Origin of the sequence: Ensifer sp. ENS02, assembly GCF_014851885.1 — a bacterium.
Classification (GTDB): Bacteria; Pseudomonadota; Alphaproteobacteria; order Rhizobiales; family Rhizobiaceae; genus Ensifer; species Ensifer adhaerens.
Window position 1 is genome coordinate 1 of the sequence record NZ_JACVAO010000022.1, and the last position, 56,228, is coordinate 56,228.

The 56,228-nt window shown below is 63.2% G+C and carries 55 protein-coding genes and 2 pseudogenes (1 of these 57 running past the window's edge); 41 read left to right on the plus strand and 16 right to left on the minus strand.

Annotated elements, in window-relative coordinates; translation table 11 throughout:
* From tdh to IB262_RS31035, 10 genes and pseudogenes are all read left to right on the plus strand, one after another.
* Positions 1-173: pseudogene (gene tdh, locus IB262_RS30990) on the plus strand (L-threonine 3-dehydrogenase); the annotation flags it as partial.
* 128 nt (positions 174-301) lie between these two features.
* Positions 302-1,297, plus strand: a complete 996-nt coding sequence (locus tag IB262_RS30995; protein WP_192494201.1) for a LysR family transcriptional regulator — start codon at positions 302-304, stop codon at positions 1,295-1,297.
* Between the two features lie 63 nt (positions 1,298-1,360).
* Positions 1,361-2,461, plus strand: a complete 1,101-nt coding sequence (locus IB262_RS31000; RefSeq protein ID WP_060584579.1) for an extracellular solute-binding protein — start codon at positions 1,361-1,363, stop codon at positions 2,459-2,461.
* A gap of 78 nt (positions 2,462-2,539) precedes the next feature.
* Positions 2,540-3,520: an ABC transporter permease gene (locus IB262_RS31005; protein WP_060529775.1), complete on the plus strand. Its 981-nt coding sequence runs from the start codon at positions 2,540-2,542 to the stop codon at positions 3,518-3,520.
* 9 nt (positions 3,521-3,529) lie between these two features.
* Complete coding sequence (locus IB262_RS31010; RefSeq protein ID WP_060584577.1) at positions 3,530-4,321, plus strand: ABC transporter permease; 792 nt, start codon at positions 3,530-3,532, stop codon at positions 4,319-4,321.
* Positions 4,322-4,326: 5 nt separating this feature from the next.
* Positions 4,327-5,397, plus strand: coding sequence for an ABC transporter ATP-binding protein (locus IB262_RS31015; protein ID WP_034801840.1), 1,071 nt, complete (start codon positions 4,327-4,329; stop codon positions 5,395-5,397).
* A gap of 13 nt (positions 5,398-5,410) precedes the next feature.
* Positions 5,411-6,880, plus strand: coding sequence for an NAD(P)/FAD-dependent oxidoreductase (locus tag IB262_RS31020; protein ID WP_192494202.1), 1,470 nt, complete (start codon positions 5,411-5,413; stop codon positions 6,878-6,880).
* Between the two features lie 31 nt (positions 6,881-6,911).
* Complete coding sequence (locus IB262_RS31025) at positions 6,912-7,412, plus strand: hypothetical protein (RefSeq protein ID WP_060520885.1); 501 nt, start codon at positions 6,912-6,914, stop codon at positions 7,410-7,412.
* A 1-nt stretch (position 7,413) separates the two neighbouring features.
* Positions 7,414-7,992, plus strand: a complete 579-nt coding sequence (locus tag IB262_RS31030) for a peroxidase-related enzyme (RefSeq protein WP_043614924.1) — start codon at positions 7,414-7,416, stop codon at positions 7,990-7,992.
* On the plus strand, positions 7,993-9,339 hold the full coding sequence (locus IB262_RS31035) for an MATE family efflux transporter (protein WP_060584574.1): 1,347 nt from the start codon (positions 7,993-7,995) through the stop codon (positions 9,337-9,339).
* An 18-nt stretch (positions 9,340-9,357) separates the two neighbouring features.
* On the opposite strand, the gene IB262_RS31040 is transcribed toward IB262_RS31035, so the two are convergent.
* Together IB262_RS31040 and IB262_RS31045 are read right to left on the minus strand one after the other, a co-directional pair.
* Positions 9,358-10,596, minus strand: coding sequence for an FAD-dependent oxidoreductase (locus tag IB262_RS31040; protein WP_192494203.1), 1,239 nt, complete (start codon positions 10,594-10,596; stop codon positions 9,358-9,360).
* 24 nt (positions 10,597-10,620) lie between these two features.
* Complete coding sequence (locus IB262_RS31045) at positions 10,621-11,445, minus strand: M55 family metallopeptidase (protein WP_060584571.1); 825 nt, start codon at positions 11,443-11,445, stop codon at positions 10,621-10,623.
* Between the two features lie 111 nt (positions 11,446-11,556).
* On the opposite strand from IB262_RS31045, the gene IB262_RS31050 reads away from it, so the two are divergent.
* The 9 genes from IB262_RS31050 to IB262_RS31090 all read left to right on the plus strand — a co-directional run bounded on the left by IB262_RS31050 (position 11,557) and on the right by IB262_RS31090 (position 22,447).
* A complete protein-coding gene (locus IB262_RS31050; RefSeq protein ID WP_060584569.1) occupies positions 11,557-13,014 on the plus strand; it encodes a M81 family metallopeptidase in 1,458 nt (485 codons plus the stop codon).
* 176 nt (positions 13,015-13,190) lie between these two features.
* The gene (locus IB262_RS31055; RefSeq protein WP_060584582.1) at positions 13,191-13,823 is read left to right on the plus strand and encodes an XRE family transcriptional regulator; all 633 of its coding nucleotides are present in this window, start codon (positions 13,191-13,193) and stop codon (positions 13,821-13,823) included.
* A 123-nt stretch (positions 13,824-13,946) separates the two neighbouring features.
* Positions 13,947-15,488 carry an ABC transporter substrate-binding protein gene (locus IB262_RS31060; protein ID WP_192494204.1) on the plus strand — a complete coding sequence of 514 codons (1,542 nt, stop codon included), beginning with the start codon at positions 13,947-13,949 and terminating at the stop codon, positions 15,486-15,488.
* Positions 15,489-15,620: 132 nt separating this feature from the next.
* Positions 15,621-16,634 (plus strand): ABC transporter permease, encoded by a 1,014-nt coding sequence (locus IB262_RS31065; protein WP_034801824.1) that lies wholly within the window; start codon positions 15,621-15,623, stop codon positions 16,632-16,634.
* A 2-nt stretch (positions 16,635-16,636) separates the two neighbouring features.
* Positions 16,637-17,545 (plus strand): D,D-dipeptide ABC transporter permease, encoded by a 909-nt coding sequence (gene ddpC, locus IB262_RS31070; protein WP_060520890.1) that lies wholly within the window; start codon positions 16,637-16,639, stop codon positions 17,543-17,545.
* Entirely contained in the window at positions 17,542-18,567 is a 1,026-nt protein-coding gene (locus IB262_RS31075) for an ABC transporter ATP-binding protein (RefSeq protein WP_112976812.1), read from the plus strand. Before ddpC ends, IB262_RS31075 begins: the two co-directional genes overlap by 4 nt.
* Positions 18,564-19,556 carry an oligopeptide/dipeptide ABC transporter ATP-binding protein gene (locus IB262_RS31080; protein ID WP_192494205.1) on the plus strand — a complete coding sequence of 331 codons (993 nt, stop codon included), beginning with the start codon at positions 18,564-18,566 and terminating at the stop codon, positions 19,554-19,556. The genes IB262_RS31075 and IB262_RS31080 overlap by 4 nt, the downstream gene beginning before the upstream one ends.
* Before the next feature lie 389 nt (positions 19,557-19,945).
* Positions 19,946-20,770, plus strand: a complete 825-nt coding sequence (locus IB262_RS31085) for a creatininase family protein (protein ID WP_034801818.1) — start codon at positions 19,946-19,948, stop codon at positions 20,768-20,770.
* 114 nt (positions 20,771-20,884) lie between these two features.
* The gene (locus IB262_RS31090; protein WP_192494228.1) at positions 20,885-22,447 is read left to right on the plus strand and encodes an ABC transporter substrate-binding protein; all 1,563 of its coding nucleotides are present in this window, start codon (positions 20,885-20,887) and stop codon (positions 22,445-22,447) included.
* A gap of 364 nt (positions 22,448-22,811) precedes the next feature.
* On the opposite strand, the gene IB262_RS31095 is transcribed toward IB262_RS31090, so the two are convergent.
* The 3 genes and pseudogenes from IB262_RS31095 to IB262_RS31105 all read right to left on the minus strand — a co-directional run bounded on the left by IB262_RS31095 (position 22,812) and on the right by IB262_RS31105 (position 24,675).
* Positions 22,812-23,423, minus strand: a complete 612-nt coding sequence (locus tag IB262_RS31095; RefSeq protein ID WP_192494206.1) for an outer membrane protein — start codon at positions 23,421-23,423, stop codon at positions 22,812-22,814.
* Positions 23,424-23,520: 97 nt separating this feature from the next.
* A pseudogene (locus tag IB262_RS31100) lies at positions 23,521-23,754 on the minus strand (ATP-binding protein); the annotation flags it as partial.
* Between the two features lie 12 nt (positions 23,755-23,766).
* The gene (locus IB262_RS31105; RefSeq protein ID WP_192494208.1) at positions 23,767-24,675 is read right to left on the minus strand and encodes a histidine kinase dimerization/phospho-acceptor domain-containing protein; all 909 of its coding nucleotides are present in this window, start codon (positions 24,673-24,675) and stop codon (positions 23,767-23,769) included.
* A gap of 398 nt (positions 24,676-25,073) precedes the next feature.
* Between IB262_RS31105 and IB262_RS31110 the strand changes: the two genes are divergently transcribed.
* From IB262_RS31110 to IB262_RS31135, 6 genes are all read left to right on the plus strand, one after another.
* A complete protein-coding gene (locus IB262_RS31110) occupies positions 25,074-25,910 on the plus strand; it encodes a MurR/RpiR family transcriptional regulator (protein ID WP_112976808.1) in 837 nt (278 codons plus the stop codon).
* Between the two features lie 132 nt (positions 25,911-26,042).
* Entirely contained in the window at positions 26,043-27,164 is a 1,122-nt protein-coding gene (locus tag IB262_RS31115; RefSeq protein WP_060529786.1) for an ABC transporter substrate-binding protein, read from the plus strand.
* A gap of 61 nt (positions 27,165-27,225) precedes the next feature.
* Positions 27,226-28,971, plus strand: coding sequence for an iron ABC transporter permease (locus IB262_RS31120; RefSeq protein ID WP_051659593.1), 1,746 nt, complete (start codon positions 27,226-27,228; stop codon positions 28,969-28,971).
* A complete protein-coding gene (locus IB262_RS31125) occupies positions 28,968-30,068 on the plus strand; it encodes an ABC transporter ATP-binding protein (RefSeq protein ID WP_034801810.1) in 1,101 nt (366 codons plus the stop codon). The genes IB262_RS31120 and IB262_RS31125 overlap by 4 nt, the downstream gene beginning before the upstream one ends.
* Positions 30,065-30,670 carry a histidine phosphatase family protein gene (locus tag IB262_RS31130; RefSeq protein WP_034801808.1) on the plus strand — a complete coding sequence of 202 codons (606 nt, stop codon included), beginning with the start codon at positions 30,065-30,067 and terminating at the stop codon, positions 30,668-30,670. The genes IB262_RS31125 and IB262_RS31130 overlap by 4 nt, the downstream gene beginning before the upstream one ends.
* A 22-nt stretch (positions 30,671-30,692) precedes the next feature.
* On the plus strand, positions 30,693-32,378 hold the full coding sequence (locus IB262_RS31135; RefSeq protein ID WP_060529789.1) for a Na/Pi cotransporter family protein: 1,686 nt from the start codon (positions 30,693-30,695) through the stop codon (positions 32,376-32,378).
* Between the two features lie 32 nt (positions 32,379-32,410).
* On the opposite strand, the gene pcaQ is transcribed toward IB262_RS31135, so the two are convergent.
* Positions 32,411-33,337, minus strand: a complete 927-nt coding sequence (pcaQ, locus tag IB262_RS31140; protein ID WP_034801846.1) for a pca operon transcription factor PcaQ — start codon at positions 33,335-33,337, stop codon at positions 32,411-32,413.
* 93 nt (positions 33,338-33,430) lie between these two features.
* On the opposite strand from pcaQ, the gene pcaD reads away from it, so the two are divergent.
* The 5 genes from pcaD (at position 33,431) to IB262_RS31165 (ending at position 37,177) form a co-directional block, all read left to right on the plus strand.
* Positions 33,431-34,243 (plus strand): 3-oxoadipate enol-lactonase, encoded by an 813-nt coding sequence (gene pcaD, locus IB262_RS31145; RefSeq protein ID WP_060529790.1) that lies wholly within the window; start codon positions 33,431-33,433, stop codon positions 34,241-34,243.
* Positions 34,236-34,640: a 4-carboxymuconolactone decarboxylase gene (gene pcaC, locus IB262_RS31150; protein ID WP_034801802.1), complete on the plus strand. Its 405-nt coding sequence runs from the start codon at positions 34,236-34,238 to the stop codon at positions 34,638-34,640. The genes pcaD and pcaC overlap by 8 nt, the downstream gene beginning before the upstream one ends.
* Positions 34,641-34,652: 12 nt before the next feature.
* Positions 34,653-35,402, plus strand: a complete 750-nt coding sequence (gene pcaH / locus IB262_RS31155) for a protocatechuate 3,4-dioxygenase subunit beta (protein ID WP_034801800.1) — start codon at positions 34,653-34,655, stop codon at positions 35,400-35,402.
* Positions 35,402-36,016, plus strand: coding sequence for a protocatechuate 3,4-dioxygenase subunit alpha (gene pcaG, locus IB262_RS31160; RefSeq protein ID WP_192494209.1), 615 nt, complete (start codon positions 35,402-35,404; stop codon positions 36,014-36,016). Before pcaH ends, pcaG begins: the two co-directional genes overlap by 1 nt.
* Positions 36,017-36,121: 105 nt before the next feature.
* Complete coding sequence (locus IB262_RS31165; RefSeq protein WP_060520905.1) at positions 36,122-37,177, plus strand: 3-carboxy-cis,cis-muconate cycloisomerase; 1,056 nt, start codon at positions 36,122-36,124, stop codon at positions 37,175-37,177.
* Between the two features lie 21 nt (positions 37,178-37,198).
* Here the strand turns inward: IB262_RS31165 and IB262_RS31170 are convergent, their stop codons facing one another.
* Positions 37,199-37,936, minus strand: a complete 738-nt coding sequence (locus IB262_RS31170; protein ID WP_113081106.1) for a FadR/GntR family transcriptional regulator — start codon at positions 37,934-37,936, stop codon at positions 37,199-37,201.
* A 108-nt stretch (positions 37,937-38,044) separates the two neighbouring features.
* Positions 38,045-38,833 carry an NAD(P)-dependent oxidoreductase gene (locus IB262_RS31175; protein WP_060520899.1) on the minus strand — a complete coding sequence of 263 codons (789 nt, stop codon included), beginning with the start codon at positions 38,831-38,833 and terminating at the stop codon, positions 38,045-38,047.
* Positions 38,834-39,131: 298 nt separating this feature from the next.
* Here IB262_RS31175 and kdgD point away from each other — a divergent pair, with 298 nt between their 5' ends.
* The 6 genes from kdgD (at position 39,132) to IB262_RS31205 (ending at position 45,056) form a co-directional block, all read left to right on the plus strand.
* The gene (gene kdgD / locus IB262_RS31180; RefSeq protein WP_113554898.1) at positions 39,132-40,043 is read left to right on the plus strand and encodes a 5-dehydro-4-deoxyglucarate dehydratase; all 912 of its coding nucleotides are present in this window, start codon (positions 39,132-39,134) and stop codon (positions 40,041-40,043) included.
* A gap of 20 nt (positions 40,044-40,063) precedes the next feature.
* A complete protein-coding gene (locus IB262_RS31185; protein WP_192494210.1) occupies positions 40,064-41,206 on the plus strand; it encodes a mandelate racemase/muconate lactonizing enzyme family protein in 1,143 nt (380 codons plus the stop codon).
* Positions 41,203-42,075, plus strand: coding sequence for an amidohydrolase family protein (locus IB262_RS31190; RefSeq protein ID WP_246802769.1), 873 nt, complete (start codon positions 41,203-41,205; stop codon positions 42,073-42,075). Before IB262_RS31185 ends, IB262_RS31190 begins: the two co-directional genes overlap by 4 nt.
* A gap of 121 nt (positions 42,076-42,196) precedes the next feature.
* A complete protein-coding gene (locus tag IB262_RS31195) occupies positions 42,197-43,174 on the plus strand; it encodes a TRAP transporter substrate-binding protein (protein ID WP_060520509.1) in 978 nt (325 codons plus the stop codon).
* A 79-nt stretch (positions 43,175-43,253) separates the two neighbouring features.
* Positions 43,254-43,775 (plus strand): TRAP transporter small permease, encoded by a 522-nt coding sequence (locus IB262_RS31200; protein ID WP_060520510.1) that lies wholly within the window; start codon positions 43,254-43,256, stop codon positions 43,773-43,775.
* The gene (locus IB262_RS31205; protein ID WP_192494211.1) at positions 43,776-45,056 is read left to right on the plus strand and encodes a TRAP transporter large permease; all 1,281 of its coding nucleotides are present in this window, start codon (positions 43,776-43,778) and stop codon (positions 45,054-45,056) included. It begins immediately after the preceding gene.
* Positions 45,057-45,120: 64 nt separating this feature from the next.
* Here IB262_RS31205 and IB262_RS31210 read toward each other — a convergent pair whose 3' ends face one another.
* The 3 genes from IB262_RS31210 to IB262_RS31220 all read right to left on the minus strand — a co-directional run bounded on the left by IB262_RS31210 (position 45,121) and on the right by IB262_RS31220 (position 46,831).
* Positions 45,121-45,453, minus strand: coding sequence for a tetratricopeptide repeat protein (locus tag IB262_RS31210; RefSeq protein WP_034800062.1), 333 nt, complete (start codon positions 45,451-45,453; stop codon positions 45,121-45,123).
* A 25-nt stretch (positions 45,454-45,478) separates the two neighbouring features.
* The gene (locus IB262_RS31215) at positions 45,479-46,072 is read right to left on the minus strand and encodes a flavin reductase family protein (protein WP_063979538.1); all 594 of its coding nucleotides are present in this window, start codon (positions 46,070-46,072) and stop codon (positions 45,479-45,481) included.
* A gap of 150 nt (positions 46,073-46,222) precedes the next feature.
* The gene (locus IB262_RS31220) at positions 46,223-46,831 is read right to left on the minus strand and encodes a superoxide dismutase (protein WP_060520511.1); all 609 of its coding nucleotides are present in this window, start codon (positions 46,829-46,831) and stop codon (positions 46,223-46,225) included.
* 164 nt (positions 46,832-46,995) lie between these two features.
* Between IB262_RS31220 and IB262_RS31225 the strand changes: the two genes are divergently transcribed.
* On the plus strand, positions 46,996-47,607 hold the full coding sequence (locus IB262_RS31225; protein WP_034800063.1) for a metalloregulator ArsR/SmtB family transcription factor: 612 nt from the start codon (positions 46,996-46,998) through the stop codon (positions 47,605-47,607).
* 61 nt (positions 47,608-47,668) lie between these two features.
* Here the strand turns inward: IB262_RS31225 and IB262_RS31230 are convergent, their stop codons facing one another.
* From IB262_RS31230 to IB262_RS31250, 5 genes are all read right to left on the minus strand, one after another.
* Positions 47,669-48,436 (minus strand): 3-hydroxyacyl-CoA dehydrogenase, encoded by a 768-nt coding sequence (locus tag IB262_RS31230; protein ID WP_034800064.1) that lies wholly within the window; start codon positions 48,434-48,436, stop codon positions 47,669-47,671.
* 104 nt (positions 48,437-48,540) lie between these two features.
* A complete protein-coding gene (locus IB262_RS31235) occupies positions 48,541-48,861 on the minus strand; it encodes a FliM/FliN family flagellar motor switch protein (protein ID WP_051659531.1) in 321 nt (106 codons plus the stop codon).
* 155 nt (positions 48,862-49,016) lie between these two features.
* Positions 49,017-49,373: a hypothetical protein gene (locus IB262_RS31240; protein WP_143034323.1), complete on the minus strand. Its 357-nt coding sequence runs from the start codon at positions 49,371-49,373 to the stop codon at positions 49,017-49,019.
* 306 nt (positions 49,374-49,679) lie between these two features.
* The gene (locus IB262_RS31245; RefSeq protein WP_034800066.1) at positions 49,680-49,943 is read right to left on the minus strand and encodes a hypothetical protein; all 264 of its coding nucleotides are present in this window, start codon (positions 49,941-49,943) and stop codon (positions 49,680-49,682) included.
* Entirely contained in the window at positions 49,940-50,743 is an 804-nt protein-coding gene (locus tag IB262_RS31250) for a DUF899 domain-containing protein (RefSeq protein WP_192494212.1), read from the minus strand. Before IB262_RS31250 ends, IB262_RS31245 begins: the two co-directional genes overlap by 4 nt.
* A 245-nt stretch (positions 50,744-50,988) precedes the next feature.
* Here IB262_RS31250 and IB262_RS31255 point away from each other — a divergent pair, with 245 nt between their 5' ends.
* From IB262_RS31255 to IB262_RS31270, 4 genes are all read left to right on the plus strand, one after another.
* Positions 50,989-52,833 carry a phospholipase D-like domain-containing protein gene (locus tag IB262_RS31255; RefSeq protein ID WP_192494213.1) on the plus strand — a complete coding sequence of 615 codons (1,845 nt, stop codon included), beginning with the start codon at positions 50,989-50,991 and terminating at the stop codon, positions 52,831-52,833.
* A 304-nt stretch (positions 52,834-53,137) separates the two neighbouring features.
* On the plus strand, positions 53,138-54,310 hold the full coding sequence (locus tag IB262_RS31260; RefSeq protein WP_192494214.1) for an ABC transporter substrate-binding protein: 1,173 nt from the start codon (positions 53,138-53,140) through the stop codon (positions 54,308-54,310).
* Positions 54,311-54,485: 175 nt separating this feature from the next.
* A complete protein-coding gene (locus IB262_RS31265) occupies positions 54,486-55,352 on the plus strand; it encodes a branched-chain amino acid ABC transporter permease (RefSeq protein ID WP_034800070.1) in 867 nt (288 codons plus the stop codon).
* Between the two features lie 2 nt (positions 55,353-55,354).
* Positions 55,355-56,228, plus strand: the 5' portion of a protein-coding gene (locus tag IB262_RS31270) for a branched-chain amino acid ABC transporter permease (RefSeq protein WP_034800115.1). It continues 125 nt past the right edge of the window; only the first 874 of its 999 coding nucleotides appear in the window; the start codon lies at positions 55,355-55,357; its stop codon lies beyond the right edge, outside the window.

A 56,228-nucleotide genomic window follows, 5' to 3' on the forward strand; every position in this document is an offset into this window, starting at 1 on the left:
AGGGCATCTATGGCCGCGAGATGTTCGAGACCTGGTACAAGATGATCGCCTTCGTGCAGGGCGGGCTCGACCTTGCCCCCGTCATCACCCACCGCATCAAGATCGACGAGTTCCGCGACGGCTTTCAAGCCATGCGCTCCGGCAATTCCGGAAAGGTCGTCATGGACTGGTAAGGCCGCAAGAGCGGGCCTGATCCGGCCCGGTCGAGCCCACCCGAGAAAAATTGTCTTTTGTCACTAGAACTAAGAATGCGTTTTATGCACTATTGATCGTCCACCATGCAGGGAGCGCATGATAGCCGATGGAAGTACGCGATCTCGAGGCCTTTCTCGCCGTTATGTCGACGGGCAGCATCACAGGTGCCGCCCGCCTGCTCGACCGCTCGCAGTCGCAGGTGACGCGCCTGATCCAGGACCTGGAGACGTCGCTCGGCTTTGCGCTGTTCGAGCGGAATGGCCCGAGGATCGCGCCGACCGACAAGGGCATTGCCTTCCATGAGGATGCCGAGCGTTTCGTCAGCGGCATCGGGCACCTGCGCAATCGCGCCAAGGCTATCGCCGGCAAGGAACCCGAGCCGATCGAGATCGCCGCAACGCCGGCCTTTGCCAGCGGCATCATCCCGATCGCACTTGCCGAACTGCCGGAGCATCTGCTGCCCCACACGATCAATCTGCGCAGCATGCCGGCCGAGGCCGCCGTGCAGTCGGTGTTTGCGCGGACGGCGGATTTCTGCGTGACGTCGCTGCCGGCCGATCAGCCCGGCCTGGACGTTCAGGGTTTTTTCGAAGGGCGCTGCGTCGCCGCGGTTGCGCCGCACGATCCGCTGGCTGCGAAAGACGTGATCTCAATCGCCGATCTGGCCGGGCGCACGCTGGTCACCATGTCCAATCCGTTTCGGCTGCGCCATAGCGTTGATGAAGTGCTCAATGCGGCCGGCGTGCGGCCCAATCGCATTATCGCGACCAACGCGGCCAATAACGCCGTGCAGGTCGCATCGCTCGGCCTTGGCGTGGCGATCATCGAGCCGGCGACGGCCTACGGTCTGCAATCGGCGCCCATCGTCATTCGGCCTCTCGATGTCGAGATCCCCTTCCTATGGGCGATCCTGTCAGCCGGCTCGCGCCCGCTCTCGGTCGGCGTTCGGGAACTCATTCAACGGATAGCGCGGATCGCTTCGGAGCGGATGCCGGATCTGACAGTGCATGATCCCAAGCAGATGGCGCGTATCGCCGAAAGGAGCTTTGCCGGCAGGAACGCCGGCAATGGTGCGCTGCCGGACAACCCGGCGGCGAAATAAAGGGGAGCAAAAAGCTCTGAACGCCCACACGAGAATTGAGCCTGCCAAAATGAGGAGAACGAGATGAACAATTTTGATGTCACCCGCCGATCGGCAATGAAGCTGTTGGCGGCCGGCGCCGGTGTGCTCGCAGCGCCTTCGATCATCCGCCCGGCCTTCGCACAGAGCAAGGTCGTCAACATCACGACCTATGACAAGTTCGTACCGCAGTCCTTCATCGATCAGTTCCAGAAGGATACCGGCATCGAGGTGCGAATCCGGCTGACCGACGACCAGGGAAAGCAGTACAACCTTTTGACCGCCGAAGGGGCTGCACCTTCCACCGACATCGTCACCGTGACCGGCCACCGCCTGTCGCAGTTCATGAAATCGAATCTGCTCTCGTCGCTCGACACCGCGCGCCTGAAGAACTGGGGCAAGCTCGCCGCCGCCTACAAGGGCGCGCCGCAACTGACCGTCGACGGCAAGACCTTCGGCGTGCCGCTGCTTGCCGGCTTCGAGGGCCTGGTGCGCAACACCGAATACGCCAAGGCTTCCGACAGCTGGGCGATCATGTTCGATGACGAGAACAAGAACCTGACGTCCTACATCGTCAGCGACTTCCTCTCGATCGTCATGCGCTACCAGGGCAACGACGGCGACTATGTGACCTACGGCGACAAGCCCGAAGTCGCACAGGCCGCAACGAACCAGGCCCGCGATTTCCTCATCCAGCACAAGGACAAGGTGCGCAAGTACTACGATGCCGGCTCCGAGCTGCAGCAGATGTTGGTCAACGAGGACATCTACCTGGCGCAGGCCTGGTCCGGTCCGGCCGCCAAGCTCATCATGGACGGCCATCCGATCGAGATTTCGGTGCCGAAGGAAGGGACATTCGGCTTCCTCTACTCCTTCAACATCGTCAACAACGCGCCGAACGCGGACGCGGCCTACACCTTCCTCGACGCCATCCTGTCCTCGCCGGAGATTGGTGCTGCGATGACCCGCCAGTCCGGCTTCTCGTCGGCCTTCGACGGCGTCGACAAGGTGCTGGACGAGAAGGAGCGTGCCGCGCTGTCGCTGCCGCCCGAGCAGGTCGAACGCATCCAGTTCTTCAGCTCCGTCAACCGCGACATGAAGAACGAGATGATCGACAAGGCAACGGCCGAGATCAAGTCGGCCTGACCTATCAAAATCCGGGCGATCGGCTGAGGCCGGTCGCCCGTCATAAAATGGACTCTTCCAGAGCCGGGAACAAAGACAATGCTGGATACGACAACACAACCGCCATCCGTCGGTTTGTCGACGGTGCCGCGCTATGCCGGATGGATCGGCAAGGCGGCACGTTCGGGGCTTTATCGCCATACGATCGGCCTGCTCGTCGAAAGCCGGCGCGTGCGTCTCGCCGTGCTGGCAGGCGTGCCGCTTTTCTGGATCGCCATGTTGCATATCGGGCCGATCCTGCAGATGGCCAATATCAGCCTACTTGCCAACTATCCGCCGCAGCCGGACAAGAGCAGCGAATACACGCTGGCCAACTACGCGCTGTTCTTCTCCGATCGGCTCTATTTCCTGCCCTTTGTCCGCAGCCTGATCTTTGCCGCCGTGGTCACGATCTCGACACTGGTGATCGTCTATCCCGTGGCCTACTACGTCGCAAAGATTGTGCAGCCGAAGAACCGGATGCGGGCCCTGTTGCTGCTGCTCATCCCCTTCTGGGCCGGTGAGCTGATCCGCACCTTCTCGGTCATCATGCTGCTCGCCAACCGCGGGGCGCTGAACGTGCTCTTGCGGGAATTCGGCTTCATCGACCGGCCGATCCCGATGCTCTACACCTTCTTTTCGCTGAGCTTCGGCGTCATCTATCTGTTGGCGCTCTACATGCTCCTGCCGCTCTATTCGGCGATCGAGAAGATCCCGACGCCGCTGATCCAGGCGGCAGCCGATCTTGGGGCTGGGCCGTGGCAGCGGTTTCGCCGGGTCATCCTGCCGCTATCGAAGGACGGCATCGTCTCGGGCTGCAGCCTCGTCTACCTGACGGCTGTCGGTGTCTTCGCTGCGCCGCTGCTGCTTGGCGGCCCGAATTCAGTGATTTTCCCTGAAGTTATCGCGACGCTGTTTCACGGCTCAAACGACAAATGGCCGGAAGGTGCTGCCTTCTCGATGATCATGCTTGTCGTGTCCTTGACGACCGTCGGGCTCTTCATGCGGGTCGTCGGCGGTCGCTCCGTCCGGCTGATGTGAGGGCGAACGATGCGAACCTATTTCAACGACCTTCCGAAAACCGCGCTCGGTGCTTCCTACTGGATCTTTGCCGTCTATCTGGTCCTGCCGCTGGCGCTGATGACGGCGATGAGCTTCAAGGACGCGAACTTTATCGCCTTCCCGATCGGCAACTGGACGCTGTCCTGGTACGGCAAGGTGATCCAGGACAAGCAGTTCCTCGAAGCCTCGCTCTATTCGATCGGCATTGCGCTCGCGACCACCGTTTCGGCGACGATCATCGGCGTCTGGATCGCACTTCTCGTTTCGGCGGAAAACATCTGGGGCAAGGCAGTGATCTTCGCGCTCGCCTGTCTTCCGGCCGTGGTGCCGGGGCTGATCAACGCGATCTCGATGCGCATCTTCATCCGCGCCGTCGACATTCCGACCGGAACCTTCGCGATCATCCTTGCGCATACGGTTCATGCCGTGCCCTTCGTCGTCATCATGGTTCTGACCCGGCTGCGGTCGATGCCGGCCAATCTGGTGGATGCGGCGCGCGATCTCGGCGCCGATCCCTTCATCGCCTTCCTGCGCGTCACCATCCCCTATCTGATGCCGGCGCTCTTCGGCGGCATGATCTTCTGCGTGTTGACCAGCATCGACGACTTCGTCCGCACCTTCTTCCTCGGCGGCTACCAGCCGACCCTGCCCATGCTGATCTTCGCCAAGGTGCAAGGTGGTATGTCGCCGGAAATCAACGCCATGGCGACCATCGTGCTCGTCGTCACCACCGCCATCGGCCTTTATGCCGAGCATTTCACCCGCCGATCGAGGAGCTGACGCAAATGCAGCCTGTCGTCCATTTCAAGAACGTCAACAAGTCCTATGGGGCGCTGACCGCCGTCGATGATCTCGATCTTGCGATCGCGCCCGGCCAGTTCGTCACGCTGCTTGGCCCATCCGGCTGCGGCAAGTCGACGACGCTGCGCATGCTCGGTGGCTTCGACAGCCCGACGTCGGGGGAAATCTACCTCGAGGGCAAGCCGATCTCGCACCTGCCGCCGAACAAGCGCAACGTCAACATCGTCTTCCAGGACTACGCGCTCTTTCCGCATTTGACGGTCGGCCGCAACATCGCCTTCGGCCTGGAATTGAAGGGCATGGAGAGCGCCGCGATCCACAGACGGGTCAGCGATCTCCTCGCCCTCGTCTCCCTTCAGGATCACGCCGAACGCATGCCGGCACAGCTTTCCGGCGGACAGCGCCAGCGCGTGGCGCTGATGCGGGCGCTGGCTCCGGATCCGAACGTGCTTCTGCTCGACGAGCCGCTGTCGGCGCTCGACGCGAAGCTGCGCCAGCAGATGCAGATCGAGCTGAAGTCGATCCAAAAGAAGACCGGCAAGACCTTCATCTTCGTCACCCACGACCAGGAGGAAGCGCTCACCATGTCCGACGTCATCGTCGTGATGAACAAGGGCAGGATCGAGCAGATGGGAGGACCGGACGAGCTCTACGCCCGGCCACGCAGCCGCTTCGTTGCGAACTTCATCGGCCAGAGCAATTTCCTCGAAGGCACGGTTGCTTCGGTCTCCGGCGAGATCGCTGCCGTCGAGTGGCGCGGCAACATCGTGCATGCGGATGTGAACGGCACCTCGCCGATACCGGGAGACCATGCCACCGTGGCGCTGCGACCGGAGGCGGTTTTCTGCCTGTCGCGCAAGCCGGAAGACCGGCCGTCGCTCAAAGGGCGCATCGATCAGCGCGTCTTCAAGGGGGCTCACACGTCGCTGACCGTCAAGCTCGACAACGGTAGCACGCTCGAGGCGCAGATCGATCCGGTGGCGCTTTCGCATATCGAAGGGGACGACGTCTGGGTGGGGTGGCGCGACCGCGATGCCGTCCTTTTGGCGAAGTGAAGGGAGATCGGGGATGACCGACAGTCAAAAGCAGCAACGGCTTGCCGCGCTCAATGCGCGGGTAAGGCAGGACCTGAGCTACCTCAACTATCCGCCGGCCAACTGGTCGAAGCCGGTGACGACTGCGGCGGGCGATGACGTCAGCGATGTGGTCGTGATCGGCGGCGGCATGTGCGGGCTCGTTGCCTGGCATGCCTTGACGCGTGCCGGCATTGCCAATCTGCGCATCGTCGACCGCGCTCCGAAGGGTTTCGAGGGCCCTTGGGTCACCTATGCACGCATGGAGACGCTGCGCTCGCCGAAGATCCTTCTCGGCCCGGCACTGGGCGTTGCGTCACTCAGCTTCCGCGCCTGGTTCACAGCGCTTCATGGTGAAGCGGAATGGGAGGAGCTCTTTCGCATCCCGCGGCCTATGTGGATGGATTACCTGCGCTGGTATCGCGATGTCATGGACATTCCGGTCGAAAACGACACGCATGTCACCCGCGTCGTGCCGCGCCCCGATGGACTGCTGGAACTTGAAATCGCCGGCGGTGCAAAACCGTCGATCATCACCCGCAAGCTGGTGATGGCGACGGGCCGCGATGGGCTCGGCGAGCCGACCATTCCGGATTTCGTCAAGGGCATGGAGCGGCACAAGTCCTGGGCGCACTCGGCCGACGAGATCGACTTCGATCGCCTGAAGGGCAAGCGCGTCGTCGTCATCGGTGTCGGTGCTTCGGCGGTCGACAATGCCGCCGAGGCGTTGGAGCAAGGGGCAGGGGAGGTGCGGCTTCTCGCCCGCCGCAAGGAAATGCCGACGGTCAACAAGCTGATGGGCATCGGCTCTTATGGTGTGACCGCAGGCTTTGCCGAGATCTCGCCGGAATGGCGTTGGCGGCTGATGGACTATGCGGCCAAGCAGCAGACGCCGGCACCACACAATTCGACGCTGCGCGTCAGCCGGTACCCGAACGCCTACTTCCATTTCGACTGCGGCATCCGGTCGATGAGGGAAGAGGGCAGCGAGGTCGTTATCACCACGACGAACGGCCGCATCTTCCGCACCGACTTCGTCATCCTCGGCACTGGGTTCTCGATCGATCCGCTGAGCCGCAGCGAGCTTGCCCCCTATCAGGAACAGATCGCCTGCTGGGATGACCGATACGCGCCGCCACCGGGCGAAGAGAACCCCGGGCTCGGGCGCTTCCCCTGGCTGAGCGGAGACTTCTCCTTCACCGAGAAGGAGCCGGGAACAGCCCCCTGGCTGAAGGACATCCATTGCTTCAACTACGGCGCCTCCGTCAGCGTCGGCAAGGTCAGCGGCGACATTCCGGCCATCAGCGAGGGTGCGCTCTGGTTGGCGCGCGGGGTCGCGGCCTCGCTCTTCATTCGGGACGTCGACTACCATTGGGAAGCGCTAATCGCCTACGAAAAGCCGGAGCTCGACGGGACCGAATGGGTGGATGCCGACGCGCCGACGCCGGCGCAGAAGACGGCCTGAACCTCCCGCGTTTCAGATGACAGGAAAACCAATGACCTCTCCATCGACAACTGACGTAATTGACACCGTGCTCGGGCTCGATCGCTTTCCCGACCTGCAGGCGCTGCGCGAACAGCGGGCGAAGCTGAAGCAGTTGAGCCAGACGAGCTATCAGGCCGCCCTTCGCCCTGCCGATCCGCGCAACTTCTCCTATGCGCTCCGAGCAGCCCTTGCTGCGCGCATGGCGGCACTCTGGAAGTCGCAGGAGCTCTCCGCGCATTTCCGGGCGCTGCTCGAACGCGAGGACGAGGGCTCCGCGTTGGCGTCGATTGCCGATCCTGGCAACGGCATCGAAGACCCCCGCCTTCAGGCGATCCTCGCCCATGTCGATCTCGTCACGCTTTCGCCGAAGGAGGCGACGCGCACCAACATCGAAAAGCTCGCCGCCGCAGGTCTCGACGACCGGGACATCGTCACGCTCGCCGGCCTCATCGCCTTCGTGAACTATCAGGTGCTGGTTACGGCCGGCCTCAAGATGCTGAGGGACAACTGAGATGTCGCAAGCCGTGCACGAATTCACCGTCGAAGCGCTCGACTGGAAGCCCTATGTCAAGCCGGTCGATGTCGAGACCGCCACACCCGAACAGCTCGACGCGCTGAAGATCACGCCGTCCAACAAGAAGATTTCGGACTATGTGCTGGTTCTCGCCAACGAGCCGGAAACCTTGAAGGAGCGCACGCCGCTCTTCAACGACATCATGTATAGCGAGGGCGGGCTGTCGCGCGGTGGCCGGGAGATCGGCGCGCTTGCCGCATCCTTCGTCAACCGCTGCATCTATTGCGCCTCGGTTCATGCGGCGCGCTACATCCAGCTCGAAAAGCGGCCGGAGGTGGTGGACGAGATCTATGGCAGCGGCCTTGACGCGAACCTGCCGGAATTCGAGCAGGCGCTGTTCAATTTCGGCGTCGACCTGACGGCGCATCCCGACAATGTCGGCGCCTACCAGTTCTACCATCTGCGCGAGATCGGCCTCGACGACCTGCAGATCCTCGACCTTATCCACGCGGTTGCAATCTTCGGCTGGGCCAATCGGCTGATGCATACGCTCGGCGAACCACACCGGCTGGATTGAGTGAAACACGCTTCCGATCACGCTGCGGTCACGGTCCGTCCCTTCGACATCGCGCATCGCGACGTGCTTCGCATCGCGTTGCCGATGATGATCGCCTATCTGTCGAGCCCGCTTGTCGGGCTCGTCGCAACCGGCGTCATCGGCCAGTTGCGCGACGAGACCCTGATCGGCGGCGTGGCGCTTTCGACCGTCATCTTCGACGTCATCTTCGTCACCTTCAACTTCCTGCGAGGGGCGACCACGGGCTTTACGGCCCAGGCGCTCGGCGCCGGTGACCGGCGTGAAGAGCAGCGCATGCTCGCAAGCGGCCTCATCATCGCGATCGTGGCGGGGCTGGCACTGCTTTTACTTCAAAAGCCGATCGGCGCGCTTGGCCTTGCCGCCATGGGCGCGGAAGGCAAGGTCGCCGAAGCGGCCGCCACCTATTTCGCCTGGCGGGTCTGGTCGGCGCCCTTCGTCCTCTTCAATTTCGTGGTTTTCGGCTGGATCATCGGGCGTGGCGATGCGCTCTGGGGCATGATCCTGCAAACTCTGCTCAATGCGCTGAACGCCGGCTTGAGCGTGCACTGGGTCCTCGGTCTCGGCTGGGGCGTGGCGGGCGTTGCTGCCGCCTCTCTCGTTGCCGAAGCCGTCACGGCACTGGCGGGGCTCTACCTCATCTGGGCAAAGACCGACCGGACCGCGTGGAACCTGCCGGATCTGACAGCCTTCCGTCGCGCCTTTTCGGTCAACGGCGACATGATGATCCGCTCCTTCGCGCTTCTGATCGGGCTTTCCTTCTTCACCCGCCAAAGCGGCATGCTCGGCATCGAAGTCCTTGCGGCCAATACGATCCTGCTGCGCTTCTATTTCTTCGGCGTCGCCTTTCTCGACGGGGTGGCAACGGCGGCGGAGCAACTGGCCGGACGAGCCGTCGGCGCGCGCTACCGGCCGGCGTTCGACCGTGCTGTTGGTTTGACCACGGTATGGGGCTTCGTCTTTGCCGGGCTCGTCGCGCTCTGTCTCTTTGTGGCCGGCGACTGGGTGATCGGCATCACCGCCCCGTCGGAAAGCGTGTCAGCACTTGCACACGCGTACCTGCCCTATGTCGCCGCCCTTCCGATCTTCGGTATCGTCGCCTTCCAGATGGATGGCGTCTATATCGGCGCCACCTGGTCGCGGCAGATGCGAAATCTGATGGTCGCCTCGCTGGTGATCTACTTTGCCGCCTGGGCGATCCTGCAGCCGGTCTTCGGCAATGACGGACTGTGGATCGCGCTGATCCTGTTCCAAAGCGCCCGCAGCGTCGCCTTCCGGCTCATGCTGCCGCGGCTGGCCGACCGCACATTTTCGACCGTGCGCCAATGACCGGGCCCTGACGTTCGGCTATGCCCAGTCTCGGCTCGACGGCAACAGGGGCAGGGCCAGCGGATTGTTGCGATTCCCGGCAACCTGCTCGGCCAGGAGAAGTGCTGTCGTCGGCCCCAGGGTGAAGCCCTGGTGCCCATGGCCGAAATGGAACCACAGGCCCTTGTGACGACTGGGCCCGACGACGGGAAGCATGTCGGGCATGCAGGGACGGGTACCCGACCATGGCGCTGCTTCGATGGGGTCGCGGAGTGCAAAGAGCGTTCGTGCGGCGTTGACGGCGTGTCGTATCTGTCGGGATGCCGGGGCGGTGCCGAGCGGCGCCAGGTGCGCGCCGGTCAAAACCCGCCACCCCGCGTTCATCGGGGCGATCAAGGCGGAGCTGTCGATGTCCAGCATCGAAATGCGTGGGCCTTCCTTGCCGCCAAAGTGCCAGTGGTAGCCGCGCTTGAACACCATGGGGACACGATAGCCAAACCGCGCCAAAAGCATCGGCGACCACGGCCCCAGGGCGACGACCGCGTTTTCAGCCGTGAGATTGCCACGCTCCGACAGGACCCGCCAGCCCGCGCCGGCCTGCTGCAGGGACATGGCATCGCCCTGGGCGACCTTGCCGCCGCGGGCGACGAAGAGCGCGGCGTAGCGCGAGACCAGGTCGCCCGGATCACGGCAGGTCCAGGGTGAGGTCCAATGGACTGCGCCCGCCAGCCGGCTTTTGAGCGCAGGCTCGCTTGCCGCAAGCTCGTCGGAGGTAAGCACGTCCGACGGCACACCGTATTCCCGTTTCAGACGCTCGGCGGTCGCGACAGCCGCATCGAGCTTTCCTGGCGAACGGTAGACCGCGCGCCAGCCCTCGCGAACGATCAGGTCGCCGGCATTGGCGGGTTCGATGAAGCGCGCATGATCGCCGCTCGCCCGCAGCGCCAGCTTCGAGTAGGCCGCGACGGTTCTCGCATAAGTCGCCGGCGCCGATTGCGTGAAATAGCGCCAGAGCGGTCCGGCCAGCCGCGGCATGTCGCCGAGCCGCCAGTCCGTATCGTTGCCGCGCTTCAATCCGACCCTGACGATCTCGGCAAGCGAGCGAGGAAAAGCATAGGGTTCTACGGCCTCGGTCTGGATGATGCCGGCATTGCCGTAGCTGGTTTCCCGGCCCGGTGCCTTGCGGTCGATAAGCACCACCTGGTGCCCGGTTTCCTGCAAAGCTAGCGCTGTGGAGACGCCGACCATGCCGGCGCCGAGGACGATAGAGGTGGTCATGGATTGGTTCCGCGGAAATGCTCGTCAGAAGGTGAGGCGGGAATTGTAGCCGACCACGAATTGGATGAAACGCGAGACGTCGACCATGTCGTCGCCCGGGTAGCGGATCGTGTACCCGTCGGTGCGTTCGACGCCCTTGAGATAGGAAAGATATTCGGCCGGAAGGCGGTTGCGGAAGACGATCTCAAGGACGGGGTTCTCCAACTTGAACGGCTTTGCCGAACCGGCCCTCGACAATGCCTTCTTGACGCCCTCGCGGATGCGGCGATGGGCGACGGCGGGCGTCAATGTGATCGCCGATTGCGTGCTGTAGACTTGCTTGACCGGCACCGTCACGATGTCGCCGATCCGCTCCTTGATTTCGTCGAGGGCAACGTTGTCACCGGATGCGAGCAGCACCGGTACGCCAAAATGTCCGGCGATGGCGGCGTTGATGCCGGCCTCCGGCATGACGGTGCCGTTGATCCGCACTTCGGCAAAGGCGGTGCCGCCGATCGTGTGCGACAGCACGCCGCCCTTGTGGCTCGCGCCGGCATGGTAGCCGAGAAGCATCGCGCCGACGAAGGAACCGAGTTCGACGCCCTGCATCATCATCAGCGGCCGCGGCCAGCTGCGCACGACCTGTACGTAGTCGGGCAGGCGGTCGATCAGGATGCTCTCGCCATTTCCATGGGAATCGCTGAGGATGACCTCCTCGACGCCTTCCTCGTACGCAGCTTCGCAGGCGTGAACCACGGTGTCCGTCATCCAGCGCCGGGCGTTCTCGTACTCGAAACCTTCGGGCATCAACTGGTCGCGGCTCACGACCCCGACGATCCCTTCGATGTCAGCGGAAATATAGATGCGCATTCCTGCCTCCCCGGTCAGCCGCGCAAGGGCGCGGATAATGCATTTGACTTTCCGACGATAAACATAGTTTTATGATTAGAAAATATCTTTCTTGATAGGCGAGAGGCGAAAATGAAACTTTTCATCGCGGGGCTGGATACGGAGACCAACACCTTTTCGCCCATGCAGACCGGCATCGAGGCCTTCCGAGAGAACCTGATCGCCTATGGCGATGCCACCGGCAAGCCGCTCAACTGCTGCTCTTCGCAAATGTTCGTCTGGCGCAATGCCGCGCAAGAAAAAGGCTGGGATGTGGTGGAGAGCTTGTGCGCCGTGGCCGAGCCCGGCGGCAGGACGACGCGAGCGGTCTATGAGAGTTTCCGCGCCACCATTCTCGACGATCTCAAGGCCGCGATGCCCGTTGACGCCGTGATGCTTGCTCTGCACGGAGCCTGTGTGGCCGACGGCTACGACGATGTCGAAGGCGATCTGCTTGCGCATGTCCGGCAGGTGGTCGGGCCGGATGTGCCGGTCGCAGCCGAACTCGACCTGCACTGCCATATCACCGAACGCATGCTGGCCAATGCGACCATGATCGCCACCTACAAGGAATATCCGCACACCGACATCGAAGAGGTTGCGGAACAACTGTTCCGGTTGATGGAGCGCACACTTGCGGGCGATGTGAAGCCGGCCATGGGCATGCATGATTGCCGCATGATCAACACCTTCCACCCGCATCGCGCGCCCTTGCGTGGCATCGTTGACCGCATGAAGGCGATGGAGGGGCAGGACGGTGTGCTCTCGGTCTCCTTCGGTCACGGCTTCCCCTGGGGCGATGTCGAGGATGTCGGTGCCAAGATGCTTGTTGTGACCGACAACGATCCGGAAAAAGCCGTGCGTGTCGCCCGGTCCTTCGCTCGCGAGATATTCGAGGCGCGTGAACAGATGCGGGGAGACTATCTCGGGATCGACGCGGCGCTGGACCGGGCCGTTGCCGCGACAAGCGGTCCGATCGTGCTTGCCGATGTTTCGGACAATGCCGGCGGAGGCGCGCCTGGAGACTCGACCTTCATCCTGCGTCGTATCATCGAGCGCGGCATCGAAGACGTGGCCTCCTGCCTCTATTGGGATCCGATTGCGGTTCGCATGTGCCGCGAGGCGGGGGAAGGGGCCACTTTGGCACTGAGGATCGGCGGAAAGGTCGGGCCTGCATCCGGCGACCCGCTCGACCTGACGGTGACGGTCAGGCGCGTCGCGTCCGGCATCACCCAGCGCTTCGGGCCGACGCCGCTTGCCATCGGCGATGCCGTGTGGGTTTCTGCCGGCAGCATCGACATCGTGCTCAACACCGTTCGCACCCAGACCTTCCATCCGGAATGCATGACGGCATTGGGGCTTGACCCGGCGCAGAAGAAAATCGTCGTGGTGAAATCCAGCAACCACTTCCGTGCCGGCTTCGAACCGATCGCGCGTGACATTCTTTACGTCAGTGCGCCAGGCGCCTTGCAGCCGACTTTCGAGGATCTGGCTTTCACCAAGCTGAAGCGCCCCTATTGGCCAAGGGTCGCCAACCCGTTTGCGGATTAGGCGGGCTTCGAAACGCTGCAAGTGGTTGTGGGGCAGGGATTGCCGTCAACACGATGTTGCTTTCGGCCACGTATTATAGGAAATGGTTTTCCTATCATGCCAATCGGATTCTGTGTTGCGGGCGGGCGAGAACCGGCGAGCACTTCGATGGCGGCAGGCAAATGGAGACGCCAACGATGACCGACGCGAAATCCAGCCTCGGCGAGATCCTCAAGGATATTCGCAACCGCAACCGCTGGACCTTGGCCGAAGTCAGCTCCATGACCGGGCTTGCGGTCTCGACCCTTTCCAAGGTCGAGAACAACCAGATGCAGCTCACCTACGACCGCTTGATCCAGCTTGCCCAGGGCCTGAAGGTCGACATCGTCGAGCTTTTCGGGACCATGACGGGCGCGGAAGACGTCCCCAACATGATGGGGCGGCGCACCTATACCAAATCCGGCGACGGGCGGGAGATCGTCACGCAGAACTACGACTATCTCTATGTTTGCACGGAGATTTCCAAGAAATCGATGGTCCCGATCCTGGCGATGGCGCGGGCGCGCACGCTCGAGGAGTTCGGACCGCTGATCCGCCACAAGGGCGAGGAATTCTTCTACGTCCTCGACGGTGAATTGGAACTTCACACCGAGATCTACGCGCCCCTTCGGCTGAAGAAGGGTGATTCCTGCTACTTCGACGCCATGATGGGACACGCCTATTTGAGCGTCAGCGAGGAGCCGGCGCAGATATTATGCGTTTGCTCGACCCCGGAAACCGAATTGGTCTCCACGCTGGCAAACGCGCAGACGATCAAGCTCAAAAACTGATCGAAACTAAAAAACAAATACGATAAGAAAAAATATTGCACTTAGGAAAATCGTTTCCTAGTCTAGGACTGCGGTGGGTGCCGGGAGGGCATCGCACGCCGCGGTTCTGGGGAGGACGACGAGATGAACGGTTCCAAGTGGAAATCGATCGGCATTGCATTGCTTCTGGCATCGACGCCGCTTTCCGGCGCGATTGCTGCGCAGGACGTGCTGGTGCTGGCGCGCGCGGAAGATCCGCCGACAGCCGATCCAGGCATTGAGATCAGCAACAGCGGCTACACGCTCACTTATGCCGCCTATGAAAGGCTCGTCGCCTACAAGGGCGCCTCGACGGAAGTCGGGCCGGAACTCGCCGAAAGCTGGACTGCCGACGATGCCGGTCTCGTCTGGACCTTCAAGATTGCGGCCGGCCACAAGTTTGATGACGGCTCGCCGGTCGATGCCGCGGCCGTCAAGTTCAGCTTCGACCGGCTGATGAAGCTGAAGGCTGGCCCCTCCGACGCGTTCCCGGTCTTGAAGGAGGTCGAGGTCGTCGACCCGCAAACCGTAAAGTTTCACCTGACCGCGCCGTTTGCGCCGTTCGTTTCCACGCTTGCCGTCTCCGGCGCTGCGATCATCAATCCAAAGGTGATGGAGCATGAGAAGGACGGCGATATGGCGAAGGCCTGGCTCGCCGAGCATACGGCCGGCAGCGGTCCCTATCGCATCGCTTCCTGGGAGCGCAACCAGAGCATCGTGCTCGACAGCAACGAACATTATGCAGGCGCCAAGCCGGCGCTGAAACAAGTCGTGCTCCGCATTGTCGGCGACGTGTCGGCGCGTCGCCTTCAACTGACCAACGGCGATGCCGACATCATCGAACAGATCCCGCTCGATCAGGCCGAAGCGCTGCAGAAGGATGCCTCCGTCGTCGTCGAGAGCAATCCGAGCATGTATGTGAACTACATCTACATGAACAATCGCCAGCCGCCGCTCGACGACGCCAAGGTGCGTCAGGCGATCTCCTATGCGGTCGACTACCAGGGCATCATCGACGGCATCATGCTCGGTCAGGCCAAGCAGATGCGCGGCGCCGTGCCGAGCGGCATGTGGGGGCATGATCCCCAGGGTTTCCAGTACAGCTACGACATCGAGAAGGCCAAGGCGTTACTTGCCGAATCCGGCAAGGGCGACATCCATTTGACCTATACCTTCTCGCAGGCCGATCCTGCCTGGGAACCGGTTGGTCTGGCGCTGCAAGCCTCTCTCGCAGAAATCGGCGTCAAGCTCGATCTGCAGGCGGTCGCCGACACGACGAAGCGCGAGTTGGTCGCCAACGGCAAGTTCGACATGGCGCCCGGCGCCTGGACGCCTGATTTCGCCGACCCCTACATGTTCATGAACTACTGGTTCGACGCCGGTAAGATGGGCGGTCCGGGCAACCGTTCCTTCTACAACAACAGCAAGGTGACGGGTCTCGTCCAAGAGGCAGCTTCGATCGTCGACGAAGCAAAGCGCAAGGCTCTCTATATCGAGGCGCAGAAGCTTTCGACTGACGACGCGCCATATCTCTACATCATGGAGAAGAACGACATCTTCGCCCGCCGCGCCGCGGTGAAGGGCTATGTCTACAATCCGATGCTGATCCAGGTCTACAACTTCGGAACGATGTCGAAGACGGAGTGAGGAGGAACGGTCAAGCTTCGCTTGGCCGACCGCATTCCACGGAACGCCTGCCGCCGGCCCCTGGCCGTGGCGGCAGGGGTTCTTCGTTTCCCAAGCTAGGCCGGGGTTCCCCTGCCGGAAGGGCTGACGTCCATGGCAATCACCCGCATCATTCTTCCGCGTCTGATCCTCTTGCTTTTCGTCGTGCTGGGGGTCGCGGTCATCACCTTCACGATCTCGCATCTCATTCCCGGTGATCCGGCGCGCATGATCGCGGGCGACAGGGCAAGCGCCGAGACGCTTGAAAATGTCAGGCGCAATCTCGGTCTCGACCGGCCGGTCGTTGAACAATTCACCATCTATATCGGCAATCTGCTTCAGGGCGATCTCGGCACGTCGCTCAGGACCAATCGCCCCGTCGCGGCCGATATCCGCACCTTCCTGCCGGCGACGCTGGAGCTCGGCGTGGTCGCGCTTTTCATCGCGATCTGTCTCGGCGTGCCGCTTGGTGTGCTCTCGGCCGTCTACAAGGATGGTCCAATTGATCAGGTGGCACGAACGGTCTCGGTCTGCGGCATCTCGATGCCAGTCTTCTGGTTCGGCCTAATCCTGATCTACGTCTTCTATGCGAAATTCCAGATCCTGCCCGGCAGCGGGCGCCTGGCCATGGGTATTGCGACACCCGAGCGCATCACAGGCTTCCTGCTGATCGACTCGCTGCTGCAGGGCCGTTTCGACGCATTCCGCAGCGCCCTTTACCACATCATCCTGCCGGGCTTCGTGCTCGCCTTTGCCAATATGGGCGTGATCACGCGCCAGATCCGCGCCTCGATGCTCGACGTGCTGCAGGAAGATTACATCCGGACAGCACGCGCCAGTGGCCTGCGCAAGGGCATGATCATCTTCAACTATGCGCTCAGAAACGCGCTCATCCCGTCGATCACGCTGCTCGGGCTGGCGCTCGGCGATCTGCTCTATGGCGCGGTGCTGACGGAGACGATCTTCGCCTGGCCGGGCATGGGCACCTATGTTGTGACCTCGATCCAGACCCTCGATTTCCCCGCCATCATGGGTTTCACCATCGTCGCATCCATCGGCTACGTGCTGATCAACCTCCTGGTCGATCTCGCCTACATGCTCGCCGACCCGCAGATCAGGGAGGTCTGATCATGTCCGCCGTCATGCCGACAGAGCCTGCCGCGTCGAATGCAGCAATGCGCAGGACCAAGTCCTTTTCCGAGCGGCTGCGCTATTTCTGGTACCTCAGCCGCCGCAGCCCGCTGACGCTGGTCGGCGTCGCGATCATCCTGCTTGTCCTCGTGATGATCGTCGCCGCACCCGTGATCGCGCCCTACAATCCGGACAAGGTGTCGCTGACGGCGCGCCTGTTGCCACCGAGTGCGGCGCACTGGTTCGGCACCGACGAGGTCGGCCGCGACCTGTTCTCGCGCGTGATCTTTGGGGCAAGGGCCTCCTGCGGCGCCGCCTTCATGATCGTCCTGATCTCGATGTCGGTCGGGGTGCTGATCGGCTGCTTCTCGGGCGTCGTCGGCGGTCGGGTCGATACCGCCATCATGCGGCTGATGGATGTCGTGCTCGCCCTGCCGGCGCTGGTGCTCGCCATGGCGCTGGCCGCGGCTCTTGGCCCAAGCCTGTTCAATTCCATGCTGGCGGTCGCGATCGTACGCATCCCCGCCTATGTGCGCCTCGCCCGCGGCCAGACGCTGTCGCTGCGCGAGCAGGTCTTCGTCAAGGCGTCGCGCACCTTTGGCGCCTCGCCGTTCTACATCCTGCGCTGGCATATCCTGCCAAACGCCATGTCGCCGATCATCGTCCAGGCGACCCTCGATCTCGGCGGCGTCGTGCTGATTGCAGCCGCCCTCAGCTTCATCGGCCTCGGCGCGCAGCCGCCGACCGCCGAATGGGGCGCGCTCGTCAGCAGCGGCCGCAGCTACATGCTCGACCAATGGTGGTACGCGACCTTCCCGGGCCTGGCGATCCTGATCACGGCCATGGGGTGCAATCTCGTCGGCGACGGCATACGCGATATGCTCGACCCGCGCTTGAGGGGCAGATGATGACGATGGGAACGGCAGAACCACGCGGCCAGGCGCTGGCCATCAACAACCTGTCCCTGGAGTTTCCAACCTTCAGCGGCGCCGTCAAGGCGCTTGACGATGTGTCGATCAGCGTCGGCAAGGCCGAGATCGTCGGTATCGTCGGCGAGTCCGGCTGCGGCAAGTCGGTGACGACGATGGCGGCAACGGGGCTCCTGCCCAAGGGACGCTACCGCATCACCGGTGGCACCGTCAGGCTCTTTGGCCACAGCACGCTTTCCATGGACGACAATCAGTTGCAGGACCTGCGCGGCAAGGTGGTCTCGACCATCTTCCAGGAACCGATGAACGCGCTGAACCCGACGATCCGTATCGGCAAGCAGCTGACCGACGTCATCATGCGCCACGAGGAAATAGGTCTCGCCGAGGCAAGGCGCGTGGCGCGGGACATTCTTGCCGACATGCTGATCGGCGAACCAGAGCGGGTCATGAACCTCTATCCGTTCGAACTCTCCGGCGGCATGCGGCAGCGGGTGCTGATCGCCATGGCGTTTTCCTGCAACCCCGGCCTGATCATCGCCGACGAACCGACGACTGCACTCGATGTTACCGTGCAGGCGGTGATCCTGCGGTTGATCCAGAACCGGGCGCGCCGGACAGGCACGTCAGTCATCTTCATCTCGCACAATGTCGCCGTCGTCTCGCAGCTCTGCGATCGGCTCTACGTGATGTATGCCGGGCGGATCGTCGAGCACGGCGCGACGCGGACGGTCCTTGAAACGCCGCAGCATCCCTATACCCAGGCGCTGTTGCGCTGCCTGCCGGAGCGGGTCGCGCCGAAGCAGGAACTCGAAGCGATCCCTGGTGCTGTGCCGAACCTTCTCCACCCACCGGCGGGTTGCTACTTCCAGCCGCGATGCAAGGAAGCAGTCGAACAATGTCGAACCCAGTCTCCGCAACTGGTGGGGGCCAGCGGCCAGCAGGTCGCCTGCTGGCGTCGCGGTGCGGCGACCGAACTCGTAGAGCAGGGAGGCCGGCAATGACCGAAGGCGTTGGTACGATAGCGCGGCCGGTGCTCGAGGTTTCCGACCTTCATGTCCGCTTCCCGGCCTCCCGCAACTGGTTGGGGCGGCCCACGTCTTATGTGCATGCGGTCAATGGCGTGACCCTTGAGGTCGGCGCCGGCAAGAGCCTCGGCATCGTCGGCGAGTCAGGCTGCGGCAAGAGCACGCTCGCCCAGGCGATCATCGGGCTTGCGCCTTTTGAACAGGGCAGGGTGGCGATCGACGGCGAGGTTTTTCAGAAGGCTCAGGGCAAACAAAAGCGCGCCTTGCGGCAGAAGATGCAGATCGTCTTTCAGGATCCGCAATCCTCGCTCGACCGGCGCCTGCCGGTCTGGCGGCTGATCAGCGAGCCGCTGCACATTCGCGGTGGGCACAGCAGGGCCGAACTGCATGAGAAGGCCGAGGAACTGGCCGTCGCCGTCGGGCTGAGGCCGGAACACCTCGATCGCCTGCCGCACGAGTTTTCAGGCGGCCAGCGCCAGCGCATCGCCATTGCCCGCGCGATCAGCACGGACCCGGAGCTGCTGGTGCTGGACGAGCCGACATCGGCGCTCGACGTGTCGGTACAGGCGCAGATCATCAATCTGCTCTTGAAGCTGCAGCGAGAGCGCGGGCTCACCTATCTCCTGATTTCGCACGACGTCGCGCTGGTGCGCCATTTCTGCGACGACGTCGCGGTGATGTATCTCGGCCAGATCGTCGAATCCGGCCCGGCCGACGAAGTGTTGCGCAATCCCCGCCATCCCTACACGCAGACGCTTCTGGCGGCTGCGCCGAGCTTCGAGAGCCCGCTGCCGGATATTGCCCAGGTGCGTGCGGGCGAGCTTCCCAACAACCGCCATCTGCCGGACGGCTGCTTCTACAAGCAGAGGTGCGACCGGATTGGCGGCGGCTGCGAGGCGGGCCAGGTGCTGCGGCGCCTGAGCGAGAGCGCCCGCCATGTCAGGTGTCACCTGGCGCAGACGTGAAAGCGCAGACGACGCGCCAGATCCGCGCCCGCCGGCCCAGCCGCCGGAACGGCGCGGTGCGGCCTGTGCCATTTGATGCGCAATTTCGATAGTTTGAGAAATATAATTTTCTTATAGGAAAAATAATTTGATTGATATTTCCGACTGTGCAAATTTGTAGCCGCCGCCATCGGGCGGCGCTTGCCAATCGGGACCGCCTTTTCGCGACCCCGCCGCTTGCCGGAGATGAGATTGACTGACCCAACGCTGCTCGACGCCTTTCGTCAGCCTGCGGCAATCGGATGGGCGCGCGGTGACCCTGCGGGTCGATGCCCGCGGACGCCAGACGGCGCGTGTCGCCGGCGAGGCGGCGAACAGAATTTGCTTTGATGACATGAAAGAGGCCTGACATGACCAAGGAAGTTGAATGGGCGCGCATGACCGCGCCGAGCCTGCGCGAAATTGCCGGCAAGCCGGGGGCGCTTGCAATCCTGCCGATCGGCTCGCTGGAGCAGCACGGCCCGCACCTGCCCGTCATCACCGACACCGCGAGCGCATCGGCAGCCGCGATCCGCGCTGCCCGGCTGGTGGCCGACGACATTCCGGTCGCCGTCCTTCCGGGCTTGTGGACTGGCATGAGCGAACATCACCTGCCCTTCGGCGGCACGATCACGCTCGATTACGATACGCTGAGCCGCGTCCTCCGCTGCATCGTCCGCTCGCTGAAGACGCTCGGCTTCCAGCGCCTGTTCATTGTCAATGGTCACGGCGGCAACATGGATCCGCTGGCGGTCGCCGTGCGCGAACTGGCGGTCGAGTTCGCCATGCCGATCGTCGCGACGACGCCGTGGATGCTGGCGACGGAGGAGGCATCAAAAATCTTCGAAGTCGACACCGGCGCCCACCATGCCTGCGAAGGTGAGGCCTCTGTCATGCTGGCGATCGTGCCGGACGCGGTAAAGACCGAGATGTTCGGTCAGGCTTTCGGTAACCAGCAGCACCCTGTCGACGTGCCGGCGGACGTGTCGCGCTTCTATTCCTTCTCCGAGCGCGCGCCGGTTACCGGCACCTGGGGCGATCCGCGCAGCGCAACGGCTGCAAAGGGCGAGCGTTTCCTCGATCTTCAGGCGAGCGAACTGGTGAAGCTGATCCGCAACGACGTGCTCTGGACCACGCCGGATCCGGTCTGGACCCCCGGCCGCGGGCTCGGCACCACGGCCGGCAGGGCCGAATGATCCTTCCGGCGCCATCGGCCGGCACTCGCATTCCATTCCTTTAGGGAGGACAAACCAATGAACGTGAAATTCGCGCGGACGCGCAACACCCTTGTAACGCTCTTCGCTGCCACCATGCTTTCAGGCGCCGCGCTGACGCCGGCCATGGCAAAGACGCTCGTCTATTGCTCGGAAGGCGCGCCGGAAGGCTTCGACGCGGCACTGTACTCGGCTAACAGCACCTGGGACGCCTCGGCCGAGACGGTCTATGACCGCCTCACCGAATTCGAGCCCGGCACCACCAATGTCGTCCCGGGCCTTGCCGAAAGCTGGACCATTTCCGCCGACAATCTCGAATACACGCTGAAACTGCGCGCGGGCGTGAAGTTCCAGACGACGGACGATTTCACGCCGACGCGCGATTTCAATGCCGACGACGTGCTCTTCACCTTCAACCGGCAGATGGACAAGGACGATCCGTGGCACAGCTATTTCGCCGGCGCGAACTGGGAAATGTTCAACGCGATGGAAATGCCGGCGGCGATCAAGGAGATCGTCAAGGTCGATGAAAGGACCGTCAAGTTCGTACTGAACCAGCCGGATGCGTCGCTGCCGTCGAAGCTCGCGCTGAACTTCGGCTCGATCGTGTCGAAGGAATATGCCGACAAGCTGGCGGCAGACGGGCGGCGCGAGGACCTCGACCGCAAGCCGGTCGGCACCGGACCGTTCCGCTTTGTCGACTACCAGCAGGACGCGGCGATCCGCTTTGCCGCCAACGCCGACTATTGGGATGGCGCGCCGAAGATCGACAATCTCATCTTCGCGATCACCACCGACCCGACCACCCGCATGCAGAAGCTTCAGGCGGGCGAATGCCATATCGCTCCGTATCCGGCACCGGCCGATATCGCCAAGCTAAAGGCAAATCCGGACCTCAACGTCATGGAGCAACCGGGCCTCAACGTTTCCTATCTGGCGATGAACACCTTGGTCGCGCCGTTCGACAAGCTGGAGGTGCGCCGCGCCATCAACATGGCGATCGACCGCAAGGCGATCGTCGAGTCCGTCTACCAGGGCATGGGTCAGATCGCCAAGAGCGTCCTGCCGCCCACCATGTGGGGCTATAACGGCGGGATCGAGGGTTATGGCTACGATCCGGAGGCGGCCAAGAAGCTTCTCGACGAGGCCGGCGTCAAGGATCTGAAGATGAAGATCTGGGCAATGCCCGTTAGCCGCCCCTATATGCCGAATGCCCGCCGCGCCGCGGAACTGATGCAGGCGGATCTTGCCAAGGTCGGCATCGGTGTCGAGATCGTCTCCTACGAATGGGGCGAATACCTCAAGAAGTCGCGGGACAAGGCGCGCGACGGCGCAATCATCCTCGGCGGCACGAGCGACAATGGCGACCCCGACAACCTGCTCAGCTACTTCTTCAGCTGCTCAGGCGTCGGTGGCAGCAACAATGCCAACTGGTGCTACAAGCCACTCGACGAGATCTTCCAGAAGGCCCGCGCCAGCTCGGACCAGGGCGAGCGGACGAAGCTCTACGAAGAGGCCCAGGCGATCATCAGCGATCAGGCGCCCTGGGTTCCGATCGCACACTCCACCGTCGTGCTGCCGATGTCGAAAAAGGTGAAGAACTACGTGATGGAGCCTCTGGGCTCGCATCGCTTCGACAAGGTCGACATCGAGGAGTAACTCACCCGATCCGGGCTGGGCGCGAGCTCGATTTTCTCGCGTGACTTAGGCGGGCGTTCGTCCCGTCCCGCCCGGGGCGCTGGAGATTTCACTCTCCAGTGGTCCCCGGGGGGGGCGGGTGAACGACCGCGACAATGTCCGGCTGGCGGCGGCCAACGGCAGGGCGTTGATCGGCCTGTTCCAGTGACTACATCTTGCAACTCCCCAGTGTGGAGCGCAGCGGATACAGAGCCGTGCGCCCTGTACGGAACCGCGGAATACCCGAAGCGAGGAAGTCTGCGCCTGCCGAGGCGCCGCCGGTTGGCGAAGTGTTGCTGCTCACCCGACCGGTGCTAGGGGGACAGTAGAATCGGTCGTGTCGAGATCAGAAGCGGAAGTTCAGGCCCGTCTTGATCGCGTGATTGACCAGATTGTTCGAGCCCTTCACGCCACCGATCGCGGAGTCCACGCCGTTGAAGCGGGTCTGGGTATATTCGACCTTGCCGGAGATGTTTTCGGTAAATCCCATCTCTGCGCCCGCACCATAGGTCCAGCCCGTGTGCCAGCGATCGCGTGAGGTTACGGTGCCCTTGCTCTCGAAGCGGGCGGTGGTGACGCCCACCGTGCCGTAAAGCAACACGTTGTCGAGTGCGTAGCCCGCCTTGGCCCTGGCCGTACCGCTCCAGGTCTGCTGCAAGGCGCCGCCTTTGCCAACCTGGTACTGCAAGCCGCCGGCGCGCGCCGCCTCGATCTCACCACCGATCACGAAATCGCCGAACTGTTGATTGTAGCCGACCTGGACGCCGCCGTTGATCTTGTTCTTGCTGCCCTTCTGGTTCGAGGAGCCGGTGCCGATGTGGCCGCCCGCATAGGCCCCCGTCCAACGATCCACATTGGCAAAGTCGACGCCCGAATTGTTGAAATCAGCGGCCTGTGCGGTCGAAGCGGCTGCGGCAACGGTCAGAGCAAGCGCGGCCGTCTTGAAGTTGAGTGTCATCGATCGTTTCCTTTATTGTCGCGGACCGGTCCGGCCCGTTCAATGCGATCGGTTTGCCTCATCTGCTTGCAGGTTCCGCGCAGAGTTCATCCGGTTTTCATGGAGAGAGTACGCTTTGCGAGCCTCTGCTCCCGCAGTCTGTCGGCAAGGCGATTTCGAAGGTCATGCCGCCGAACTCGTTTCGCCTCGCGCTGGTCGAACCTCCATGGGCCTCGGCGATCGCGCGAACCACCGACAGGCCGAGACCGCTGCCGCCGCTCGCCCGGGATCGGGAGTCATCCGCGCGCCAGAACCGATCAAACGCGTGCTCGATGTCGACGTCGGACATACCAGGGCCGGAATCCTAGCATTGGAAGATTGCCTCCGAACCTCTCATCTTCGCCACGATGGAGAGCCGGCTTCCGGACGCATAGCGGGTGGCATTGTGCATGATCGCAAGCAAGGCCTGTCGCACTTTGCCGCGATCAAGCATCATCGGCGCCCGACTGAGGTTGAGCGATACCGGCATCCCGGCCTTGTCGAACTCGCCGAGCATCGCGGCTACGGCGGTCTCGACCTCTTCGCCCATGTCGCCTGGCTCCAACCGGAGCTCCAGCCGCCCTACATTCGAGAGCGCCAGGATGCGGAGGTCCTCGACGATGCCGGTCAGGTGATCGATCTGACCGATCAAACCATCGTAAAGCTCGGTGGTTGGCTTGAAGACGCCGTCGCGCATTCCCTGCAGGCGGCCCCGCAGCACCGTCAGCGGCGTTCGCAGCTCATGGGCAATGGCGTTGTTCTGGTACTGCAACTCCTTCTCTGCGTTCTCCAGCAGTTCAGCCATCCGGTTGAAATGGTCGATCACATCGTCGACCTCCCCCAGTCGTCTTGATCGAACGGGCACGCGGGTGGAGAAATTTCCCATCGCGATCGCCTTTGCGGCATCGCGGATGAGCACCAGTGCGTTCACGATCCGGTGGCTGAGGCGACTGCCAATGATGGCAGCGATGATGAGGCTGACGGTGAGCACTGCGGCCATAACCAGGAGCTCGACCAGGGTGACCGGCTCGAGGACCGCGTCGGGATGCGTCAGATAGAGGACGTACATGTAAATGAACGATCCCGACGTCAGCACCCCAATGGTGGCCGTCACCGCCAGAAACATGTGTTTCGTCAGAAGCCAGCTGAAGCCTCCGATCGCCCATTCCCGTTTCCTGGGACGGCTGCCCGGGGTTGGGCCGAAGGTAAGGTCTGTCGTTTGGGGATCGCTCATGGTGGTTCTCGGAGTTTCTCTGCAATCAGCGGTGCAACCGGCAGGCACAGGATTCGTTGAGGCCGTGTGTGGGTTGCGTGGAGAGAGCGCCGAAATCGGAGGAGCAATCGTTCGAGGGACTTAGCTTGTTCGGCGCAATCACGGCCGGCGGCATCGGTTTGCGGTGCTTTGCAAAGAATCTGTCGGGCAAACGCACAGGTTGCAGGTTGTCCTGCCGGGAGCGCGCGCAGGTAGCCTTGTTGGGGCGTCTAGCCGGTAACCTGCAGGGCCGGGACCCCATCTACAGACAGGAGGCATCACCCATTGCAGACCCTTGCAAAGATTCTTGCATCGCCATTATTGACGGCACGGAAAATTGCAGGAACGATGGATCCTGCAAATGAACTTGCGGGGACGTCATGACGATACTCGATCGCATTAAGACGCATTCCAGGCGGCTTACCGATGCGGATCAGAAGCTGATCACCACCATGCTGGAAAACCGGGCGGAGGCCGCGTTCCTGTCGGGCCCGCAGCTTTCCCAGCGCGCCTCCGTTCATGAGGCCACCGCCACCCGGCTGGCGCAGAAGCTTGGCTACAAGGGCTTTCCGGATCTTCGCGCGCAGCTGCAGCGCGAGGTGCTGGACGACCAGGACGCGGCCAACCGCATGCGCCGCTCGGTCTCGAAGGTCGAGCATGGCGACTACCTGACCGATCTGATTGCGGCCGAGATCAGCGCGCTCGAAACGCTCGCCCGGTCCGTCGAGCAGACGGATATCGACAAGGCCGCGGACATGATTTTTTCCGCACGTCGCGTCTTCATCTTCGGGCAGGGGCATGCGCAATCCGTGGCCGGCTTCCTGCAGCGTCGCCTCGATCGCTTCGGCATGACCACGATCCAGCTGACGGGGCGCGGCCGGGACATCGCCGAGCGCCTGGTCAGCATGGAGGCAGGCGACCTCATCGTGGCGCTTGCCTTTCGTAAACAGCCGCAAAGCTACGCCCCGCTGATGCGGCATGCGACACGGGTCGGTGCGCCCTCGATCCTCGTTTCCGATCTGGTCGGGCCGCTGATGGAGCCCGCTGCCGATCTGATGCTTGCAGCGCCGAGGGGACGCTCGGGCAGCGAATTTCAGACACCGACGATCCCGTTTGCGATCGTCAACGCCATCGTGCTGACGATCGCCGGCCGCCACCAGGGGCAGGTGATCGGCAGGCTGGAGAAGCTGTCGGAGTTGTTCAACGACTTCGACTAGGAGCGCCTGCGTTCACAGGAACGCACAAGGGACGTTCTAATACTTTGATTCTAGAGCATCTTTCCGCCCCGCAAGTGATCCCACTTGAAGGCAGGATGCTCTAGCGGGGAACTATAAAGGGAGGAGAACGAAATGCTGAAAAAACTGACCAGTGCCGCACTTGCCGCATGCTTCGCACTGCCATCCTTGACGATGGCGTCCGATCTCGACGGGCTGACGCCGCAGCAACTGCTGCCGCTCGCACAGAAGGAGGGAAGCGTTACAGTCTTCTCGCTTTCGAGCCGCATCGCCAAGATCGAGAAGGCCTTCGAAGAGACCTATCCGGGCATCGACCTCATCGGCCTCGACATGAGTTCGACCAAGCAGATCGCGCGTGTCGAAGCGGAGCAACAGGCCGGTGTGCATGCTGTCGACGTGCTCTATATCGCCGATACGCCTGTCGTGTTCACCAAGCTTCTGGAGGGGAAGCGGATCGTGAACTACGTGCCGCCGCGGGTCGCGAACGAACTGGAGGACCGCTACAAGGCGCCGCTCCTGACCCAGCGCCTCTCGACGAAGGTGCTGATGTACAACGAGAAGGCGTTTCCTGATGGTTCGCCCGTCAGTAATCTCTGGCAGCTCACCCAGCCGGAATGGCAGGGAAGGGTGCTGATGGTCGACCCGAGCCAGCGTGGCGAACTTCTCGATCTCCTGACCGAGATCGCGCTGCATCCGGACGAAATGGCCGCCGCCTACAAGGCGCATTTCGGCAAGGATATCGAAGTTGAAGGTGATCTTCAGGGCGCCGGTGAGCAGTTCATCAAGGACCTCTTCGCCAACGACCTGATCCTGGTTCCCAACAGCGACGTGCTCAACAAGTCGGTGGGAGACGTCAACGCCAAGAGCCCGCCCGTCGGTTTCGGCACCTATTCCGACCGTCGTGACAACGAGAAGGAGGGCTGGGCGCTGCAGATCGCCAACAATGTCGAGCCGGCCAACGGCATCCTGTTTCCGGCGGTACTGACGGTCGCAGACAAGGCGCCGCATCCGGCGGCCGCTCGGTTGCTGATCGACTTCATGTTCGGCGACGATACGCCGACCGGCGGGGCGGGCTTCGAGCCCTTCAACGTCCCCGGCGACTACGCGACCCGCAAGACCATCGCCCACCATCCGGACTCGGTGAAGCTCGATGACTTAAAGGCCTGGACGATCGACCCGGCAAAGACGGCCGCCGCGCGCGGGCGCATTGCCGACCTGATCATCACGCTCCAGTAACGGAAACCGTCTGTCGGCACGCTTTTCCAAAACGCGTGCCGACAGACGCCGAGGCTCTGACATGACATCCCTATCGATATCCGCACCATCGGGCAGCCGGCTGCTCCGATCGGGCTTCCTCTTGCCGGCAATTCTCGTCGCCATCGTCGCGATCCTGGTCGTCGCTCCGCTCTTGCGCATCCTCTTCACGACGCTGACGCCTGAGGGCATGGCGGCCTGGAAGGCCGTGCTCGCCAGCCCGCTCTCGGCCAACCTCTGGTGGCGGCCGCTCCTCAATACCATGATCCTCGGTTTCAGCGTCGGCGCCGGCTGCCTGCTCATCGGCGGCTTCCTTGCCTGGCTTGTGGTGCTGACGGACGTGCCGGGCCGCCGCTTCCTCGGCCTGATGGCGTCGCTGCCCTACATGATCCCGAGCTTTGCCGCAGCCCTTGCCTGGGGCACGCTGTTTCGCAATTCGCGTCTCGGCGGTTCGGCCGGCTTCTTCGAAACCAGCGGCCTTGCCATTCCCGACTGGCTCGCCTGGGGGCTCATCCCGACGGCGATCGTGCTGATCGCGCACTATTATTCGCTCGCCTATACGATCATCGCCGCGGCCTTGAGTTCGGTCGGCGCCGATCTCGTCGAGGCAGGCCAGATGGCCGGCGCCAAGCGCCCGCGCATCTTCTTCGGCATCATCCTGCCGGTGGTCACGCCGGCGCTGATTGCCGCGGCATCGCTGACCTTCGCCGGTGCCGTCGCCAATTTCGCGGCACCCGCTTTGCTCGGCCTGCCGGTGCGGATGCAGACGCTTTCTACCCGTCTCTTCGGCATGATCGAGACCGGGCAGAACGAACGCGGCTTCGTGCTTGCGCTGCTGCTCATTGCAGTGTCGGCACTGTTCCTGTGGCTCTCCGATCGTATCGTCTCCGGTCGCAAGGCCTTCATCACGGTGACCGGCAAAGGCGGGCGGACCAAACGCTTCCCGCTTGGCGCCTGGCGCTGGCCACTCTTTGCCATCGCCGTCATCATCGGGTTTCTGACCACGGTGCTGCCGGTCCTCGTGCTGGCCGCGTCGAGCCTGGCACCGCAGAGCGGCGCGCTGTTTTCCAACTGGACGCTGCACTTCTGGATCGGCGAAGGTGGCGGCGAGATGGCGCAGGGGCAGGCGGGTATCTTCCGCAATCCGGTGCTGATCGACGCGATCTGGAACACGATCCGTCTCGGGCTGGTCGTCGCCTTCACCACGATGCTGCTCGGTCTTGGGCTGGCCTATACCATCGTCCAGCGCCGCGGCAGCCTGCTCGCGACGCTGCTGAGCCAGCTCGCCTTCCTGCCGCTTCTCGTGCCGAGCATCGCCTTTGCCGCGGCCTATATCGCGCTCTTCGGCGCGCCGATCGGGCCGCTGCCTTCGCTCTACGGCACCTTCGCCCTGCTGGTCATCGCGGCATCGGCGCACAATCTGCCCTTTGCCGTGCAGTCGGGGCGGTCGGTGCTCGGCCAGATCTCCGCCGACATCGAGGAAAGCGCCCGGCTGACGGGTGCGGGACTGATCCGTCGCCTGTTCGCGATCATCTTTCCCCTCGCGATCCGGGGCCTCTTTGCCGGCGCGATCCTCGTCTTCGTCAAGATGGTGCGGGATCTCTCGCTGGTCGTGCTGCTGTTCACCGCCACCTCGCCGGTCTTGAGCATGGTCGCCTATCGCTATGCTGCGGAAGGCTTCCTGCAGTTCGCCAATGCCATCACCCTCGTCATCCTCGTCGTCTGCCTGGCTGCCTCCTTCGTGGCCCACAGCCTGCAGAACCGTGTCCAGAAATGGAAAGCACCATGAATGCTTTAGCAACCGGCACTGCGGACGCCATCAAGATCCGCAGCCTCGTCAAACGCTTTGGCGCCTTTACCGCCGTCAAGGACGTCAACATCTCGGTACCGGCGGGGTCCTTTCTCGTGCTCGTCGGCCCCTCGGGTTGCGGCAAGTCGACCCTTCTGCGCATGCTGGCCGGGCTTGAAAGCCCGAGCGAAGGCGAAATCGCCTTCGTCGGGCAGACCGTCTCGAGCGGCGCGGGCGGCGTCATTGCCGACGCCGGCAAGCGCAACGCCGGGCTCGTGTTCCAGAGCTATGCGCTCTGGCCGCACATGACGGTCGCCGGCAACATCGCCTGGCCGCTGAAGGTCGCCAGATGGCCGCGCGACAAGCGCGAGCAGCGTGTGCGGGAAGTGCTTTCGCTTCTCGGCATCGACACGCTTGCCGAACGGTATCCGGCCGAGATCTCCGGCGGCCAGCAGCAGCGCGTGGCGATCGCCCGCACGATCGCGCCACAGCCGAGCATTCTTTTGTTCGACGAGCCGCTGTCGAACCTCGATGCCAAGCTGCGCATCGAGATGCGCAGCGAGCTGATGCGCATCCACCGGGCGACGGGGGCGACATCGGTCTACGTCACGCACGACCAGGTCGAGGCGATGACCATGGCGACCCATGTCGCCGTGCTCAACAACGGCCGCGTCGAACAGTTTGGCAAGCCGATCGATCTCCTGCGCAATCCGCAGACCACCTTCGTTGCGACCTTCCTCGGCACGCCGCCGGCAAACCTGATACCGGTGCACCGCGCCGGCGACGGCCTCGTCTTCGGCGATATGGTGCTAGCGCCGGCTTCCGTGGCGGCCGGCCGCGACGATGCGCAACTGCTCTTCCGTGCCGAAGACGTCAGCGTCGGCGCGGTCGCCGGAGCACCGTCGCTTATGGCCCGCTTTGCCGAAGCAGCACCGATCGCGGGCCGAACCATGGTGACCGCCATGGTCGGCGACCTGCGCGTTACGGCCATGGCCGACAGCTACTTCACCGCCACACCGGGGGAGCCGATCCCCCTTTCCTTCATTCGCACCCCCGATGCGGTTTTCGCCGCCACCGGAGAAAGGATCCAACAATGAGGCTCATCCTCATGCGCCACGGCGAAACCCAGTGGAACGCCGAACAACGCCTCCAGGGACAGGACAACTCGCTCCTGTCCGAGCGCGGGGTCGCGCAGGTGAGGCGGTTCCGCCCCTACGCCAAGGCGTTGAAGCCGGTTCGCATTATCGCCTCCGATCTCGGCCGCACCCGGCAGACGGTCGCCCTCATCGGTCACCCGGACGCGCCGACCGACGAGCGCTTCCGCGAATTGGACATGGGCGAATGGACGGGACGACGCAAGCCGGATCTGATCGCCGAGCGGCCGGAAGAATATGCCGCATGGCGCGCCGGTACGTTCACGCCGGCCAACGGCGAAACCTGGGGCGCCTTTCGCGGCCGCGTGGCCGAAGGCGTGCATGACTGGATGTCGCGCACCGAAGGGGACCTGCTCGTGGTTGCCCATGGCGGCGTGGTGCGCGCCGCCTGCCACGAATTCCTCGATCTTCCCCCGTCGCGCGTCGTCCCCGTCACGCCGGGGACGGCGACCATCCTGCATTTCCCGCGGCGCGGCAGCATGACCGCGCAGCTGGAGGGCTACAACATCGGATCTGTCGCACCCGACGACTTCGTCGCCGACTGATACTTGCGGCGAGGGGCATGAGATGAACTCCGGAACATTCGTTATCCTGGAACTTCTGGGTGGCGTGGCGCTGCTTCTGTGGGGCGTTCGCATGGTGCGCACTGGCGTCATGCGCGGCTGGGGCGACCGGCTGCAGCGCTTTGTCGAAGAACGCCTGTCGAACCGGCTTACCGCCTTCGGTGGCGGGGTCCTTGCGACCGCCGTGCTCGGCAGCGCCACGGCCATGGCGCTGATCGTTGCCGGGCTTGCAGGCGCCGGTGCGATTTCGGCCCAGACCGGGCTCGCCGTCCTGCTCGGGGCGGATATCGGCTCCGCGCTCGTCTCCGGCCTCTTTGCCTCCGGCTCGTCGCTTGCCGGCGTGCTCGCTCCGCTGTTTCTCCTGACCGGATACATCGCATTCAGCGTATCCGGCGAATTCCGACCGCGTAACGCCGGCCGCATCCTGATGGGCCTCGGGCTGATGCTGATGGCCTTGAAGGTGATCGTGTCGGCGACCGCGCCACTGCGCGAAGCCACGCTTTTCCACGATGTCCTGCAGGCGGTCGCGACGGAGCCCGTGCTTGGCTTCCTCGTCGGTGCAATGCTTGCATGGCTGTTCCACTCGACGCTTGCCGTCATCCTGCTCGTCGCCTCGCTCCTGATGAACGGCAGCCTCGAAGTCGCCGGCGCCGTCCCGCTTATCCTCGGAATCAATTTCGGCGGCGGACTTCCGGCGGTCAGCGCCACGCTCGACCAGCCGCCATCTGCCCGCAAGCTGCCGGTCGCCAATCTCTTCTGCCGCGGGCTTCTGGCCGTGTCGCTGCTGCCCTTCGCGCGGCAGATCGTCGATATTGCCGGCCGTCTACCCACCGATCCGTTGCATGTCGCGGTCGGTCTTCACGTCACCTTCAACCTGGTCGTTGCGGCCGTGTTCCTGCCGCTGTCGTCGTTCGTCGTGAACCTTGTGGAACGGCTTGTCCCGCCAGCGCCGGTCGTTGGCGATCCCTTGACGTCTCCGCGCTATCTCGACAGCATGTCGCTGGAGACGCCGGCAATCGCGCTCAGCAATGCAACGACCGAAACGATCCGCATGAGCGAATTGCTGGAGCGCATGTTCCGGATGGCGCTGACGTCGTTACAGGCCGGCAGGCTCGAAAATCTGAAGGAACTGCTGCCCGTGGATGCACGGCTCGGCAATTACATGGCGTCGGTGCACGCCTATCTCGGACAATTGACACAGGACGGGTTGCCGGCCGGAGAGACGAGCAGAGCCCATGAGATCATGTTGTTTGCGAGCAATCTCGAACATGCGGGCGACGTCATCAAGCTAAGCCTTGCCGATCGCATCAGGGCGAAAATCAAGCAGAACATTCAGTTCACCGTCAGCCAGCGTGCGGCGATCGAGGCGCTCTCGGAGGTGATCGTGGCCTCGTTGCGATTGTTGCCTGCGGCCCTCTCCTCCCGCGACGTCGCGGCCGCATCGCGGCTCGCGGCCCAAAAGGACCGCTTCCGTGAACTCGAAGATGAAATCGTGCGCCGGCATCTCGGCGGCGAGCATGTGGAGACGGCGGCCGGTGCGAGAGACAATGCCCTCTTCATCGACCTCGTGCGCGACCTCCACCGGATCAATTCCGATATCGCAGCCGCCGGTTATCCGCTGGTGCAGGCCGCAGGCCTGTTGAGCAGCAGCCGAATTCTCAACGTCGGAGCGGTTGCCGGTGCGAGATGATCGCAGAGGCGATGTCGATCGGCCAGGCGCTGCTAGAGCTTGGCTGAGACCGCTGTCGCCGCCTCTCGGATAGTCTGCATCAGCAGAGAAAGGGCGAGCGGCGGCACCGCGTCGGCGCGCATGGTCAGGCCAACAGGACCTTTCGTTTCGCTTGTGTCGATCGGCAGGATTGCGATCGTGCCATCGTCGACATCGGCGGCGACGACACCGGCGGAGATGATCCAGATCGCATCGCTCGCCCGCACGAAGGCCCGGCCGAAGGCGTCGGACACGGTCTCGATCTGGTTCGGCAGACTGGCAATACCATTTGTGATCAGGAAGCGCTCGACGAAGGGGCGGATGATCGAGGCGCGTGTCGGCATCAGGACCGGGAAGTCGGCGAGCCGCGCAAAGGTGGAATGGGCGCCGGCAAGCAGCGGATGTCCAGCCCTGACGGCAAAGACCACCTGTTCCGAGTAGAGATGCTCGAAGGAAAAGCCGGTCATCTTTTCCGGTGCCGCAAGCCGCCCGACGACCAGATCGAGATCGCCGACGCGCAGTTGTTCGAGGAGGACTGCATTCTCGCCGGTGACGATCTTGATGCGGGCGCCGGTCTCCTCCTTGAGAAACAGCGTCATGGCGTGCGGCATGATGCGTGTCGAGACGGTCGGCAGCGCTCCGATGCGGACCGGAACGCCGTCGCCGGACCGTTCCTGCGAGACCGAATCGAGCCCTTGCCGAAGCGCCGTCAGCGCCGCACCGGCGTGGCGCAGGAACACCTCGCCATAGCGTGTTATCTTGATGCCGCGCCCGTCGCGCTCGAAGACCGCGACGCCAAGCACCTCTTCGAGTTCGCGGATCGTCTTGGTCACGGCCGGCTGGCTGACATGCAGCAGCTCGGCCGCCTTCATCACGCTCTTCTGCCGGGAGACCTCGACAAATGTCTGTAGATGGCGAAACTTGACCCGGGCGTCGATCATGGAATTCATAACCCTCAAGTTAATGAAATGCCATGAAATATCATTTTACCTAACCAGATTAAATATCCAATTTGGTGGCGGAGGAGAGAGCCCGTGCAGTTTGCCCGTATCAACGACATTACGATCCACTATCAGGTGATCGGCGCCACCGGCGACCGGCCGGTGCTGGTTTTCGCCAATTCGCTCGGCACGGATTTTCGCATCTGGCGCGATGTCATCGTCCGTCTTGCCGGCGATTTTGCCATCGTCCTCTACGACAAACGCGGCCATGGCCTCTCGGATATCGGGCCCACACCCTATGCGATCGAGGACCATGCGAACGACCTTGCCGGCCTGCTCGACATGCTCTCGGTCAAGCAGGCGATCATCTGCGGCCTGTCGGTCGGCGGCCTGATTGCGCAGTCGCTCTACCAGCGACGGCCCGATCTGGTGCGGGCGCTCGTCCTTTGCGACACGGCGCACAAGATCGGCACGGCCGAGACCTGGGCCGCACGCATCGCGGCGGTCGAGGAACACGGCATCGAGGCGATTGCCGATAGCGTGCTCGAGCGCTGGTTCACGCCGGCGTTTCGCCGCCCGGAAAACATCGCCTATGCCGGCTATCGCAACATGCTCGTCCGTCAGCCTGTAACCGGATACGTCGCCACCTGCGCCGCCATCCGCGACGCCGACTATACCGAGGCGGCAGCCCGCATCGCCGTGCCGACGCTTTGCGTCGTCGGCGATCAGGACGGCTCGACGCCGCCGGATGTCGTGCTTGCCACCGCCCGCCTCATTCCCGGCGCGCGCTACGAAGTCATCCGCGATGCCGGTCACATTCCCTGCGTCGAAAACCCGGAAGCCTTGACCGCGGTGCTTCGCGCCTTCTTCGAAATTGCAATGCATGGAGACAGGACCCATGAGTGACGCTTCTGCGCCCTCCGATCGCTATCGCCAGGGCATGGCCACGCGCCGTGCGGTGCTCGGCGACAATCACGTGGATCGGACGCAGTCGGTTTCCACCGAATTCGACCGCCCCTTCCAGGAGCTGATCACCGAAGCGGCGTGGGGCCATGTCTGGTCGCGGCCGACCTGGACGAAGCGTGAGCGCTCGATCGTGACGATCGCGTTGCTCGCCGCCCTCGGCCAGGATGACGAGGTTGCCATGCATGTGCGGGCGACCGCCAACACCGGTGCGACCCGCGAGGATATCTGCGAGGCGCTGCTGCACGTGGCGATCTATGCCGGCGTGCCGGCGGCCAACCACGCGATCAAGATCGCCAAGCAGGTCTTTGCCGAGATCGATGCCGGCACGGCGGCCTGACGGGAGGAAGCGATGTCCGACAGAACCAATGGAAAGCCGGAGACGGGCGCCTTTTTCCCACGCGACCGTGGATGGCATGCGCCGGCGCTGACGCCGGGCTACAAGACCTCGGTGCTGCGCTCGCCTCAAAAGGCGCTGCTTTCACTCGACGGCACGATTTCGGAAATTACCGGCCCGGTCTTCGGGCACTCGGTCATCGGCGAACGCGACAACGACCTCATCCACAATTTCGCCAAGCCCGGTGAGAGCGCCATTGGCGAGCGCATCATCGTGCATGGCCGCGTGCTCGACGAGCGTGGCCGCGCCGTGCCTGGGGCGCTGCTCGAATTCTGGCAGGCCAATGCCGGCGGCCGCTACCGCCACAAGAAGGAAAGCTATCTCGCGCCGCTCGATCCGAACTTCGGCGGCTGCGGCCGCACGATAACCGACGCGGAAGGGGGCTACGCTTTCCGGACGATCAAGCCCGGCCCCTATCCCTGGCCGAACGGCGTCAATGACTGGCGCCCGGCGCATATCCATTTCTCGGTCTTCGGCCATGGTTTCGCGCAGCGGCTGATCACCCAGATGTATTTCGAGGGCGACCCGATGATCTGGAAGTGTCCGATCGTCAACACCATCCCGGACCGCCAGGCGGTAGAACAATTGATCGCCCCGCTCGACTGGGCAAACACCATTCCCTTCGACGCACGGGCCTACAAGTTCGATATCGTGCTGCGGGGACGCCGCTCGACACTGTTCGAGAACCGGCTGGAGGGCAACTGATGGTTCAACAACTCGGCTACCTCAAGGAGACGCCCTCGCAAACGGCCGGGCCCTACGTGCATATCGGCCTCACCCCGAACTTCTGCGGCATCACCGGCGTCTACGAGGCTGACCTCGGATCGCGGATGGTGAACGCTGAGACGCGTGGCGAGCGCATTACTATCACCGGACGGGTGATCGACGGCGCCGGCGCGCCGTTGAAAGACGCACTCGTCGAGATCTGGCAGGCGGATGCCGCCGGGTTCTACAATTCGCCGACCGAGATACGCGGTGCTGCGGACGCAAACTTCACCGGCTGGGGGCGCTGTGCAACGGGCGCCGAAGACGGGGTCTTTTCCTTCGAGACCATCAAGCCGGGGCAGGTTCCCTACAGCCACGACCGGAGAATGGCGCCGCACATCACCTTCTGGATCGTCGCGCGGGGCATCAACATAGGGCTTCACACCCGAATGTATTTCCCGGACGAGGCGGCAGCCAACGCTGCCGATCCGCTGCTTGCGCGCATCGAACATCGCCATCGCGTCGCGACGCTTGTCGCGACCGGAACGGCGCCTAATTATGTCTTCGACATTCACCTGCAGGGTGAGACGGAAACGGTCTTCCTCGACATCTGAACAGGAATGTCACGCCTGGACATGGAGTGCCGCATGGGCGGCATTCAGGGCAGCAGGTGGCATTTCGTTCGGCGAGCCGCATCCGCGACCAGAAACGGGGAAATCATGACCTATTCCGCCTTCGACCACCCTTATCTTTCCGGGTTGCTGGGGGATGAGGCGGTTGCCGCCGAGTTCTCGGCTTCCGCCGATATCCATGCGATGCTCGCCTTCGAGGCGGCGCTTGCGCGGGCCGAGGCCGTGCACGGCATCATTCCGGCCAAGGCTGCCGACCGGATCACCGAGGCGTGCCGCGCCTTTTCGCCCGACGTCAGCGCGCTGAGGCGGGCCGTGGCGGCCGACGGGGTGGTGGTTCCGGAACTCGTGCGACAGTTGCGATTGATCGTCGGCGGCGAGGCGGCAGACTATGTGCATTACGGCGCCACCAGCCAGGATGTCATCGACACCAGCCTGATGCTCAGGATGAAGGCGGTGGCCGAGCTTTTCGCCGTCCGGCTCGGCAACATCGTCACGGTGCTCGAGGAGTGCGACAACGAATGGGGCGAGCGCGGACTGATGGGGCGCACCCGTATGCAGGCGGCGATCCCGATTACCGTGTCGGACCGGCTGCGCAGCTGGATTGAGCCGCTGCTCGATCACAAGGACCGGCTGGAAGCCATGGACCGCGATCTCTTCGCCGTCCAGTTCGGCGGCGCCGCCGGGACGCTGGAGAAGCTCGGTGACCGGGCAGACGACGTGCGCGCGACGCTTGCCGAAGAACTCGATCTCGCCGATTTTCCGCAATGGCACAGCCAGCGCTCGGAGGTGGCGGACTTCGCCAATGCCCTGTCGCTGGTCACGGGCAGCCTCGGCAAGTTCGGCCAGGACATCGCCTTGATGGCGCAGCAGGGCGACGAGATCGAGCTTGCGGGCGGCGGCGGATCGTCGGCAATGCCGCACAAGCAGAACCCGGTGGCAGCCGAAGTTCTGGTGGCGCTCGCGCGGTTCAACGCGACCCAGCTTTCCGGCATGCACCATGCACTGATCCACGAACAGGAGCGTTCCGGCGCCGCCTGGACGCTGGAATGGCTGATTATGCCGCAGATGGCTGGTGCGACGGCGGCAGCGCTTCGTCTGGCTGGCGAACTCGTGGGCAACATACGCCGGCTTGGCCGCGCCTGAGCGGGCTGGTGACGCGATCCCTCAGCGGGCCGCGCGCAACATCGAGCGGTAGCGCACCTGGCTGTTCTTGAGGTGCTGGCGCATGGCGCTGCGCGCCTGCTCCTCGTCTCCATCCTGGATGGCGATGAGGATCGCCTCGTGCTCGGCGATCAATCGCGACAGCTCCGCAGACGCCAGCACGGTTTCCTCGCCGCTCTCCGAAACCGCTCGGCGGGGAATGAGCGCCGTGCCGAGCATCTGCAGGAACTCGCTGAAGCGCGGGTTGTTGGTCGCCTGGGCGATCGCCAGATGGAAGTTGAAGTCGGCCTCCGCCGTCGGCCGCCCCTGCGCGGCGCTCTCGCAGAAACTGTCGAACGCTTCGGCGATCTTTTCTTCCTGGGCCGGCGAACGGCGAAGGGCGGCAAGCGCTGCGGCATCGCCTTCGACGGCGGTCCTCAGTTCCAGCATTTCGATCAGCGAAGAGACGCGCGCAAGATCGATGCCGTGGAACGGCAGCGGGGTCGAAGGCGCAGGCTCCAGCACGAAGACACCGATACCGTGCCGCGCCTCGACAAGCCCGCCGGAGCGCAGCGCCGCGATCGCTTCGCGCACGACCGTGCGGCTCACGCCGAATTCCTGCGTCAGCTGCGCTTCCGAAGGCAGGCGGTCGCCAGGCTTGTAATGCCCGGCGCCGATCTGGCCGCTGAGGGCGTCCGTTACCTTGGCCACCAGCGTCTTGCCTTGAGAGGCGGGGGGGTCGGAGGCGGGGACGTTGCTCATGGGAATGGCCGTTTCTGCGACTTGGGTGCTTTGTGTCTGGATACGCCATTGCCGATCAAGGGCGCAATCCATGGCTGGCTGCAATGCGCGGGAACCAAGGGTGATGTCTCAATAAATCGGATCATCGACGAAGGCGCCGCCCTGATAGCGCACGAGAGAGTCGCCCGGCTGCGGCGTGGGGGTGTTTTCGGCGACTTTCTGACGGAAAACTTCGGCATTGTCCTTCGGGCGCCAGCCGAGCCAGGAAACATGCGAATTGTCCCACCAGCCGGCGTCGTTGGCCGAGGCGCCCCAGATGACCGGGCAACCGAGAACCGGCACACGGAAGACGGCCTCCGTCAAGGATACGAAGTCGTCATGGGAAAACCAGGTGGAGAGCATGCGATAGTTGACGGGCTCGGGCAGGCAGGAGCCGATGCGGACCAGGGCGGTCTCCTGGCCGAACTTCTCGAAATACATGCGCGCCAGCGCTTCGCCGAAGCACTTCGACACGCCATAGAGCCCGTCGGGCCGGTAGGGCGCGTTCGGGCCGAGCCGTTCGCCTTGCGGATAGTAGCCGATCGTGTGGTTGGTGCTGGCAAAGAGGATGCGCGGCTTGTTGTTGGCGCGCGCCGCCTCATAGAGATTGTAGAGGCCGAGAATATTGCCGTCGAGGATTTCCGAGAAGGGCCGTTCGACCGAAATGCCGCCCAGATGCACGATCGCATCGCATCCGACGACAAGCTCGTTGACGGCGCCCCGGTCGGCCAGGTCGCACTGAACGCATTCCTCGTTTTCACCCGGCGGATCGAGCGGCGCGCGATCTGCTAGACGGATCGTCCTTGCCAATGGCGCCAGCCTTTCGCGCATGACGCGGCCCAATTGCCCCGCCGCGCCGGTGATCAGAAGTCGTTCCATCGCCTGTCCCCCCAAGCCGGTGCAGGCGCTCACCGCGATCGATGCGCCCACATATCATATGATATCCGCTAACATATAATACATCTCTATTGCAATGCTCTCGCGATGAGGCGAATTTGTTAAGGAGCGATCTCTTGGCGGCGTTTGGCGCCGAATTTCGGCCTTATGGCGTCACGTCGCTTTCGAAGTACAAAGGCGACCCGCAGATCTTATATGATGACTTGTATTACGACGTATTGACATGTGTGTGATGACTTGCTTAGTAGGCGCGTCGAGTTTTAGGGAGGACCCGCACGAAATGAACCCTGAGCAGATCAAGGCCGCGCTTGGATCGGGCCTGCTTTCGTTCCCGGTGACGCATTTCGATGCGGAGGGTCGGTTTGCGCCGGACAGCTATCGGGCGCATGTCGAGTGGCTGGCCGGCTACAAGGCGCCGGTTCTGTTTGCGGCCGGTGGCACCGGCGAGTTCTTTTCGCTGAAGCCTGACGAGATCCCCGGCATCGTCAGGGCGGCCAAGGACGTTTCCGGCGACACGGCGATCGTATCGGGCTGCGGCTATGGCACGGAGATGGCGGTCGACATCGCTCGTTCGGTCGAGCGCGTCGGTGCCGACGGCATCCTGCTTCTGCCGCACTATCTGATCGATGCGCCGCAGGAAGGGCTTTATGCCCATGTGAAGAAGATCTGCCAGTCGGTCGGCATCGGCGTCATGGTCTATAACCGCGACAACGCGGTGCTGCAGGCCGATACGCTTGCAAGGCTGTGCGATGAATGCCCGAACCTGATCGGCTTCAAGGATGGCACCGGCGACATCGGGCTGGTGCGCCAGGTCACCGCCAAGATGGGCGACCGGCTGATGTATCTCGGCGGCATGCCGACGGCGGAACTGTTTGCCGAGGCCTATCTCGGTGCCGGCTTCACCACCTATTCCTCGGCCGTCTTCAACTTCGTGCCGGGCCTTGCCAATGAGTTCTATGCCGCCCTTCGCGCCGGCGAGCGCGCCACCTGCGAGCGCATCCTCAACGACTTCTTCTATCCGTTCATGGCCATCCGCAACCGCGCCAAGGGCTATGCGGTGTCGGCGATCAAGGCCGGCGTGCGGCTGCAGGGTTTTGATGCCGGTCCGGTGCGTGCGCCGCTGAAAGACTTGACCGAGGAGGAAGTCGCCATGCTCGACGCGCTCATCGGTGCGAACAAGCGTCAGAAATGAGCGTTTTGCGAGGATAGCCCATGAAGATCGTCGCCGTCCGCACCCACCTTCTCGAACATCGGCTGGCCGTGCCGTTCGAAAGCGCCTCCATGCGTTTTGACCGTCGCGCCCATGTGCTGGTCGAGATCGAGTGCGACGACGGCACGATCGGCTGGGGCGAGTGCCTCGGCCCGGCGCGGCCGAATGCGGCGGTGGTTGCGGCGTACACGCCCTGGCTGATCGGCCAGGACCCGCGCCAGACGGAAAAGCTCTGGGCGATCCTCTACAACGCGCTGCGCGATCAGGGGCAGCGCGGGCTTGCGATTACCGCCCTTTCCGGCATCGATATCGCGCTCTGGGATATCAAGGGCAAACACTATCGCGCCTCCGTCTCCATGCTGCTTGGCGGGCGCTGGCGCGAGAGCGTGCGCGCCTATGCGACCGGCAGCTTCAAGCGCGATGGCGTCGACCGGGTCTCCGACAATGCGCTGGAGATGGCCGAGCGCCGGGCGCAAGGCTTCCATGCCTGCAAGATCAAGATCGGCTTCGGCATCGACGAAGATCTGCGGGTCATTCGTGCCGTGCGCGAGGCGATCGGCGACGAGATGCGGCTGATGATCGACGCCAACCACGGCTACACCGTCACCGAGGCGATCCGGCTTGGCAAGGCGGCGGCCGACTACGACATCGACTGGTTCGAGGAGCCGGTCGTGCCGGAACAGCTTTCCGCCTATCGCGCGGTCAGGGCCGGCCAACCGATCCCGGTTGCCGGCGGCGAGACCTGGCATGGCCGCTATGGCATGTGGCCGGCGATCGAAAGCCGTGCCGTCGACATCCTGCAGCCGGATCTCTGCGGCTGCGGCGGTTTTTCCGAGATGGCGAAGATCACGAGCCTTGCGACGCTGCACGGCGTTCGCATCGTGCCGCATGTCTGGGGCACGGGCGTGCACATCGCTGCCGCGCTGCAGTTCATGGCGGCGATGACGCCGGATCCGGTGCGGGTCAACCCGATCGAACCGATCCTGGAGTTCGACCGGACGGAAAACCCGTTCCGGCAGGCGGTGCTGAAGGCGCCGATCGAGGCGGTCAACGGTGTCGTTGCCATCCCCGATGCGCCCGGCCTTGGCATCGAGATCGACCGTGACGCGCTCGCCAGGTTCAAGATGCCCGAGAGAGCGCAATGATCGAGCGAACCCTCACCGGCCGCCCGCCTGAACCGCGCTTGCCGACGGGCACGGTCGACGCGCAGATGCACATGTATCTGCCGGGGTTTCCGTCGCTTCCCGGCGGCCCGCCTTTGCCGGTTGAGCCGTTGCCGGATGCTGCCGCCTACCGCCAGGTCATGGACTGGCTCGGCATCGACCGGGTGATCATCACCCAGGGCAACGCCCATCAGAAGGATAACGCCAATCTGCTCGCTTGCCTGGCCGATATGGGCGATATCGCGCGCGGCGTCGCCGTCATCGACGAAACCACGTCCGATGCGGACATCGGCGCGCTCAGCGACGCGGGCGTTGTCGGTGCCCGTATCATGGATCTGCCTGGAGGGGCGGTGGGGCTCGATGCGTTGGAAGCGGTCGATGCGCGGGCACATGCGGCAGATTGGATGATAGCCGTGCAGTTCGACGGCAACCGGCTGCTCGACCATCTGCCGCGGCTGGCCGGCATCCGGTCACGCTGGGTGCTCGATCACCACGGCAAGTTCTTTGCCGGCGTCGATCCGGATGGACCGGAGATCGCGGCTCTCTTGAAGCTGATCGATCGCGACAATGTCTGGTTCAAGTTCGCCGGCGTCTACGAGAGTTCGCGCGACGGGTGGCCCTATGAGGATGTCGCAGCCGTCTCCAGGAAGATCGCCGCGCATGCGCCAGAGCGCATCGTCTGGGGCTCGAACTGGCCGCACAACATGATCCGCCAGACAGAAGACTATCCCGACGATGCACGGCTGGCAGACCTCGTGCTCGGCTGGCTTCCGGACGAACGGGCCAGACATCTGGCTCTCGTCGAGAACCCGGAACGCCTGTTCAAGCTGCCGGCCTTCGCCGCGGTGTAGTTGCCGCGGGTGCTGGGAGGCGCCCGTGGAACCCACAACATGGAGATTTCGCATGCCGGCCCGGATGGGCAGCAACCCGGTCTTGGGAGAGGCCGAAGCACGACTAGAGGAGGAGGAAAACATGAAGAAAATTGCAAGCATGCTTTGCGTCGCCATGGGGCTGGCGTTTGCCGGCACAGCGGCGCAGGCGCAGGAAATCACCCTGCGTTCGGCAGACATCCATCCGGATGGCTACCCGACGGTCGATGCGGTCAAATACATGGGGCAATTGCTCTCCGAGCGCACCAACGGCCGAATCAAGATCGAGGTCATGAACAACGGCGTTCTCGGCGGCGAGAAGGACACGATCGAACAGACCCGCTTCGGCGTCATCGACATGAACCGCGTCAACGCAGCACCCTTCAACAACCTCGTCAAGGAGACGATGGTCCTCGGCATGCCTTTCCTGTTCCGCTCGACGGAACATATGCACAACACGGTCGACGGCCCGATCGGCGACGAAATCCTCGCAGCGTTCGAACCGCATGGCTTGATCGGTCTTGCCTTCTACGATAGCGGCGCGCGCTCCTTCTACACGACCAAGAAGCCGATCGAGAAACTGGCTGACCTGAAAGGCCTGAAGATCCGCGTGCAGCAATCCGATCTCTGGATCGCGATGATGCAGGCCTTCGGCGCCAACCCGACGCCGATGCCGATGGGCGAGGTCTACTCCTCGCTCGAGACGGGCGTCGTCGATGGTGCCGAGAACAACTGGCCGTCCTACGAATCTGCCCGCCATTTCGAGGTGGCCAAGAACTATTCTCTGACCGAACATTCGCTCAATCCGGAAATCCTCGTCATTTCCAAGACGAGCTGGGACAAGCTCTCGCCTGAGGATCAGACGCTGCTTCGCCAAGCGGCCAAGGACAGCGTCGGCAAGATGCGCGAGCTTTGGAGCGCGCGCGAAAAGGCTTCCGAGGAGAAGGTCCGCGCTGCCGGTGCGAACGTGATCAAGGTCAACAAGGAGGAGTTCGCAGCCGCGATGGGGCCGGTCTACGACCAGTTCGTCAGCGACCCGAAGCTGAAGGACCTTCTCGAAAGGGTAAAGGCGGTCAAGTGACAGCGGTGAGGCCGGCTCCGGGATCGGGGCCGGCCTTTTCAACTGTTTACCGGATCGCCTTTGCGGAGGAGGAAGAAACATGCGTCGTTTCATGCGGACGATACGTCCGCTTCTAGGCGCGCTGAGCCGCGCTTCGCTCTACATCGCCGGCATCGGCATGGTCGCCATGACCCTGATCGTCGGCTGGCAGGTCTTTGCCCGCTACGTGCTCAACGACTCTCCGAGCTGGTCGGAGCCCTTGGCTCTTCATCTCATGGCCTGGTTCATCATGCTCGGCGCCGCCGTCGGCGTACGCGAAAGCGTGCATCTCGGCCTCGATGTCGTCCGACACGTGATGAAGCCGTCGGTGCAGCTTGCCATGGATCTGGCGAGCCTCGGGCTGATCGTCGTGTTCGGCTTAGCGATGGCCTATTACGGCCTGCTCCTTTCGGCCGGCACCTGGACGGCGACCATTCCGGTTCTCGGATGGCCCGGCGGCGTCGACTTTTTCCCGCTGATCGTCGGTGGCGCCATGATCGCCCTTTTTGCCGCGGAGCGATTTATCGACCAGTTTCTCGGCGTCGAACTCGCAGCCGATGTCGTCGTGCAGGAGATGGCCTGAATGGCTCACACTATCCTCTTTGGGGTCTTCACCCTCCTGATGCTCATCGGCACGCCGATCGCCTTCTGCCTCGGCATCGCTTCGTTCGCGACCGTGCTCTATCTCGGCCTGCCGCCGGTGGTGGTGTTCCAGCAGCTGAATTCGGGCATGAACGTCTTTGCCATGATGGCGATCCCGTTCTTCATCTTTGCCGGTGACCTGATGGTGCGCGGCGGCATCGCCAACCGGCTGATCCAGTTTGCCGCCGGCCTCGTCGGCCACCTGCGCGGCGGCCTCGGCCAGGTCAATATCGTCGCCTCGACGCTCTTCGGAGGCATCTCCGGCTCGGCGGTGGCTGACGCCTCTGCGGTCGGCGGTCTGATGATCCCGCAGATGGCCAAGCGCGGCTACGACCGCGACTATGCCGTCAACGTCACCGTCAATGCGGCGATTATCGCGCTGATGGTTCCGCCGTCGCACAACATGATCCTCTATTCGATCGCCGCCGGCGGTAATGTTTCGGTTGCCGATCTCTTTACCGCCGGCATCATCCCGGGGCTCTTGCTCGCGCTTGCGCTGATGGTGACGGCCTATGTCGTTGCCAGGCGCCGGGGCTATCCGTCCGAACCGTTTCCGGGCTTTGCCAAGGTCTTCTACTATCTGCTCGCCTCGTTCCCCGGCATCGTGCTGATCGGCATCATCTTCGGCGGCGTGCGCTCCGGCGTCTTCACCGCCACGGAAAGCTCGTGCATTGCCGTGCTCTATGCCTTCCTCGTCGCCATGCTTGTTTATCGCGAGCTGGATTGGACGGGCTTCGTCGAGGCGGTGATGGGGGCGGTGCGCACGACGGCCATGGTGCTGCTCGTCATCGGCATGGCGGCGTCCTTCGGCTGGCTGATGGCGTTCCTTCAGGTGCAGGCATTGATGATCAGTGCGATCGGCGCGATCTCGGAAAACCCGATCATCGTGCTGCTCGTCATCAACATCATCCTTTTGATCCTCGGCACCTTCATGGACATGGCGCCGATGGTGATCATCTGCACGCCAGTGCTGTTGCCCGTGGTCAAGGCCTTCGGCATCGATCCGGTGCATTTCGGTGTGGTGATGATCCTCAATGCCGGCATCGGCCTCAACACGCCGCCGGTCGGAACCGTACTCTTCGTCGGCTGCGCCGTCGGCGGGATATCCATCCGCGAGGCGATGCGCACGATCTGGCCGTTCTTCGGCGCCAGCATCGCAGTGCTGATGGCGGTCACCTACATACCGGCGCTGTCGCTGTGGCTGCCTTCGGTTTTCAAGTGAACTGATCGTTCGCGATATCTCCGGGCTCGGTATATCCGCCGGGCCCGGCCTTTTTCAGGGCTGGCTACTCGTTCCCGTTGGCGGCGAGACACTGCCGCTCCAGGCGTTTCAGGAAGACGCCGATTTCCTTTGCTGCCTGCAGATCGCCCTTCCGCTCGGCGACCGTACGGCCTTCGCGCCAGACCTGAATTGCCTCCTGGTGGCGGCCCAGCTTGAGGAGGATTGCGCCACGCAGTTTCCATGCTGCCGAATAGTCCGGGTCGAAGGCGATCGCCCGCTCCACATGGGCCAAGGCGGTATCGAAGTCCGCCTCCTGGAGGCAGATGCTGCCGAGCGTGAACCGCAAAAGGGCGTCGTCCTTTCCGTCCTGTAAGAGCTTTTCGAGCACTTGCCGCATGGCTTCCTCCTCCGCGATCGCCGGTTCAGGCCGCAGGCTTGCTTGGGGTAAGGGGCGCATGCCCATTGCTCGCCAGCGTCAGCGATCTCGTCCTGTCGAGAGACTGATACCGGCGGCGGCCCCAGATCAAGGGGTCGGCATGAGCAGACGTCTGGGTTGCGACAATTGTTCCCACGAACAGCATATGGTCGCCCACCTCGATCGAAGCGCTGAGCAGGCAGTCGAGCGTGGCAGCCGCGCCGAGCAGCCTTGGCCGTCCGCTCGGCCACTCAGCCCATATGCCGACGAGATAGCGCTTCGACGCTTCGATCTTGCCGGCAAAGGCATCTGCGATCAGCTCCTGGCCCTCAGCCAGCATGGCGAGCGAAAACCCTCGCTCGGCGGCGATCAGCGCGGCAAGCGGACTGTCCGCCTTGATCGAAATGACGATCGACGGCGGGTTGGCAGAGAGCGAGAAGGTCGCCGTCACCGTCCGGCCGAGACTGTCGGGGCCATTGCCGGCGCTCGCCACGCAGACGGTGGCGGCGAGATGCGACAGGGTGTCGGCGAACTCCGGTTTCGACACCGCCAGGTCGGCATGGGCGTCGATGGCGAGGGAGGGCGGAGGTGTCTGGCGCATGGGGCTCGTTCCGAGATGAAATAGCCCGTGGCGGCGGGGAGACGCCACGGGATTTGCAGAAGCCTGAGCTCAGGCGGGGGCGAGCGGCTGCTGCAACTCTTCGACCGATCGGCTCGCGAACTCTTTCCAGCCCGCACCGCCTTCAGTCGGTCAGGCGGACTTGAGTTCCGCTTCGGCAAACTCATAGTTGGCAAGCTTGTCGAGGAAGTTCGACGCGTAGTCCGGGCGACGATTGCGGTAGTCGATGTAATAGGCGTGCTCCCAGACATCGAGGCCGAGCAGCGCCTTGCCTTCATTGGTGGCAACCGGGTTGGAGCCATTGGCGGTCTTCGTCACCTTCAGCTTGCCGTCCTGGCCGAGCACCAGCCAGGCCCAGCCCGAACCGAACTGGCCGGTGGCGGCTGCCTTGAAGGCATCCTTGAAGGCAGCGACGCTGCCGAAATCTTCGGTGATCTTCTTATCGAGCACGCCGGGGATCTGACCGCCCTTCGGCGAAAGGTTGTTCCAGAACAGGATGTGGTTCCAGTGCTGGCCGGCATTGTTGAAGACCGGGGCGAGTTCCGCCTTGCCGTGGCTGAGGCGAATGATCTCTTCCAGGGACAGGCCTGCAAGCGAGGCGTCCTTCTCGACGAAGCCGTTGAGCGCCGTGACATAGGCCTGGTGATGCTTGCCGTGGTGAAACTCGATCGTCTCGGCGCTCATGCCGTTTTCGGCAAGTGCTGCGGCGGCGTAGGGAAGGGCGGGAAGTTCGAAGGCCATGGTCAAATCCTTTGCGGGCGGGGCACTCTCGGATCACTTGTCTGCGAACGGAGGAGAGTGTATTTAGCAAGACAATTCTTTGTAAATCTGCGCGCGGGAATATGTCAAGCGATCCCTTGTTAAATCCAGAGCAAAGCGCCGGCCGCACCCCGGGCGAGCGCATCATGCTTGCACTCAAGCTACACGGACCGCAGACCGCGACAGCGCTCGGCAAACGTCTGGCGATCACCGGCGAGGCCGTGCGCCAGCAGTTGGTGCGTCTCGCCGAGGAGGGGCTGGCCACGTCGTGGTCCGAGGCAAAAGGCGTCGGTCGTCCGTCGCAGTTCTGGGGGCTGACGGCTGCCGGCCACGCGGAGTTTCCCGATACGCATGCAGAGCTGACCGTCCAGTTGTTGCGCACCATCCGGCAGACGCTTGGCGAGGACGCGATCGACCGGCTGATCGCCGCGCGTGAGGACGAGACGCGCCAGAACTATCGTGCGGCGATGGTGGAGAAAGAGAGCCTGCGCGAACGGGTGGACGTGCTCGTTCGATTGCGGTCACAGGAAGGCTATATGGCCGCCTGCGAGGATCCGGGCGACGGCACGCTGCTGTTCGTCGAGAACCATTGTCCGATCTGTGCCGCCGCGACCAACTGCCAGGGCTTCTGCAGGGCAGAATTGAGCGTGTTTCGGGCGGTGCTCGGCCCCGGTGTCGAGGTCGAGCGCGCCGAGCACATTCTGGCCGGCGCGCGACGTTGTGCCTATGTGGTCAAGTCGGCCGACCGGGCCGCCTGATCGTGCCAAAGGAACGCTCTGGCACGCGCCCGGTCGTCGGGCGCCACCAGCTCCGATCGTGTCAGCGCGCGCCCATGCGCAGGGCGCCGTCGAGGCGGATGACTTCGCCGTTCAGCATGCGGTTTTCGCAGATGTGCTGCACGAGTGCCGCGAATTCGTCCGGTTTGCCAAGGCGCTGCGGGAAGGGCACGCTCTTGCCGAGCGAATCCTGCACTTCCTGCGGCATGCCGGCCATCATCGGTGTTTCGAAGATGCCCGGCGCAATGGCGACGACGCGAATGCCGTGGCGCGCGAGTTCGCGCGCAATCGGCAGGGTCATCGAGACGACGCCGCCCTTGGAAGCGGCATAGGCCGCCTGGCCGATCTGGCCATCGAAGGCGGCGACCGATGCGGTATTGACGATCACCCCGCGCTCACCATCCTCGCCGGGCTCTTCCCGCTGGATCGCCTCTGAGGCGAGCCGCAGCATGTTGAAGGTGCCGATGAGGTTGATCGCGACCGCGCGCGAAAAGCTTTCAAGCCGGTGCGGACCGTCGCGCCCGAGCACCTTTTCCCCCGGCGCGATGCCGGCGCAGTTCACCAGGCCGTGCAGATGTCCGAAGCGATCGAGAGCCGCTGCTACTGCGGCGGCGCCATCGGCCTCACTGGTGACATCCGTCTTCTGGAAGAGCGCGTTGCCGCCAAGCTCCTCGGCCATCTGCTGGCCGGCTGCGGCGTTGACGTCGGCGAGAACCACGCGGGCACCCTCGCCATGCAGCTGCCGCGCGACGGCCGCACCCAGACCCGAACCGCCACCGGTAACGATAAAGACTTTTCCATCGATCAGCATATGAGGCTCCTCCCGTACCGGATCGTGTCGTTGAACTATCGACATAGCCTTGCTGGCTGTGGAAGCCAAGTTCCGCTGACGACGGCGGCCTTACGCGTCGGAGCCTATTGGGCGCCGATCGGGGAGATTTCGATGATCTTGATGCCGATGGCGTTGGTGGCTTCGTCGAACACGATTTCGCCGCGGCCGATCACCATGCCGTTGACCTTGAGTTCCACCGGTTCGCCGAAGTTGCGATCGAGATGGATCGTGTCGTCCTGATGGAGTTTCGAGATCTGCGACACCGTCAGCTTGGCGCGCCCGATCACCGCTTCGATCGCGAGAGGAATTCCCTGGACTGCGCGCTCGCTCATGACAGAACGGCCTTCGAACGCAGGGCTTTCGTCGAGCTCGACCAGCTCATCCTGTAGCTTCTTGTTAATCATTCTGCACCATCCAAAGCACTGATTCACGACTCTTTAACAAAGAGTTGCGCCAGTTCGCCCTGGGTAGCAACCGTGGCTAAATGGGGGTTCCCCGTGCCTTGCAAGCGAGCGTTAACAAAGCGTTAACATCCACAATTCGGAGGCGGTGAAAGCTGTCAAAGCGTCACCGCAGCCCAGTTTCCGTCCCGTTTTTGGAATCCGATCATGCGGCGGCCATTCGGCAATTTGTCGCCGAGTCGCACGACATAGACGTAACCCTCGTAGACCATCAGCCCGCGATCGCCGTCACTGAACAGGATCTGGAAATTCGGCGACTGCATCATCGCGGCGTCGACTTCAGCGCCGGTCACAGCCGGGGCAATCGCTGCGATCTCCGACGAAGGCTCTTTCGCTCCACTCAAATAGTAGAGCGATGCCGCAGCGGCTGTAACGAAAAGCAGCAGGGCGCCCGCCAAAGGCAACGGGCGGCTCTTGAAACGTGTCGGGTTCGGTTGAGAGGCGGCAACACTCAAGGTCAACTTCCTGATTCGCTGTATTTTCCGAACGGATCCGGCCACAGGTGGAAAGCGACTGATTTCTCCCGCCGATACAAGTGCCGGAGATCTTGCCAAACCTACCTAGTGGAACCGTTCCGTACTTCAAGCTGAGAAGTCACTTGCTTCTCCAAATCGACAGCATGCCCACTCGCCGATTTCAGGGACATATGCCCATCGGCGTTTCCACATCTTTTGCGTGCCGTGCGACAATAGCATGTCGCCGGATGATTTTTCAGCTCCCGACGCCCGCAACTGACAGGCGCCGGGGGCGAGGCCGATCCCTCAGCCCTTTCTGATGTCGATCAGTTTCAGCCAGGGCTGAAGGTGAAAGGCGCCCATCAGCAGATACATGGCGGTCATCCCGCCGATCACTGTTTGTCCGGCGCCGCTACACAGCATCGGATCGGCCCCGGCGGTTCCCATGTTGGAAAGAACCGCCATCAGCGCGAAGGTGGGGGCGGCGGCAAGCGCCAACCCCGCAGCTACCAAACGGGCGAGGGAGGGCGCCCGCCCGTCGCGCTCACCGGAGCGGGCGCCGATGCTCATGGCTTCGCGCTCGTGTCGGAGGCGCGCATCGCGGCCTCGCCGGCATCCGATACTTCGACCCATCTTTTGTCGGGGGCAGCGCCTTCGACGTAGCTGTCGTTCCAGTTCCACCACTTGTAGGTCGGGGTCTGCGGATATCCGGCCGGCGAATCCTCCCACACTTCCTGTCGGCCGAGCGGGGTGATGTCGAGATAGTTCCAGGTGCTACCCATCTGTTCGTCGCCGCGGCTGTTGACGAGGTAGGTGCGAAACAGCTCTTCGCCGTCGCGGAAGAAGACATTGTGGCCGTGCCACTCGCCCACGTCGAAATCAGCATCGAAGCTGTCGGTGATGGTGTACCAGGGCATGGTCCAGCCCATCCGTGCCTTCAGCCTGGCAATATCCGCCTGCGGGGCGCGCGAGGCAAAGACCAGGGTCGTGTCACGGGCGTTAAGGTGCGACAGATGGGCAACCTGATCAGCGACCATCGAGCAGCCCCGGCAGCCGTGATCGGGCCAGCCATGCACGCCCGGTTCGTAGAAGGCGCGGTAGACGATCAACTGGCGCCGGCCGGCAAAGAGGTCAAGCAGGCTCGCCTTGCCGTCGGAGCCCTCGAACACGTAGTTCTTGGTCACGGCCATCCAGGGCATCCGCCGACGCTCGGCGGCCAACGCATCGCGGGCGCGGGTGTGCGCCTTTTCCTTTACCAGCATTTCCTGCCGGGCCGCTTCCCATGCCTGCACCGAAACCACCGGCGGCTTCTGCATCGTCGGCTGGGCGTCCGCGCGTCCGTTCTCGCGTTTCTCGATCGTCTGGGTCATGGTGCTGTGTCTCCTCGTTTCAGCAAAGCTTCTCAACGCAAGGCCGATGCCTTGCAGTCCTGAGCAGCTTGACACCGCAAGAGGATCGGCGGGAGTAACAAGTGTGGCGGTGTTTTCGAGCCGGAACCGTTGCGACTGGGCAGCAGCGCGGGAGTTCGCCGATCAAGCTCCTTTTTAGTTGTCGCTGTTTTAATTCCTCGAAGTTGAGCGAGTATGTTTGTCGCAACCACGCGCGGGAGGACGGCATGCATTTCGTTTCGGATCCGGTTGGCGGGTACAAGGTCTTCGCCGTGTCGGGGGTCAATACGGTTTCGTTCGCGATAGACTATCGCAACGCCGACACCGCGGGGCTTCTCGGTTTTGCGGTCGAGCGGCATGATCCAACGGAAGGCGAGCGGTACTACATGTATGGCTTCAAGGTCTTCGAAACGGTGATCTCCCATCCCAATGAGGATACCGTCGTTCTGACCTACGACCATCCCGTTCAGAGTTTCGTCTGGGATGACTTCACGGCCAAACCCGGTCGGCGTTACGACTATTACTTCCATCCGCTGACGGGTATGGCGAAGAACATCGACCGGTCAGCACCTGCCATCAGAATCGGTATCAAAACCGAACCGCTCTTCAGTGAGGAGACGCACGACGTTTTCTTCAACCGCGGTGTCGCGAGCAGCCAGGCCTACCGACGCCGTTTCGGAAACAAGCCGCCGGACAAGCTGGAAACGCCGGAAAAGACGCTCGAGGCGCTGCAGTGGCTGAGCCGGGACCTTGACGAAGCACTGCTGAGTTTCATCGACCAGGCGGAAGCGGGGGACACGCTGCTCGGCTGCTTCTATGAATTCAGATATCGCCCCGTCGTGGAAAGGCTGAAGGCCGCCTTCGAGCGCGGCGTCGCCGTGAGGCTCGTGCTCGACGCGAAGGAAAATGCCTATACCGACAAGAAGGGCAAGTTCCACGAGAGCTTTCCGCGCGAGGAGAACAAGGAAATCGTCCGCACCGTAGGGCTTCCGAAGGCGGCGATCGCGCGGTGGCGGGAGAACAATCCCGCCGACATACAGCACAACAAGTTCATGGTGCTGCTCCCCAAGGATCCGGGCCGAAAGCCGCAGGTTTGGACAGGCTCGACGAACCTGTCGATGGGCGGCGTGCATGGCCAGACCAATGTCGGGCATTGGGTCCGCGACGCCGATCTCGCCAAGGCATTTGAAACATACTGGACACTGCTTGCCGGCGACCCTGGTGCGGCAAAAACCGACAATCCTGCCGCGAGCAGGTCAAAGCGAAAAGCCTTTCGCAACGCGGTCTCTGACCTTGCCGAGGTGCCGCATGCGCCCGCGGATGTTTCAAGCGGCGTGACCTCGATCTTCAGTCCGCGTGCCGGAAGCGCCGTTCTGGATATGTATGTGAGGGCGCTGGACGAGGCGCGGTCCTATGGCGGCGTGACACTCGCCTTCGGGATCAACGATCGCTTCAAGCAGGCGTTTCTCGACAATAGTGCCCAGTCCGGCGTGCATCCGGTGCTCTTCCTCCTCCTGGAAAAGCGCGACCAGCCTAAGGCCAAGGCGAAGAACCCGTTCATTCCGCTGACGGCGCGACAGAACGTCTATCAGGCCTGGGGATCCTATCTGCGCGATCCGGTCTATCAGTGGGCGCGGGAAACCAATGCGCGGGCGCTCGGGCTCAACAATCACGTCGCCTATGTGCATTCCAAGTTTCTGCTCGCCGATCCCCTTGGCGCGGATCCAATGGTCGTCACCGGTTCGGCGAACTTCTCGGACGCGTCGACCAACGACAACGACGAGAACATGCTGCTCATCCGTGGCGATCGGCGCGCGGCCGACATCTACTTCACGGAGTTCAATCGGCTGTTCAACCACTATTATTTCCGCTCTGTCCGGGAGGCGACAGCAAAGAAGAAGTCCGACCGGGACAAGGCGGCGCGCGTGGGGACATCCGAGGGAGCCGCGGCCAGTCTGTTCCTCGATGAAACTGGCGAGTGGCTGAAGAAGTACAAGCCCGGCAAGCTGCGAGCCAAACGCGTTCAGGTCTTCATCGACATGGCGCAGCCGGAAAATCTGCCGCCGATCTAGGTTAGCGGCGGCGATACGCCCCGAACCCGCGATCGCGCCGCCACCGTGTCGTTTGTTGCTCCCTGTTGACCGCAGTGGGCTGGCGCGGGCACCGGAAGGTGCGTGTCATGGGCTGGGGATTTCGGTGCACTCGGCTGGCCGAGGCGCGCTGCCTGTGTCAAAACATAACCCCTAAATTATGATTGGCACCCCATATTTCATTTTTACATCACCGTTTGGCATGGCAAGCTGACAACCATCAAATCGACAGTCGTTTGCGACGAGGATGCGGGCTCGGGAGTGGCCGGCATCTCAGGGAGGAAATATGAAGCGGATGATTCTGGCTGCGGTTGCGGCTTTGGCAATGAGCAGTGCTGCCTATGCCGACACGATCAAGATCGGTGTCGTCGGACCGTTCTCCGGCCCCTTCGCGCTGCAGGGCAAGAACTTCAAGGCTGGCATCGACGCCTATATGGCGCTGAACGGCAGCAAGGTCGGCGACGACGATATCGAGATCATCTACCGCGACGTGCCGCAGGCCGATCCCGCCCAGTCAAAGGCGCTGGCTCAGGAACTGGTGGTCAAGGAAGGCGTGCAGTACCTCGCCGGCTTCTACTTCACCCCGGATGCCATGGCGGTCACGCCGCTGCTCACCCAGGCGCATGTGCCGCTCGTCATCATGAACGCGGCGACCTCGGCGATCGTCACCAAAAGCCCGCTCGTCGTGCGCACCTCGTTCACCACCTGGCAGACCTCAACGCCGATCGCCAAGGTTGCCAAGGACGCGGGTGTTTCCAAGGTGATCTCCGTCGTCAGCGACTACGGCCCGGGCGTGGACGCCGAGAACGCCTTCAAGACGGGCTTCGAAGCGGCCGGCGGCCAGGTGGTCGAAGCGATCCGCATGCCGCTTGCGACCAACGACTTTTCCCCAATCATGCAGCGCATCAAGGATTCGGGCGCGGAAGGCGTCTTCGCCTTCCTGCCGTCCGGCCCGACGACGCTCGGCTTCGTCAAGGCCTTCAAGGAAAACGGCCTGAAGGACGGCGGCATCAAGTTCTTTGCGCCCGGCGACCTCACGCAGGAATCCGATTTGCCTGCTCTCGGTGAGGCGGCGCTCGGCATTCAGACGACCTTCCACTACGCCGTCTCGCACGACTCGCCGGAGAACAAGGCCTTTGTCGAAGCGGCGAGCAAGGCGATCGGCAACCCGGCGGAACTCTCGTTCCCCTCGGTCGGAGCCTATGACGGCATGCATGTGATTTACAAGATGATCGAGGCGACCGGCGGCGAGCAGGATGCGGCCAAGGCCGTGGAAGCCGTGAAAGGCCTCTCTTGGGTCAGCCCGCGTGGTCCGGTGACGATCGATCCGGAATCGCGTCACATCACCCAGAACATCTATCTGCGCGAGGTCGCGAAGGCCGATGACGGCACCTATTACAACAAGGAAATCCAGACCTTCGAGAAGCAGGACGACCCCGGTCTCGCTGCGCTGAAGTAGTCGACTTGGGCGGGTGCTGAGCGCCCACCGACACTGATGATGCGTTGACCGGTTGCTTTTGAGCGACCGGCGCGCCTGCGGCGCCGCGAATGCTGGCGCCTGACTGCCGCTCCGCGCATAGTGCGCACCGAATCCGGCGCAGCCAAATTTGGAAGAAAGGGCAACGGATAGCCCCATGCAAACCGTCCTCAGCATTGCGATCGACGCCCTTGCCTATGGCATGGTGCTCTTCGTCATCTCCATCGGCCTTTCGGTCACCATGGGCCTGATGCGCGTGGTCAACCTGGCGCATGGCGCCTTTGCCATGATCGGCGGTTACATCGCCTCCTATGCAGCGCGCGATTTGGGTCTTGCCTACGGCTTTGCCGTGCTGCTCGCGGTCTTCGGCACCATCATCATCGCCGTGCCGATCGAGCGGCTGCTCTATAGGCGGATCTACGGCGCACCGGAACTGACCCAGGTGCTGATGACCATTGGTATCACATTCTGCATCATCGGCATCGCCAACTATGTCTTCGGCCCGACGCTGAAGACGGTGCCGCTGCCTGGCGAATTGCAGGGATCCGTCGACCTCGGCTTCCGGGCAATCGCCACCCATCGCATCTTTGCGATCGTCTGCGGCCTCGTGGTTGCAGCCGGTCTCTGGTACGCGATCGAAAAGACCGCCTTCGGCGTCAAGCTGCGGGCCTCGGTTGACAACGCGGCAATGGCGGCCGCCCTCGGTGTGCGCACGGAAATCGTCTATGCGGTGAGCTTTGCGGTTGCCGTCGGACTTGCCGCCTTCGGCGGCGTGGTGGGGGCGGAACTTCTTCCGGTCGAACCCTATTACGCGTTGCGTTACATGGTGACGTTCCTGGTCGTCGTCTCCGTCGGCGGCGCCGGGTCTATCCCGGGCGCGCTCGTTGCCTGCCTGCTGCTCGGCGCGATCGATACGACCGGCCGTTATCTCATGCCGGAATTCGGTGAATTCTTCTTCTATCTGGCCGTGATCGCGATCATCTGCGTGTTCCCGCGCGGGCTCGCCGGGAGGGCCAAGGGATGACCATGACGACGACGAACGACTTGATCGCGACCGCTCCGGTGCGCCGACGGTTTGGCGGTGGGGACCTCATAGGTCTGGCCGTTATCCTGCTGGTCGCGGTGGTCGGCTACTTCCTCTTTCCCAACAATCTGGCTCTTCTGACCCGGATCATCGCAGCCGCTCTGTTGGTGCTGTCGCTCGATCTCGTCACCGGCTATTGCGGTGTCGCGACGCTCGGGCACGCGGCCCTCTTCGGCGCCGGCGCCTATGCCGCGGGCATCGCCTCGGCGCATTACGGCATCAACGATCCGCTGGCGATGCTGGCCTTCGGCATTGTTGCCGGGGCGGTGGCGGGACTTATCTGCGGGGTCGTCATCCTGCGTGCGCACGGGCTGCCGCAACTGGTGCTGTCGATCGCGCTCATCCATCTCTTCCACGAGTTCGCCAACAAGGCCTCCTCCTGGACCGGTGGCAGCGACGGGCTCTCCGGCATTGCGCCGACGGCACTTCTCGGACTCTACGAGTTCGATCTCTGGGGCCGCACGGCCTATGTCTTCGGCGTGGCGCTGCTTGCCATCGTCTTCGTCGTGCTGCGACTGATCGTGCGCTCGCCCTTCGGCATGTTGTGCCGCGGCATCAAGGAAGACCCTGTCCGCATCCGCTCGATGGGGGCGTCGCCGAAGTTCGCGCTCACGAAAATGTATGTCATCTCCGGTGCCGTTGCCGGCGTCGGCGGCGCGCTGAATGCGATCTCCACCCAGGTCGTCGGGCTCGACAGCCTCTCCTTTACGATGTCGGCGGAAAGCCTCGTCATGCTGGTGCTCGGGGGTACCGGCTCTCTCTTCGGCGCGCTGACTGGCACTGTCGTCTTCATGTTTTTCGAGGACGTGGTCTCGG

Bases quoted from the DNA above. Each gene is read 5' to 3' on its own strand.
- IB262_RS30995 (WP_192494201.1), top strand. From the start codon at position 302: ATGGAAGTACGCGATCTCGAGGCCTTTCTCGCCGTTATGTCGACGGGC.
- IB262_RS31000 (WP_060584579.1), top strand. From the start codon at position 1,361: ATGAACAATTTTGATGTCACCCGCCGATCGGCAATGAAGCTGTTGGCG.
- IB262_RS31005 (WP_060529775.1), top strand. From the start codon at position 2,540: ATGCTGGATACGACAACACAACCGCCATCCGTCGGTTTGTCGACGGTG.
- IB262_RS31010 (WP_060584577.1), top strand. From the start codon at position 3,530: ATGCGAACCTATTTCAACGACCTTCCGAAAACCGCGCTCGGTGCTTCC.
- IB262_RS31015 (WP_034801840.1), top strand. From the start codon at position 4,327: ATGCAGCCTGTCGTCCATTTCAAGAACGTCAACAAGTCCTATGGGGCG.
- IB262_RS31020 (WP_192494202.1), top strand. From the start codon at position 5,411: ATGACCGACAGTCAAAAGCAGCAACGGCTTGCCGCGCTCAATGCGCGG.
- IB262_RS31025 (WP_060520885.1), top strand. From the start codon at position 6,912: ATGACCTCTCCATCGACAACTGACGTAATTGACACCGTGCTCGGGCTC.
- IB262_RS31030 (WP_043614924.1), top strand. From the start codon at position 7,414: ATGTCGCAAGCCGTGCACGAATTCACCGTCGAAGCGCTCGACTGGAAG.
- IB262_RS31040 (WP_192494203.1), bottom strand. From the start codon at position 10,596: ATGACCACCTCTATCGTCCTCGGCGCCGGCATGGTCGGCGTCTCCACA.
- IB262_RS31045 (WP_060584571.1), bottom strand. From the start codon at position 11,445: ATGCGCATCTATATTTCCGCTGACATCGAAGGGATCGTCGGGGTCGTG.
- IB262_RS31050 (WP_060584569.1), top strand. From the start codon at position 11,557: ATGAAACTTTTCATCGCGGGGCTGGATACGGAGACCAACACCTTTTCG.
- IB262_RS31055 (WP_060584582.1), top strand. From the start codon at position 13,191: ATGACCGACGCGAAATCCAGCCTCGGCGAGATCCTCAAGGATATTCGC.
- IB262_RS31060 (WP_192494204.1), top strand. From the start codon at position 13,947: ATGAACGGTTCCAAGTGGAAATCGATCGGCATTGCATTGCTTCTGGCA.
- IB262_RS31065 (WP_034801824.1), top strand. From the start codon at position 15,621: ATGGCAATCACCCGCATCATTCTTCCGCGTCTGATCCTCTTGCTTTTC.
- ddpC (WP_060520890.1), top strand. From the start codon at position 16,637: ATGTCCGCCGTCATGCCGACAGAGCCTGCCGCGTCGAATGCAGCAATG.
- IB262_RS31075 (WP_112976812.1), top strand. From the start codon at position 17,542: ATGATGACGATGGGAACGGCAGAACCACGCGGCCAGGCGCTGGCCATC.
- IB262_RS31080 (WP_192494205.1), top strand. From the start codon at position 18,564: ATGACCGAAGGCGTTGGTACGATAGCGCGGCCGGTGCTCGAGGTTTCC.
- IB262_RS31085 (WP_034801818.1), top strand. From the start codon at position 19,946: ATGACCAAGGAAGTTGAATGGGCGCGCATGACCGCGCCGAGCCTGCGC.
- IB262_RS31090 (WP_192494228.1), top strand. From the start codon at position 20,885: ATGCTTTCAGGCGCCGCGCTGACGCCGGCCATGGCAAAGACGCTCGTC.
- IB262_RS31095 (WP_192494206.1), bottom strand. From the start codon at position 23,423: ATGACACTCAACTTCAAGACGGCCGCGCTTGCTCTGACCGTTGCCGCA.
- IB262_RS31105 (WP_192494208.1), bottom strand. From the start codon at position 24,675: ATGAGCGATCCCCAAACGACAGACCTTACCTTCGGCCCAACCCCGGGC.
- IB262_RS31110 (WP_112976808.1), top strand. From the start codon at position 25,074: ATGACGATACTCGATCGCATTAAGACGCATTCCAGGCGGCTTACCGAT.
- IB262_RS31115 (WP_060529786.1), top strand. From the start codon at position 26,043: ATGCTGAAAAAACTGACCAGTGCCGCACTTGCCGCATGCTTCGCACTG.
- IB262_RS31120 (WP_051659593.1), top strand. From the start codon at position 27,226: ATGACATCCCTATCGATATCCGCACCATCGGGCAGCCGGCTGCTCCGA.
- IB262_RS31125 (WP_034801810.1), top strand. From the start codon at position 28,968: ATGAATGCTTTAGCAACCGGCACTGCGGACGCCATCAAGATCCGCAGC.
- IB262_RS31130 (WP_034801808.1), top strand. From the start codon at position 30,065: ATGAGGCTCATCCTCATGCGCCACGGCGAAACCCAGTGGAACGCCGAA.
- IB262_RS31135 (WP_060529789.1), top strand. From the start codon at position 30,693: ATGAACTCCGGAACATTCGTTATCCTGGAACTTCTGGGTGGCGTGGCG.
- pcaQ (WP_034801846.1), bottom strand. From the start codon at position 33,337: ATGATCGACGCCCGGGTCAAGTTTCGCCATCTACAGACATTTGTCGAG.
- pcaC (WP_034801802.1), top strand. From the start codon at position 34,236: ATGAGTGACGCTTCTGCGCCCTCCGATCGCTATCGCCAGGGCATGGCC.
- pcaH (WP_034801800.1), top strand. From the start codon at position 34,653: ATGTCCGACAGAACCAATGGAAAGCCGGAGACGGGCGCCTTTTTCCCA.
- pcaG (WP_192494209.1), top strand. From the start codon at position 35,402: ATGGTTCAACAACTCGGCTACCTCAAGGAGACGCCCTCGCAAACGGCC.
- IB262_RS31165 (WP_060520905.1), top strand. From the start codon at position 36,122: ATGACCTATTCCGCCTTCGACCACCCTTATCTTTCCGGGTTGCTGGGG.
- IB262_RS31170 (WP_113081106.1), bottom strand. From the start codon at position 37,936: ATGAGCAACGTCCCCGCCTCCGACCCCCCCGCCTCTCAAGGCAAGACG.
- IB262_RS31175 (WP_060520899.1), bottom strand. From the start codon at position 38,833: ATGGAACGACTTCTGATCACCGGCGCGGCGGGGCAATTGGGCCGCGTC.
- kdgD (WP_113554898.1), top strand. From the start codon at position 39,132: ATGAACCCTGAGCAGATCAAGGCCGCGCTTGGATCGGGCCTGCTTTCG.
- IB262_RS31185 (WP_192494210.1), top strand. From the start codon at position 40,064: ATGAAGATCGTCGCCGTCCGCACCCACCTTCTCGAACATCGGCTGGCC.
- IB262_RS31190 (WP_246802769.1), top strand. From the start codon at position 41,203: ATGATCGAGCGAACCCTCACCGGCCGCCCGCCTGAACCGCGCTTGCCG.
- IB262_RS31195 (WP_060520509.1), top strand. From the start codon at position 42,197: ATGAAGAAAATTGCAAGCATGCTTTGCGTCGCCATGGGGCTGGCGTTT.
- IB262_RS31200 (WP_060520510.1), top strand. From the start codon at position 43,254: ATGCGTCGTTTCATGCGGACGATACGTCCGCTTCTAGGCGCGCTGAGC.
- IB262_RS31205 (WP_192494211.1), top strand. From the start codon at position 43,776: ATGGCTCACACTATCCTCTTTGGGGTCTTCACCCTCCTGATGCTCATC.
- IB262_RS31210 (WP_034800062.1), bottom strand. From the start codon at position 45,453: ATGCGGCAAGTGCTCGAAAAGCTCTTACAGGACGGAAAGGACGACGCC.
- IB262_RS31215 (WP_063979538.1), bottom strand. From the start codon at position 46,072: ATGCGCCAGACACCTCCGCCCTCCCTCGCCATCGACGCCCATGCCGAC.
- IB262_RS31220 (WP_060520511.1), bottom strand. From the start codon at position 46,831: ATGGCCTTCGAACTTCCCGCCCTTCCCTACGCCGCCGCAGCACTTGCC.
- IB262_RS31225 (WP_034800063.1), top strand. From the start codon at position 46,996: ATGCTTGCACTCAAGCTACACGGACCGCAGACCGCGACAGCGCTCGGC.
- IB262_RS31230 (WP_034800064.1), bottom strand. From the start codon at position 48,436: ATGCTGATCGATGGAAAAGTCTTTATCGTTACCGGTGGCGGTTCGGGT.
- IB262_RS31235 (WP_051659531.1), bottom strand. From the start codon at position 48,861: ATGATTAACAAGAAGCTACAGGATGAGCTGGTCGAGCTCGACGAAAGC.
- IB262_RS31245 (WP_034800066.1), bottom strand. From the start codon at position 49,943: ATGAGCATCGGCGCCCGCTCCGGTGAGCGCGACGGGCGGGCGCCCTCC.
- IB262_RS31250 (WP_192494212.1), bottom strand. From the start codon at position 50,743: ATGACCCAGACGATCGAGAAACGCGAGAACGGACGCGCGGACGCCCAG.
- IB262_RS31255 (WP_192494213.1), top strand. From the start codon at position 50,989: ATGCATTTCGTTTCGGATCCGGTTGGCGGGTACAAGGTCTTCGCCGTG.
- IB262_RS31260 (WP_192494214.1), top strand. From the start codon at position 53,138: ATGAAGCGGATGATTCTGGCTGCGGTTGCGGCTTTGGCAATGAGCAGT.
- IB262_RS31265 (WP_034800070.1), top strand. From the start codon at position 54,486: ATGCAAACCGTCCTCAGCATTGCGATCGACGCCCTTGCCTATGGCATG.